At 71.2% G+C, this 55,730-nt stretch carries 54 protein-coding genes, 1 tRNA gene and 1 pseudogene (2 of these 56 cut by a window edge); 29 read left to right on the plus strand and 27 right to left on the minus strand.

Translation table 11 applies throughout. The annotated features are described in order from the left end of the window. Positions 1 to 27 carry the 5' end (the start) of a mannosyltransferase family protein gene (locus FHX45_RS17915; RefSeq protein ID WP_341771513.1) on the minus strand. The gene continues 1,182 nt to the left of window position 1, outside the view, so 27 of the gene's 1,209 nt are visible here — the first part of the coding sequence; its start codon is at positions 25 to 27; its stop codon lies off the left edge, out of view. 164 nt (positions 28 to 191) lie between these two features. Between FHX45_RS17915 and FHX45_RS17920 the strand changes: the two genes are divergently transcribed. From FHX45_RS17920 to FHX45_RS17935, 4 genes are all read left to right on the plus strand, one after another. Next, on the plus strand, positions 192 to 1,454 hold the full coding sequence (locus FHX45_RS17920; protein ID WP_167103086.1) for an aspartate kinase: 1,263 nt from the start codon (positions 192 to 194) through the stop codon (positions 1,452 to 1,454). A 2-nt stretch (positions 1,455 to 1,456) separates the two neighbouring features. Further along, positions 1,457 to 2,533 (plus strand): aspartate-semialdehyde dehydrogenase, encoded by a 1,077-nt coding sequence (locus tag FHX45_RS17925; protein ID WP_167103089.1) that lies wholly within the window; start codon positions 1,457 to 1,459, stop codon positions 2,531 to 2,533. 136 nt (positions 2,534 to 2,669) lie between these two features. After that, entirely contained in the window at positions 2,670 to 5,018 is a 2,349-nt protein-coding gene (locus tag FHX45_RS17930) for an SdrD B-like domain-containing protein (RefSeq protein WP_243869113.1), read from the plus strand. Between the two features lie 78 nt (positions 5,019 to 5,096). Then, on the plus strand, positions 5,097 to 5,969 hold the full coding sequence (locus tag FHX45_RS17935; protein ID WP_167103092.1) for an aldo/keto reductase family oxidoreductase: 873 nt from the start codon (positions 5,097 to 5,099) through the stop codon (positions 5,967 to 5,969). Between the two features lie 10 nt (positions 5,970 to 5,979). Here FHX45_RS17935 and FHX45_RS17940 read toward each other — a convergent pair whose 3' ends face one another. Next, positions 5,980 to 7,167, minus strand: a complete 1,188-nt coding sequence (locus tag FHX45_RS17940; RefSeq protein WP_167103094.1) for an MFS transporter — start codon at positions 7,165 to 7,167, stop codon at positions 5,980 to 5,982. Positions 7,168 to 7,324: 157 nt separating this feature from the next. On the opposite strand from FHX45_RS17940, the gene FHX45_RS17945 reads away from it, so the two are divergent. Together FHX45_RS17945 and FHX45_RS17950 are read left to right on the plus strand one after the other, a co-directional pair. Then, positions 7,325 to 7,822: a hypothetical protein gene (locus FHX45_RS17945; RefSeq protein WP_167103097.1), complete on the plus strand. Its 498-nt coding sequence runs from the start codon at positions 7,325 to 7,327 to the stop codon at positions 7,820 to 7,822. Positions 7,823 to 8,148: 326 nt separating this feature from the next. Next, positions 8,149 to 8,655: a hypothetical protein gene (locus FHX45_RS17950; RefSeq protein WP_167103100.1), complete on the plus strand. Its 507-nt coding sequence runs from the start codon at positions 8,149 to 8,151 to the stop codon at positions 8,653 to 8,655. 63 nt (positions 8,656 to 8,718) lie between these two features. Here FHX45_RS17950 and FHX45_RS17955 read toward each other — a convergent pair whose 3' ends face one another. Further along, positions 8,719 to 9,765 carry an alpha/beta hydrolase gene (locus FHX45_RS17955; RefSeq protein ID WP_167103103.1) on the minus strand — a complete coding sequence of 349 codons (1,047 nt, stop codon included), beginning with the start codon at positions 9,763 to 9,765 and terminating at the stop codon, positions 8,719 to 8,721. Positions 9,766 to 9,889: 124 nt separating this feature from the next. Here FHX45_RS17955 and FHX45_RS17960 point away from each other — a divergent pair, with 124 nt between their 5' ends. The 3 genes from FHX45_RS17960 (at position 9,890) to FHX45_RS17970 (ending at position 11,427) form a co-directional block, all read left to right on the plus strand. Continuing rightward, positions 9,890 to 10,435 (plus strand): NAD(P)H-dependent oxidoreductase, encoded by a 546-nt coding sequence (locus FHX45_RS17960; RefSeq protein WP_167109145.1) that lies wholly within the window; start codon positions 9,890 to 9,892, stop codon positions 10,433 to 10,435. A gap of 64 nt (positions 10,436 to 10,499) precedes the next feature. Continuing rightward, positions 10,500 to 10,919 (plus strand): Ohr family peroxiredoxin, encoded by a 420-nt coding sequence (locus FHX45_RS17965; RefSeq protein WP_167103106.1) that lies wholly within the window; start codon positions 10,500 to 10,502, stop codon positions 10,917 to 10,919. A 31-nt stretch (positions 10,920 to 10,950) separates the two neighbouring features. Further along, complete coding sequence (locus FHX45_RS17970) at positions 10,951 to 11,427, plus strand: Dps family protein (RefSeq protein WP_167103111.1); 477 nt, start codon at positions 10,951 to 10,953, stop codon at positions 11,425 to 11,427. 48 nt (positions 11,428 to 11,475) lie between these two features. Here FHX45_RS17970 and FHX45_RS17975 read toward each other — a convergent pair whose 3' ends face one another. Beyond that, entirely contained in the window at positions 11,476 to 13,305 is a 1,830-nt protein-coding gene (locus FHX45_RS17975) for a prolyl oligopeptidase family serine peptidase (protein ID WP_167103115.1), read from the minus strand. A 38-nt stretch (positions 13,306 to 13,343) separates the two neighbouring features. Between FHX45_RS17975 and FHX45_RS17980 the strand changes: the two genes are divergently transcribed. Continuing rightward, positions 13,344 to 14,090: a methyltransferase domain-containing protein gene (locus tag FHX45_RS17980; RefSeq protein ID WP_167103118.1), complete on the plus strand. Its 747-nt coding sequence runs from the start codon at positions 13,344 to 13,346 to the stop codon at positions 14,088 to 14,090. A gap of 261 nt (positions 14,091 to 14,351) precedes the next feature. Here the strand turns inward: FHX45_RS17980 and FHX45_RS17985 are convergent. The 3 genes from FHX45_RS17985 to FHX45_RS17995 all read right to left on the minus strand — a co-directional run bounded on the left by FHX45_RS17985 (position 14,352) and on the right by FHX45_RS17995 (position 17,674). Continuing rightward, positions 14,352 to 14,425 (minus strand) — tRNA-Pro (locus FHX45_RS17985). Between the two features lie 29 nt (positions 14,426 to 14,454). Continuing rightward, entirely contained in the window at positions 14,455 to 15,426 is a 972-nt protein-coding gene (locus FHX45_RS17990; RefSeq protein ID WP_167103121.1) for a metallophosphoesterase, read from the minus strand. Between the two features lie 85 nt (positions 15,427 to 15,511). After that, positions 15,512 to 17,674 (minus strand): transglycosylase domain-containing protein, encoded by a 2,163-nt coding sequence (locus FHX45_RS17995; protein WP_167103124.1) that lies wholly within the window; start codon positions 17,672 to 17,674, stop codon positions 15,512 to 15,514. A gap of 212 nt (positions 17,675 to 17,886) precedes the next feature. On the opposite strand from FHX45_RS17995, the gene FHX45_RS18000 reads away from it, so the two are divergent. After that, positions 17,887 to 18,177 carry a WhiB family transcriptional regulator gene (locus FHX45_RS18000; RefSeq protein ID WP_167103127.1) on the plus strand — a complete coding sequence of 97 codons (291 nt, stop codon included), beginning with the start codon at positions 17,887 to 17,889 and terminating at the stop codon, positions 18,175 to 18,177. A gap of 14 nt (positions 18,178 to 18,191) precedes the next feature. Here FHX45_RS18000 and bagB read toward each other — a convergent pair whose 3' ends face one another. Together bagB and bagA are read right to left on the minus strand one after the other, a co-directional pair. Further along, entirely contained in the window at positions 18,192 to 19,307 is a 1,116-nt protein-coding gene (gene bagB / locus FHX45_RS18005) for an ATPase BagB (protein WP_167103129.1), read from the minus strand. Beyond that, on the minus strand, positions 19,307 to 20,311 hold the full coding sequence (bagA, locus tag FHX45_RS18010) for an ATPase BagA (RefSeq protein WP_167103132.1): 1,005 nt from the start codon (positions 20,309 to 20,311) through the stop codon (positions 19,307 to 19,309). The genes bagB and bagA overlap by 1 nt, the downstream gene beginning before the upstream one ends. A 72-nt stretch (positions 20,312 to 20,383) precedes the next feature. On the opposite strand from bagA, the gene sp36 reads away from it, so the two are divergent. The 6 genes from sp36 to FHX45_RS18040 all read left to right on the plus strand — a co-directional run bounded on the left by sp36 (position 20,384) and on the right by FHX45_RS18040 (position 24,534). Next, positions 20,384 to 20,545 (plus strand): Sp36 family protein, encoded by a 162-nt coding sequence (sp36, locus tag FHX45_RS18015; RefSeq protein WP_017985509.1) that lies wholly within the window; start codon positions 20,384 to 20,386, stop codon positions 20,543 to 20,545. 85 nt (positions 20,546 to 20,630) lie between these two features. After that, complete coding sequence (locus FHX45_RS18020) at positions 20,631 to 21,086, plus strand: RidA family protein (protein WP_167103136.1); 456 nt, start codon at positions 20,631 to 20,633, stop codon at positions 21,084 to 21,086. After that, positions 21,086 to 21,718, plus strand: coding sequence for a hypothetical protein (locus FHX45_RS18025; protein WP_167103139.1), 633 nt, complete (start codon positions 21,086 to 21,088; stop codon positions 21,716 to 21,718). The genes FHX45_RS18020 and FHX45_RS18025 overlap by 1 nt, the downstream gene beginning before the upstream one ends. A 33-nt stretch (positions 21,719 to 21,751) precedes the next feature. After that, complete coding sequence (locus FHX45_RS18030) at positions 21,752 to 22,948, plus strand: hypothetical protein (protein ID WP_167103142.1); 1,197 nt, start codon at positions 21,752 to 21,754, stop codon at positions 22,946 to 22,948. Positions 22,949 to 23,002: 54 nt separating this feature from the next. Beyond that, on the plus strand, positions 23,003 to 23,767 hold the full coding sequence (locus FHX45_RS18035; RefSeq protein ID WP_167109147.1) for an NUDIX hydrolase: 765 nt from the start codon (positions 23,003 to 23,005) through the stop codon (positions 23,765 to 23,767). Next, positions 23,764 to 24,534, plus strand: coding sequence for an MBL fold metallo-hydrolase (locus FHX45_RS18040; protein WP_167103145.1), 771 nt, complete (start codon positions 23,764 to 23,766; stop codon positions 24,532 to 24,534). Before FHX45_RS18035 ends, FHX45_RS18040 begins: the two co-directional genes overlap by 4 nt. 17 nt (positions 24,535 to 24,551) lie before the next feature. Here FHX45_RS18040 and FHX45_RS18045 read toward each other — a convergent pair whose 3' ends face one another. The 3 genes from FHX45_RS18045 to FHX45_RS18055 form a co-directional block, all read right to left on the minus strand. Further along, positions 24,552 to 25,769 (minus strand): MFS transporter, encoded by a 1,218-nt coding sequence (locus FHX45_RS18045; protein ID WP_167103148.1) that lies wholly within the window; start codon positions 25,767 to 25,769, stop codon positions 24,552 to 24,554. A gap of 351 nt (positions 25,770 to 26,120) precedes the next feature. After that, positions 26,121 to 26,795 (minus strand): Crp/Fnr family transcriptional regulator, encoded by a 675-nt coding sequence (locus FHX45_RS18050; protein WP_017985500.1) that lies wholly within the window; start codon positions 26,793 to 26,795, stop codon positions 26,121 to 26,123. Positions 26,796 to 26,985: 190 nt separating this feature from the next. Beyond that, positions 26,986 to 27,234, minus strand: a complete 249-nt coding sequence (locus FHX45_RS18055) for a hypothetical protein (protein ID WP_167103151.1) — start codon at positions 27,232 to 27,234, stop codon at positions 26,986 to 26,988. A 176-nt stretch (positions 27,235 to 27,410) separates the two neighbouring features. Here FHX45_RS18055 and nth point away from each other — a divergent pair, with 176 nt between their 5' ends. From nth to FHX45_RS18075, 4 genes are read left to right on the plus strand one after another with little or no spacing between them, the layout of a single operon-like run. After that, positions 27,411 to 28,094: an endonuclease III gene (nth, locus tag FHX45_RS18060; protein ID WP_167103154.1), complete on the plus strand. Its 684-nt coding sequence runs from the start codon at positions 27,411 to 27,413 to the stop codon at positions 28,092 to 28,094. Then, a complete protein-coding gene (locus tag FHX45_RS18065) occupies positions 28,091 to 28,684 on the plus strand; it encodes a redoxin domain-containing protein (RefSeq protein WP_167103157.1) in 594 nt (197 codons plus the stop codon). Before nth ends, FHX45_RS18065 begins: the two co-directional genes overlap by 4 nt. Then, on the plus strand, positions 28,681 to 29,376 hold the full coding sequence (locus FHX45_RS18070) for an NUDIX domain-containing protein (protein WP_167103160.1): 696 nt from the start codon (positions 28,681 to 28,683) through the stop codon (positions 29,374 to 29,376). Before FHX45_RS18065 ends, FHX45_RS18070 begins: the two co-directional genes overlap by 4 nt. Next, the gene (locus tag FHX45_RS18075; RefSeq protein WP_167103163.1) at positions 29,373 to 30,569 is read left to right on the plus strand and encodes a MarP family serine protease; all 1,197 of its coding nucleotides are present in this window, start codon (positions 29,373 to 29,375) and stop codon (positions 30,567 to 30,569) included. The genes FHX45_RS18070 and FHX45_RS18075 overlap by 4 nt, the downstream gene beginning before the upstream one ends. A gap of 146 nt (positions 30,570 to 30,715) precedes the next feature. On the opposite strand, the gene FHX45_RS18080 is transcribed toward FHX45_RS18075, so the two are convergent. From FHX45_RS18080 to nhaA, 3 genes are read right to left on the minus strand one after another with little or no spacing between them, the layout of a single operon-like run. Then, on the minus strand, positions 30,716 to 31,654 hold the full coding sequence (locus FHX45_RS18080; protein WP_167103166.1) for an alpha/beta fold hydrolase: 939 nt from the start codon (positions 31,652 to 31,654) through the stop codon (positions 30,716 to 30,718). Between the two features lie 17 nt (positions 31,655 to 31,671). After that, on the minus strand, positions 31,672 to 32,154 hold the full coding sequence (locus tag FHX45_RS18085; protein ID WP_167103169.1) for a phage holin family protein: 483 nt from the start codon (positions 32,152 to 32,154) through the stop codon (positions 31,672 to 31,674). A gap of 38 nt (positions 32,155 to 32,192) precedes the next feature. Then, the gene (nhaA, locus tag FHX45_RS18090) at positions 32,193 to 33,383 is read right to left on the minus strand and encodes a Na+/H+ antiporter NhaA (protein ID WP_167103172.1); all 1,191 of its coding nucleotides are present in this window, start codon (positions 33,381 to 33,383) and stop codon (positions 32,193 to 32,195) included. A gap of 156 nt (positions 33,384 to 33,539) precedes the next feature. Here nhaA and FHX45_RS18095 point away from each other — a divergent pair, with 156 nt between their 5' ends. Then, complete coding sequence (locus FHX45_RS18095) at positions 33,540 to 34,997, plus strand: oligopeptide:H+ symporter (RefSeq protein ID WP_167103175.1); 1,458 nt, start codon at positions 33,540 to 33,542, stop codon at positions 34,995 to 34,997. On the opposite strand, the gene FHX45_RS18100 is transcribed toward FHX45_RS18095, so the two are convergent. Next, a complete protein-coding gene (locus FHX45_RS18100; protein WP_167103178.1) occupies positions 34,994 to 35,722 on the minus strand; it encodes a VIT1/CCC1 transporter family protein in 729 nt (242 codons plus the stop codon). The genes FHX45_RS18095 and FHX45_RS18100 overlap by 4 nt on opposite strands. 109 nt (positions 35,723 to 35,831) lie before the next feature. Beyond that, a complete protein-coding gene (locus tag FHX45_RS18105) occupies positions 35,832 to 36,503 on the minus strand; it encodes a DUF2848 domain-containing protein (RefSeq protein WP_167103181.1) in 672 nt (223 codons plus the stop codon). A gap of 114 nt (positions 36,504 to 36,617) precedes the next feature. Between FHX45_RS18105 and FHX45_RS18110 the strand changes: the two genes are divergently transcribed. Then, the gene (locus FHX45_RS18110) at positions 36,618 to 37,919 is read left to right on the plus strand and encodes an MFS transporter (protein ID WP_167103184.1); all 1,302 of its coding nucleotides are present in this window, start codon (positions 36,618 to 36,620) and stop codon (positions 37,917 to 37,919) included. On the opposite strand, the gene FHX45_RS18115 is transcribed toward FHX45_RS18110, so the two are convergent. After that, the gene (locus FHX45_RS18115; protein WP_167103187.1) at positions 37,901 to 38,551 is read right to left on the minus strand and encodes a GntR family transcriptional regulator; all 651 of its coding nucleotides are present in this window, start codon (positions 38,549 to 38,551) and stop codon (positions 37,901 to 37,903) included. The genes FHX45_RS18110 and FHX45_RS18115 overlap by 19 nt on opposite strands. A 124-nt stretch (positions 38,552 to 38,675) precedes the next feature. After that, positions 38,676 to 39,098: a DUF6319 family protein gene (locus tag FHX45_RS18120; protein WP_167103190.1), complete on the minus strand. Its 423-nt coding sequence runs from the start codon at positions 39,096 to 39,098 to the stop codon at positions 38,676 to 38,678. A gap of 433 nt (positions 39,099 to 39,531) precedes the next feature. On the opposite strand from FHX45_RS18120, the gene FHX45_RS18125 reads away from it, so the two are divergent. Continuing rightward, positions 39,532 to 40,362 carry a L,D-transpeptidase gene (locus tag FHX45_RS18125; protein ID WP_167103193.1) on the plus strand — a complete coding sequence of 277 codons (831 nt, stop codon included), beginning with the start codon at positions 39,532 to 39,534 and terminating at the stop codon, positions 40,360 to 40,362. A 101-nt stretch (positions 40,363 to 40,463) separates the two neighbouring features. Further along, complete coding sequence (locus FHX45_RS18130) at positions 40,464 to 41,264, plus strand: choice-of-anchor P family protein (protein ID WP_208405986.1); 801 nt, start codon at positions 40,464 to 40,466, stop codon at positions 41,262 to 41,264. A gap of 71 nt (positions 41,265 to 41,335) precedes the next feature. Here the strand turns inward: FHX45_RS18130 and acs are convergent, their stop codons facing one another. After that, positions 41,336 to 43,306: an acetate--CoA ligase gene (gene acs / locus FHX45_RS18135; RefSeq protein ID WP_167103196.1), complete on the minus strand. Its 1,971-nt coding sequence runs from the start codon at positions 43,304 to 43,306 to the stop codon at positions 41,336 to 41,338. A gap of 152 nt (positions 43,307 to 43,458) precedes the next feature. Further along, positions 43,459 to 43,602 (minus strand): annotated as a pseudogene (locus FHX45_RS28145) (GNAT family N-acetyltransferase); the annotation flags it as partial. Positions 43,603 to 43,672: 70 nt separating this feature from the next. Between FHX45_RS28145 and FHX45_RS18145 the strand changes: the two are divergent. Both FHX45_RS18145 and FHX45_RS18150 read left to right on the plus strand, forming a co-directional pair. Next, on the plus strand, positions 43,673 to 44,167 hold the full coding sequence (locus tag FHX45_RS18145; protein ID WP_167103199.1) for a phosphoribosyltransferase family protein: 495 nt from the start codon (positions 43,673 to 43,675) through the stop codon (positions 44,165 to 44,167). Then, on the plus strand, positions 44,164 to 44,889 hold the full coding sequence (locus FHX45_RS18150; protein WP_167103202.1) for a Fic family protein: 726 nt from the start codon (positions 44,164 to 44,166) through the stop codon (positions 44,887 to 44,889). Before FHX45_RS18145 ends, FHX45_RS18150 begins: the two co-directional genes overlap by 4 nt. Positions 44,890 to 45,019: 130 nt before the next feature. Here FHX45_RS18150 and FHX45_RS18155 read toward each other — a convergent pair whose 3' ends face one another. The 6 genes from FHX45_RS18155 to FHX45_RS18180 all read right to left on the minus strand — a co-directional run bounded on the left by FHX45_RS18155 (position 45,020) and on the right by FHX45_RS18180 (position 53,082). Next, on the minus strand, positions 45,020 to 45,943 hold the full coding sequence (locus tag FHX45_RS18155; protein WP_167103205.1) for an N-acetylmuramic acid 6-phosphate etherase: 924 nt from the start codon (positions 45,941 to 45,943) through the stop codon (positions 45,020 to 45,022). Between the two features lie 23 nt (positions 45,944 to 45,966). Next, a complete protein-coding gene (locus FHX45_RS18160; protein ID WP_208405987.1) occupies positions 45,967 to 46,959 on the minus strand; it encodes a MurR/RpiR family transcriptional regulator in 993 nt (330 codons plus the stop codon). A gap of 429 nt (positions 46,960 to 47,388) precedes the next feature. Beyond that, complete coding sequence (locus FHX45_RS18165; protein WP_167103208.1) at positions 47,389 to 48,678, minus strand: serine hydrolase domain-containing protein; 1,290 nt, start codon at positions 48,676 to 48,678, stop codon at positions 47,389 to 47,391. Positions 48,679 to 48,686: 8 nt separating this feature from the next. Continuing rightward, on the minus strand, positions 48,687 to 49,958 hold the full coding sequence (locus FHX45_RS18170) for an exo-beta-N-acetylmuramidase NamZ family protein (RefSeq protein WP_167103211.1): 1,272 nt from the start codon (positions 49,956 to 49,958) through the stop codon (positions 48,687 to 48,689). Further along, positions 49,952 to 51,736 (minus strand): glycoside hydrolase family 3 protein, encoded by a 1,785-nt coding sequence (locus FHX45_RS18175; protein ID WP_167103214.1) that lies wholly within the window; start codon positions 51,734 to 51,736, stop codon positions 49,952 to 49,954. The genes FHX45_RS18170 and FHX45_RS18175 overlap by 7 nt, the downstream gene beginning before the upstream one ends. Positions 51,737 to 52,224: 488 nt before the next feature. Beyond that, positions 52,225 to 53,082, minus strand: a complete 858-nt coding sequence (locus FHX45_RS18180) for an HAD-IB family hydrolase (RefSeq protein ID WP_167103217.1) — start codon at positions 53,080 to 53,082, stop codon at positions 52,225 to 52,227. Positions 53,083 to 53,521: 439 nt separating this feature from the next. Between FHX45_RS18180 and ssd the strand changes: the two genes are divergently transcribed. Next, positions 53,522 to 54,595 carry a septum site-determining protein Ssd gene (gene ssd / locus FHX45_RS18185; protein ID WP_167103220.1) on the plus strand — a complete coding sequence of 358 codons (1,074 nt, stop codon included), beginning with the start codon at positions 53,522 to 53,524 and terminating at the stop codon, positions 54,593 to 54,595. Next, positions 54,592 to 55,730: the 5' portion of a TadA family conjugal transfer-associated ATPase gene (locus FHX45_RS18190; protein ID WP_167103223.1), read on the plus strand. It continues 22 nt past the right edge of the window; only the first 1,139 of its 1,161 coding nucleotides appear in the window; its start codon is at positions 54,592 to 54,594; the stop codon falls past the right edge of the window. Before ssd ends, FHX45_RS18190 begins: the two co-directional genes overlap by 4 nt.

Raw genomic sequence — 55,730 nt, forward strand, 5'->3', positions numbered from 1 at the left:
TTCCGCGGTGCCGCTCACTGCCGCCACGCCATCGCCTCTGGTTCGTTTTTGAAGATCCGGGGCAAAACAGGTTAGACATTTTCCCACGCCCATGACCAGGCGCAGTGGCCGGAGCCACATTAGCGGGTGGCTGAGCGCGTAACCCCCGGTAGGCTGCTGCGAAAGGTGCGAAGTAGGAGGTCGGCAGACAAGTGGCGCTCGTGGTCCAGAAATACGGCGGTTCGTCGCTGGAGAGCGCTGATCGCATCAAGCGCGTGGCCGAACGGATCGTGGCCACCAAGAAGGCGGGCAACGACGTGGTCGTCGTGTGCTCCGCCATGGGTGACACCACCGACGAGTTGCTCGACCTGGCCCAGCAGGTCAACCCGGTGCCGCCCGAACGAGAGATGGACATGCTGCTCACCGCGGGTGAGCGCATCTCCAACGCGCTTGTCGCGATGGCGATTTCGGCACACGGTTCGGAGGCGTGGTCGTTCACCGGTTCCCAGGCGGGCGTGGTCACGACGGGCGTGCACGGCAACGCGCGCATCATCGACGTGACGCCCAGCCGGGTCACCGAGGCTCTCGACCAGGGCTACATCGCGCTGGTCGCCGGGTTCCAGGGCGTCGCGCAGGACACCAAGGACATCACCACCCTCGGCCGCGGCGGTTCGGACACCACCGCGGTCGCGCTGGCTGCGGCGCTGAACGCGGACGTGTGCGAGATCTACTCCGATGTGGACGGCGTGTACACGGCCGACCCGCGGATCGTGACCAACGCGCGCAAACTCGACACCATCCCGTACGAGGAGATGCTGGAACTCGCCGCGAGCGGGTCGAAGATCCTCCACCTGCGCTCGGTCGAGTACGCCCGCCGCTACGGCGTGCCGATCCGGGTTCGTTCGTCCTACAGCGACAAGCCGGGCACCACGGTGGCCGGTTCGATTGAGGAGATCCCCGTGGAACAAGCGTTGATCACCGGTGTGGCGCACGACCGGTCGGAGGCCAAGGTCACCGTCACCGGGGTGCCGGACCACGCCGGCGCCGCGGCGCGGATCTTCCGGGTCATCGCCGACGCCGAGATCGACATCGACATGGTGCTGCAGAACGTTTCCAACACCGCGGGCCGCACCGACATCACCTTCACGCTGTCCAAGGCCAACGGCCCCAAGGCCGTCGCCGAGCTGGAGAAGCTGAAGGGCGAGCTGGAGTTCGACTCCGTGCTCTACGACGACCAGGTCGGCAAGGTGTCGCTGGTGGGCGCGGGCATGCGCTCGCACCCGGGCGTCACCGCGACCTTCTGCGAGGCGCTGGCCAAGGTCGGCGTCAACATCGAAATCATCAACACCTCGGAGATCCGGATCTCGGTCCTGATCCGGGACGCGCAGCTGGACGACGCGGTGCGCGCGATCCACGAGGCGTTCGAACTGGGCGGCGACGAGGAAGCCGTGGTCTACGCAGGGAGTGGTCGCTGATCATGGGAACGCAGTCACCCACGCTCGCCCTCGTCGGTGCGACCGGCGCGGTGGGCACCGTCATGATCGACATCATCAACGCGCGCGAGAGCGTGCCGTGGGGGGAGATCCGCCTGATCGCCTCGCCGCGGTCGGCGGGCAAGAAGATCACCGTGCGCGGCGAGGAGCTGACCGTCGTCGCGCTCTCCCCGGAGGCGTTCGACGGGGTCGACGTCGCGCTGTTCGACGTGCCGGACGAGGTGTCCGCCGAGTGGGCGCCGGTCGCCGCCGAGCGCGGCGCCATCGCGGTGGACAACTCCGGCGCGTTCCGGATGGACGACGCGGTGCCGCTGGTCGTGCCCGAGGTCAACGCCGAGAAGGTGCGGGAGCGGCCGCGCGGCATCATCGCCAACCCGAACTGCACCACCCTGTCGATGATGGCGGCGCTGGGTGCGCTGCACCGCGAGTTCGGCCTGACCGAGCTGGTGGTCGCGTCCTACCAGGCCGCCTCGGGCGCCGGCCAGCCGGGCATCGACCGGTTGCAGGCCGAGCTGGCCGCGGTGTCCGGCAAGGGCCTTGGCGCGGCGGCCGGGGACGTGCGGGCCGAGCTGGAGGCGGCCGGGCTGGCGCTGGCGGACAGCCCGTTCGCCGGTACGCCGCTGGCGATGAACGTCGTGCCCGCCGCGGGTTCCTACAAGGGCGACGGCTGGTTCTCCGAGGAGCTGAAGGTCCGCAACGAGTCGCGCAAGATCCTCGGGATCCCGGACCTCAAGGTGTCCGCGACCTGTGTCCGCGTCCCGGTGGTCACCACGCACTCGCTGGCCGTGCACGCCACCTTCGCGCGTGAGGTGACGGTGGAGGCGGCGCACAAGGTGTTCGCGGCCCAGCCGACCATCGTGCTGGTCGACGACCCGGCGAACGGGAAGTTCCCGAGCCCGGCGGAGGTCGTCGGCGGCGACCCGACCTATGTGGGCCGGGTGCGGCAGGCGCTGGACTTCCCGAACACGCTGGACTTCTTCGTGTGCGGGGACAACCTGCGCAAGGGTGCGGCGCTGAACACCTACGAGATCGCCGAGCAGCTCGCTCCCGAATTCGCCTGACGGACACGCAGAGTCGCCCCAGCCTCCCGGAAATCACTCTATTGGGAGGCGGCTTCTCCCTGGCCTGACATGAATGCGCTTCTAGTGTGGGCGCAGTCGTGGCAGTTCATGGCAGGGAGAAGTCGGGGAGCTCGCGTTGGCAAGGCATGTCCTGGCCGCGTTGGTGTGCGCGGTGGCGCTGCTCGGGTTGAGCGCGCCGCTGCTCGTGGCGACCGCGGACGACACCGACGGCCCGCTCACCGTGCGCGTCGTGCGCGGTGAGACCGGGGTCGCCGGGGTCCTCGTCGTGGCCACCGACCCGAGCGGCGCCAGCGTCAGCGGGGTGACCGGTCCGGATGGGTCGGTTCAGCTCGCCACCTCGCCGCTGACCGGCGGGAAGTACCGCGTGGACGCCGTGATCCCGGCGTCGATGCCCGACGTCAAGCCGGCGCCGGAGGAGGCCGGCCGGGGCAGCCTGACCGAGTTCGTCGACGTCAGCGGCGGCAAGGCGGTCACCTTGACCATGGGTGTCGGCGGCCTGGACGGGCCGGTCCAGCTCGGCGATCGGGTGTGGTTCGACACCGACGGTGACGGCATCCAGGACGGGGACGAGCCGCCGCTGCCCGGTGTGCGCGTCCAGCTCCTGGCCTGTGACGGCGGCGGGGCGCCCATCGCGGAGAAAACCACCGACCGCGCCGGGCGCTACCTCTTCGGCGAAGCCGACGGGTTGCGGCCCGACAGCTGCTACACGGTCAAGTTCGACTTCGGCGGCGTGGACACCCGGCCACTGCCCGGTTCCCCGCCGGTTGACGGTCTCAAGTGGACTGCCCCGCACACCGGTGACCAGTCGCTGGATTCCGATGTGGACCCGGCCACCGGTGTGGTGCGGGTAGCGATCGGCCCGCCCGGTTCGGTCGACCACGGCGTGGACGCCGGTGTCGTCGGCGGCCTGAACCGGGTGGGCGACCTGGTGTGGGCCGACCTCAACCGCAACGGGGTACAGGACCCGGGCGAGCCGGGGATCGCCGATGTCGGGGTGCGGCTGCAGAAGGCCGACGGGACCCCGGTCGCCGGGACCAGCACCGGCCCGCACGGCCAGTACCAGTTCTCCCACCTGCCCGACGGTGCCTACCAGGTCTGCTTCGACACCGCGAAGCTCCCGCCCCAGTACGGCGACTACCAGCTCACCCGGCCGCGCGCCGGCACCGCCGGCCAGGACTCCGCACCGGACCCGGTCACCGGCTGCACCGCCCCGGCCGAGCTCAACCCGGGCCGCACCCAGGACCTCACGCTGGACGCGGGCCTCGCCGCCCCGGTGAACCGCATCTCGGCGCTGGTGTGGCACGACACCGACGGCGACGGCAGGCCCTCGGTGGTCGAGCCGGGCATCGGCGGTGTGCCGGTGAAGCTGCGCGGCGAGGACGGGAAGCAGATCGCCATGACCACCACCGGGCCGGACGGGAAGTACGCCTTCGACGACCTGCCGTCCGGGTCGTTCGTGGTGTGCCTGGACCTGGCCGCCCTGCCGCCCGCCGAGGCCGACTTCACCCCGGTGACCAGGAGCGCGGTCTCCGGTGCCGATCCGGCGACCGGCTGCACGCCACCCGTCACGCTCGGCCTGGGCAAGCGCGAGGACACCGCGCTCAACGTGGGACTCGCCGCGCCGGTCAACCACATTGGCGACCGGGTGTGGGTGGACACCAACCGCAACGGGATCGCCGACGCCACCGAGTCCGGCCCGGGCGGCGTGCCGGTCAAGCTGATCCGGCCGGACGGCACCGTGGAAAGCACCACCGCCACGGGGGCGGACGGGCAGTACCGGTTCACCGGTATGCCGGACGGCACCTACCAGGTGTGCGTCGACCGCGCGGCTCTGCCCGCGCCGGTCACCGGGTACCAGTTCACCCGGCCCAGGGCCGGTGAGTCCACAAAGGATTCCGATGTGGATCTCGCGAGCGGGTGTGCGCCCCCGGTCGCGGTCGGCGCCGGGCACCGCGACGGCGGAGCCGTGGGCGTCGGCCTGGTGCCGCCACGCAACCGGGTCGGCAACCTGTTGTGGATCGACGGCAACGGCAACGGGACCCAGGACCCGGGCGAGCCCGGCGCCGCGGGGGTGGCGGTGACGATGATCGACGCCGCGGGCCGCCCGGTTGCCGCGACGCGCACCGCCGCGGACGGCTCGTACCTGCTCGACGACGTGCCGGACGGGTCGTACCGCGTCTGCGTCGACCTCGCCGGTCTGCCCGGGCAGTTCCGCGGCTTCCGGCTCGGCGGCACCGAAGGCGACGCGGGCTGCACGGCACCGGTCACGGTCGGGCCGCAGCCGCGGGAGGACCTCTCCGTGCGGATCGGCCTCGTCAGTGCCGGTCCGGCGGTGGCGACGGCGGCGCAGGAGTCCTCGAGCGGCGGTGGGTTCCCGGTCGGCTGGGTGCTGTTCGGGGCCGTCGCGGCGATCGGTGCGGTGGTCGGCGTGCGCTGGTGGAAGGCCGCCGGCGAGGAGCTGTGACCCGGTGGTCCGGGTGAGACGCGAATTCCGCGGGCCGCCTCGGCGGGTGGGCCGCGGCGGCTCCTAGGATCGACTGCCATGACTGCCAACACACTGGCCGGCGGCACGTTCCAGCTCGCGGAGGGGTTGCCCGTCGGGCGCATGGGCTACGGCGCGATGCAGCTGGCCGGCCCGGGCGTGTTCGGGCCGCCCGCCGACCGGGCCGCCGCGGTCGCGGTCCTGCGCGAGGCCGTCGAGCTGGGCGTGAACCACATCGACACCGCCGACTTCTACGGGCCGCACGTCACCAACCAGATCATCCGCGAGGCCCTGCACCCCTACGACGGGCTGGTCGTCGTGACCAAGGTCGGTGCGGTGCGGGACGCCGAGGGCGGCTGGATCCACCAGCGGTCGCCCGAGCAGCTGCGCGCCCAGGTGCACGACAACCTGCGCAACCTCGGTGTCGACGCGCTCGACGTGGTCAACCTGCGGGTCGGCGGCGGGGACGACGGGCACTCCGCGGTGCGGGGCTCGATCGCCGAGCCGTTCCTCGCGCTCGTGGAGATGCAGCAGGAAGGGCTGATCAGGCACCTCGGGATCAGCACCGTGAACGCCGAGCAGGTGGCCGAGGCGCGGTCGATCGCCCCGATCGTGTGCGTGCAGAACGCCTACAACATCGCCCGCCGCGAGGACGACGAGCTGATCGACTCGCTGGCGGCGCAGGGCATCGCGTACGTGCCGTACTTCCCGCTGGGTGGGTTCTCGCCGCTGCAATCGGAGGTGCTGGACGCGGTGGCCGCCCGCCTGGGCGCGACCCCGATGGCCGTCGCGCTGGCGTGGCTGCTGCGGCGCTCGCCGAACATCCTGCTGATCCCCGGTACGTCGTCGCTCGGCCACCTGCGCGAGAACGTGGCCGCCGTGTCGCTGGACCTGCCGGACGACGTGCTCGACGCGCTGGACGCGCTCGCCTGACGCGGCGCGGTCAGCGCACGGCGACGGCCGCGGTGGAGGCCGGCCGTCGGCGCAGGCCCGCCGCCACCGCCGCGAACCCGAGGCCGAACAGGCCGGCCGCCGCGAACCCCCAGCCGGGCGCCGTGTGGTCGATCACGAACCCGATCACCGGGCTGCCGGCGCCCATCCCGAACCGGGTGGCCGCGTCCAGCAGGCCCATCGCCTCGCCGCGCACCCGCGGCGGCGCCAGGCCGGTCACCTCCTCGGCGGTCGACGCGAGCGTCGGCGCGCACGCCAGGTTCGTCGGGACCAGGGCGAGCGCGAGCAGCCACCACGGCAGCCCGGCGACGAGGCCGACCGGGATCACCAGCACGGTCAGCAGCACCATCAGGCGCAGCGGGGACAGCGACCGGCGGACCGCGCCGTGCACGATGCCACCCGCCGCCGACGCGACGCACATGACGGCGATCACCAACCCGGTCCAGGTCACCTCGCCGGTCGCCCGCAGCGCCGCGAGCGTCGCCAGCTCGGTGCCGATCAGGCAGAACAGGGCTCCCGACGCGACGAGCAGGGCGCCGACGAGGCGCGGCGTGACCCATTCCCGCATGGGTGGCCGCTCCGCCGTGACCGTCTCGGCCTCGTGCCGGATCGGCGGGTTGAACCAGCACAACGCGACCGTCCCGAGGGCGAAGCACACGCCGATCCCGCTCAGCGCCGCCGTCGACGACAGCTGCGTCGACAGGGCGATGGCCGCGCCGGGACCGGCCATGTAGCTCGTCTCGAGCAGGATCGAGTCGAGCGAGTAGGCGGACCGCCGGGACTCCGGCGGCACCAGCGCGGTCAGCACCTGGCGGGCGATCGACGTGGCGGGCAGCACGAGTGCGCCGGCCGGTAATGCGGCCGCGAGCAGCACCGGGTACGGCAGGTGCGGGGTGGCCAGCCAGAACACCGCGGAGGTCAGGCCGCAGACCGCGCTGACCGGACGCAGGCCGTAGCGGTCGATCACCCGGCCGACGAGCGGCGCGCCGAGGGCGCTGCCGAGCATCGTCGCCGTCCCCACCAGGCCGGCCTCGCCGTAACCGCGGCCCAGGTCGGTGACGACGTGCAGGGTCAGGGTGAGCCCGGTCGCGGTCATCGGCAGCCGGATGAAGAAGAACAGCAGCATCGTCGTCCGGACGCCGGGCACAGCGAGGACGCGGCGATACGGCTGGAGGGACATGCTCCCACTCTGGCACGCCCGTGCAACTCCATTTCGGCGCCGGTTCCGCGTGCCCGGCGGGGTGAAGATCAATCCCGATCGGGTGGCGGCGCGCATGGACCCGCATTTCGTTGGTATCTCCGCCTCGCGTCAGGTCGTCGAGGCCAGGAGGTAGGGAATGAAAGGCAAGTTCGCCCGGATCGTCGCCATCGTGGTGGCAGGCAGTGCGCTCGCGTTGAGCGGTAGCGCTGTCGCCTCCGCCGACGGGTCGGGCACGTCGAGCACGCAAGCCGCCGGGGACCAGCTCACGCAGCTGCGCCAGGAGCTGGTCGACCGGGCGTACACGGCGGACGTGCCCGGCACCCAGCGGGCGCTCGGGAAGATGAGCCCGGTGCTCGGGGACCTCGCCGCCGGCGAGAAGTACACCGTTCAGTCGGACACGCGGGAGACCGCCGCGTCCGCGCAGGACGACGCCACCACGGCGAGCCGGATCATCGCCGACCCGGCTCAGGCGGAGCACGTCAAGCAGGCTCCCCCGGTGCCGTCGGCACTGCCGAACCTGCCGCCGCCGCTGGACATCATCGCGGACCTGCTGAAGACCCTGATCCAGAAGCTCACGGACCTGCTGAACGCCCTGGTCGGCAACCCGCCGGCGCTGACGGTGCCGACGTCCTAGCACTCGCTCACCGGACGACAAGGCTCCGATGTGGACGCTCCACATCGGAGCCTTTTTCGTCCCCCGCGCGGGCGAGGGCAGCAGTTCGGGTGAGTTTGATCAACCAGGGGGTGATCCGGCCACGGAGCGCGATCTTCGCGCGACCAACTTTGATCGACCGGGCGATGGCGGACCGGTGCGGGTTCACCGGATGCGGGTGTCCGGCCGCAAGATCGAACTCGGCACGTGAGCGTGCCGCACCCGCCCGGCGCGGTGCCGAGTGGTGGGAGATCAACTTGGCAGGTAGTCAAGAGGTGACAGGTCCACCGAGGCCAGGAGGTAGGGAGATGTTAGGCAAGTTCGCCCGGGTCATCGCGGTGGCGGTGGCCGGCAGCGTGCTGGCGATGGGCGGCGCCGGCGTCGCCGCCGCCGGGGGCAAGGGCACGTCCAGCACGCAGGCCGCCGCGGAGCAGGTCCTCCAGTTGCGCGACCAGCTCGCGAGGGCCGCCTACGCCGGAGACGTGGCCGGTACCCAGCGTTCGCTCGGCCAGATGAGCCCGGTCCTCGGTGACCTCGCCGCGGGGCAGAAGTACAGCATCCAGTCGGATGCGCGGCAGACCGCCGCCACCAGCAACGACTACGCCACCGAGGCGAGCCGGATCCTGGCCGACCCGTCGAAGGCGGGCGAGGTCCGCCAGCTGCCGCCGGTGCCGGACATCCCGGACCTGCCGCCGCCGCTGAACATCGTCAGCAACCTGCTCAAGAACCTGCTGAAGACCGTGACGGGCCTGCTCGCGTCGCTGCTCGGCTCGGCTCCGCCGCTCCCGGTACCCGTTCCGGTGCCGGTGCACTGATCAGCTTTCCGGCAGGGGGAGACCGGGATCCGATGTGGACGTCCACATCGGATCCCGGTCGTCTTACGCTCGCAGGCCCACGCGCAGGGCGCCGGCCGCCTCCGAGGTCGCCTCGCGGAAGCGCCTGCCGATGCCCAGGAAGTTCACGTAGCCGTGGATGAGGTCCGGCTGACGGCTCAGCGTCACCGGCACGCCGGCGGCCCGCAGCTTCGTCGCGTATTCCTCGCCCTCGTCACGCAACGGGTCGAAGCCGGCGGTCGCCACGTAGGCGGGCGGCAGGCCGGTGAAGTCCTCGGCCAGCAGCGGTGACAGCCGGGTGTCGGTGCGGTCCACCCCGGAGGGCGCGTAGTGGTCGAGGAACCAGGTCATGTCCGCGTCGGTGAGGAAGAAGCCGCTCCCGAACAGCTCCCGCGACCGGCGCCGCCTGCTCGCGTCGACACCGGGGTAGAGCAGCATCTGGAACGCCGGGACCGGGCCGCCGCGCCTGGTCGTCACCTGTGCGGTGACCGCCGCGAGGTTGCCGCCCGCGCTGTCCCCGCCGACCGCGATCCGCTCCGGGTCGGCGCCCAGGTCGGCGGCCTTGGCGTGGGCGTAGCCGAACGCGGCGACGGCGTCCTCGGTGGCCGCCGGGAACGGGTGTTCGGGCGCGAGCCGGTACTCCACCGACAGCACCCGCACCCCGGAGTGCTTGGCGAAGTACCGCGCGGTGTTGTCGTGGCTGGCGCGGCTGCCGATCACCCAGCCGCCGCCGTGGAAGAACACCAGCAGTGCCGAGTCCGGCGGCAGGCCCGCGGGCTCGTACAGCGTCGCGGGCAGCGGGCCGTGCTCCGCCGGGATGGCGATCTCGCGGGTGCGGACCGGTTCGATCGGTGCGCCGCTGACCACGGGGCCGGAGTCCAGGATGCGTTGCCGGGCCTTTTCCGGGGTGTCCGAGGACATGCTCACCCTGGCGACCTGCTGGAGCCGGAGCAGCAGCTGCGCGTCGAGCGCCAGCTCCTGGCCGTCCAGCCGGACCGGGCGTCCGGCGATGAGGCGGCGGGCGGGCTCGGGAAGCCCGAAGATGAACGGAGCCGCGACGGCTTCCACGCGGCTCAGCAGAGAGGTCGCCATAACCCGAAGGTTACTCACTGGTAGGCGCGCCGGCCAGGTGTGACCGCCGCCTCCGTCCCAGATCCTGGTCCTCCACTTAGGTAGAGGGGCTAGCCTCGGTCGTGTGACTAGTGCGGCGATCAACGTGGTCGGTATCGGCGGCTCCCTGCGGCCGGGCTCCCAGTCCGAGCGGGCCCTGCGGATCGCGCTGGACAGCGCGGCCGAGGCCGGAGCCGAGACGCTCGCCCTCACGGGTGCGGACCTCGTGCTGCCGTTCTACGACTCGGCGATCCCCGAGCGCACCCCGGAGGCGACCCGGCTGGTGGAGGCCATCCGCCACGCCGACGGGCTCGTCATCGTCTCGCCCGGCTACCACGGCGCACTGTCCGGGCTGATCAAGAACGCCCTGGACTACGTCGAGGACCTGCGCCCGGACCAGCGCCCCTACCTGGACGGCCGGGCGGTCGGGCTGGCCGCGGTCGCCTACGGCTGGCAGGCGGCGGTGACCACGCTGGACCAGCTGCGGACCATCACCCACGCCCTGCGCGGCTGGCCCACCCCGCTGGGCGGTTCGCTGAACACCGCCGAGGTCAAGTTCGACGAGGTCGGCGGGGCCTCCGAGGAGAAGGCCGTCACCACCCTGCGCCTCATCGGACGGCAGGTCGTCGAGTTCGCCCGCGCCCGGCGCTGAGGGTTCGTTTCCGCACCTGGTGGGTATTCCCCGGCCGAAGCCTGCCGCCAGGGGAGGGAAACACGTGCAACCGGTCTACACAGCGGTCGCGACCGCACGCGGTGACGGGCGCAACGGCGAGGTCACCTCGTCGGACGGGGTCATCGACGAGCAGCTGGCCGTGCCCAAGGAGATGGGCGGGCCGGGCGGCGAGATGACCAACCCCGAGCAGCTGTTCGCCGCCGGCTACGCGGCCTGCTTCCACGGCGCCGTGCGGCTCGTGGCGCGGAAGGCCGGCGTGGACCTGACCGAGTCCTCGGTCACCGCCGAAGTCGGCATCGGCCGCGACGGCGGCGAGCTCGAACTGGCCGTCAAGCTGATCGCGCACCTGCCCGGCCTGCCGCAGGACAGGGCCGGCGCGCTGGCGGCCCAGGCGCACCAGGTGTGCCCGTACTCCCGTGCCACCAGGGGAAACATCCAGGTCGAGATCACCGCGACGACCTGAGGAAGAGTTGCCGACAAGGAGGATTGTTTCGATGGCGAACGCACCCATCCAGAGCCCGCTGACGACGGCCGACAAGGAGATCACCGGTAACGCTCTGCAGGCCGCGCTGGTCGACCTGGTCGACCTGTCGCTGATCGCGAAGCAGGCGCATTGGAACGTGGTCGGGTCCAACTTCCGCAGCGTGCACCTCCAGCTGGACGAGCTGGTGGCCACCGCGCGCAACTACGTCGACGAGGTCGCCGAGCGCGCCAACGCGATCGGCATCTCGCCCAACGGCAAGGCCAAGACGGTCGTGGAGAGCTCCGGACTGCGCGAGTACCCGGACAACTGGCAGAGCGTCGAGTCCACGATCGAGAACATCGTGCAGATCCTCGCCGACCTGATCCAGCGCATGCGCAAGCGCATCGACGAGACGGACAAGAGCGACCTGGTCACCCAGGACCTGTTCATCGAGATCACCCACGAGCTGGAGAAGGCCCACTGGATGTGGCAGGCGCAGACCGCCTGACCCACGGCTGAGCGCTGGCCCCGGGCGTTGTCCCCGGGGCCCGTCGCGTCAGCGCAGGCCGACCGCCGTCATCGCGAAGTGCACCTCGGCCGCGGTCTGCCGGATCGTTTCGGCGATCACCAGCGAGCCGTGCCCGGCGTCGTAGCGGTAGAACTCGTACGGCACGTCGCGCTGGGCCAGCCGCTCCAGGTAGTTCTCGATCTGCCGGATCGGGCAGCGCGGGTCGTTGTCACCGGCCAGGACCAGCACCGGTGCCTTGACCGCGTCGACGTAGGTGATCGGCGAGCACTCCCGGTACACCGCCGGGACGTCCTCCGGGGAGCCGCCGAACAGTGCCCGGTCGAACTGGCGCAGCTGCTCCATCTCGTCCTCGTACGCGGCGACGTAGTCGGCCACCGGTACGCTCGCCACCCCGGCCGCCCACCGGTCCGGCTGGGTGCCCAGGGCGAGCAGCGTCAGGTAACCGCCCCAGGACGCCCCGGCGACCACCGTCCGCGCCGGGTCGCTCAGGCCGCTCGCGACGGCCCAGTCGTAGACCGCGGCGACGTCCTCCAGCTCGGTCAGGCCCGGCCGGCCCTCGATCGCGTCGCGCCAGGCCGAGCCGTAGCCGGTGGAGCCGCGGTAGTTGACCTCGACGACGGCGAACCCGGCGTCCAGCCACACCGCCCGGTAGGCGGAGAAGCGGTCCTCGTCCGCCGCGTGCGGGCCGCCGTGCAGCGTGAACACCGTGGGCAGCGCCCCCTCCGGCGCGCCAACCGGGCGGGCGACCAGCGCGTGCACGCGGCCACCGGCGCCCTCGACGAACGCGTCCGTGACCGGTGCCGACCCGGGTGCCGGGTCACCGGGCGGGGTGAGCAGCACCGTGTCGGTGCCACCGGCCGCGCGGGCGCGGACCACGCCGGGCTCGGCGGCGCTGGACCAGGAGTACTCGATCGTGCCGTCCGGCCGCACCCCGGCGCCGCCGATGCGGCCCGGCGGAGTCTCCACAACGGACAGTGCACGGGTGGCCAGGTCGTAGGAGTACAGCGCGCTGCGGGCCTCGTGGAAGTGCACGACGAGCAGCGCGTCGGCCCCCGGGTACCAGGTGGCGGCCACCTCGCCGGGCAGGCCGAGGTCCAGCTCCTCCTCGGTGTCCGTGCCGACGTCCCAGATCAGCAGCTCCTCGCGGCCGCGCCGTTCGTGCAGCACCAGCAGCCGCTGGTCACCGGCGATCGGGGAGAACTCCAGCGGCGTCAGGCCCTTGCCCTCGCCGTCCCACTTCTCCGCGACGGCGGTGAAGCCGGTGGTGCTGACGACCCGGACCGCGGGGTGGCGGGAGTCACCGTGTTCGGCGTGCGAGATCGCGAGCAGCGACTCGTCGCGGGACAGCGCCGCGACACCGGCGTCCTGGTCGCTCGAGTAGAAGCGGGTGGTCTCGCCGTCGCGGGTGGCGAACAGCTCGCTGCCGTCGTCGGTGGAGACGCCGGCGGCGATGACGCGGTGACCGATCTCCAGCCCGGCCGGATAGCCGGCGTGGACGCCGGGCAGGGCCGCCTCCGCGGGGCCGCCGTCGAACGGCTGGCGCCGCCAGACGCCGAACTCGTCGCCGTCGGTGTCGTCGAACCACCAGATGGCCGAGCCGTCGGGCGCGGGCGTGGCGTGCAGGGTGCCGTTGGGGCGGTCGGTGACCTGGCGGTGCTCGCCGGTGCCGCGGTCCCAGGCGTAGACCTCCCAGACGCCGCTGGCGTTGGAGACGTAGATGTTCTTCTCCGGCGCGTCGAGGGCCCAGTCCGGCACCGACACGCGCGGTGCGTGGAACCGGGCGCGCCAGCGGGCCTCGGCCTCGGGGTCGTCGAAGAGGCGGTCGGGGATGGTCGCGGGCGGGTGCTGGGTAGTCACCCCTCGATCCTGCCAGCAACTGCCCGTACCGTGTGCGTGTGCTGGAGGGATACGCGCCCGGGGTCGAGCGGGACGCGCTGTCGATCATGGCGTCACGCACCGCAGCCGACCGTGCGGAGTACGTGTTGCGGGTGCTGCGGCCGGGCATGCGCGTGCTCGACGTCGGGTGCGGCCCGGGCACGATCACCGCGGGCCTCGCCACGGTCGCCGGGCGGGGTTGCGTGGTCGGTGTGGACCGGGAGCCGCGTCAGTTCCCGAAATCGTCCACAGTGGAGTTCGTCGCCGGTGACGTGTACGCGCTGCCGGTGGCGGACGAGAGCGTGGACCTGGTGTTCGCGCACGCGCTGGTCGAGCACCTGGCGCGGCCGGCCCACGCGCTGGCGGAGATGCGTCGTGCGCTGCGGCCCGGAGGGGTTCTGGCCCTGTCTACTTCGGACTGGTCGCGGGCGCGGCTGCGGCCGGGGACGGCGAACGTCGCCGCCGCGCTGCGCGGGCACTACCTGTTGCGGCGGCGGGCGGGCGGGGACCCGTTCGCGGGGAAGCACGTGGCGTCGTGGGTGTCGGCCGCCGGGTTCCGGGACGTGCGGACGCACGGCCGGTTCCGGTCGGACATGTCGTACCGGGCGCTGGCCCGGTACGTGGAGGCGCGGCTGGACGCCGCGCTGAGCGCTTCGCCGGTGGACCGGGACCAGCTGGCTTCGGCGGCCCGGTCGGCGTGGGCCTGGTCGCACGGCGGCGACGGCGAGTTCGCGCAGTACTGGGTAGAACTCCTGGCAGTGAAGTAACCCGCTCCCCCGCCACCCGCGGCAATTCGGCGCGGACGTCGCCCCGCGCCACGCGCGGCGGCCATCCGTCCCGGTAATCCGGCGCGGATGTCGCTCTGCGACACGCGCCACACGCGGCACCCAGTCACCCCGCGCGGTACTCGCGGGGGGTCCAGGGGGCTTGCCCCCTGGCGGGGGTCTGGGGGTTCGACCCCCAGAGGACACAACGCGGAATCCCCCTGTCCGCGCTTTCCGCGGACAGGGGGATCCCTGGATAACGCGTCGGGGTGGCGGGATTTGAACCCACGACCTCCTCGACCCGAACGAGGCACGCTACCAAGCTGCGCCACACCCCGATGTACTGCTCAGCGGGTCGAGGAAGAGTTTAGCGGACGTCGCTGCGCGCTCTGCGGGGGGTGGCCTTGGTGGTGCCCGGGCTTGTCCGGCCGCGTTCGACCAGCGTCAACAGGGTGGCTTCGGGTGGGCAGGCGAAGCGGGCGGGGGCGTAGGGGGAGGTGCCCAGGCCGGCTGAGACGTGCAGCCACATGTGGGCGCCCCAGCGGGAGGCACCGCGGGCGCGGGAGCGGTCGAGTTCGCAGTTGGTCACGAGGGCGCCGATGCCGGGGATGCGCAGTTGTCCGCCGTGGGTGTGGCCGGCGAGCACGAGGTCGTAACCGTCGGCGGCGAACGGGTCGAGGATGCGCGGCTCGGGTGAGTGGGTGACGCCGAGGCGGAGGGTGGCGGCGTCGGCGGGGCCTGCGATCTCGCGGTAGCGGTCGCGGTGCAGGTGGGGGTCGTCGAGGCCGGCGGCGAACACGGTCTGCCCGGCGACGGTGAGGGTGCGCCGGACGTGGGTGAGGTCGTGCCAGCCGTGTTCGAGGAACGCCGCGCGCAGGTCGCGCCAGGGGAGTTTGGTGCCGTGGATGCGCTTCTTCTTGCCGCGCGGCATGAGGTAGCGGGCCGGGTTCTTCGGTTTGGGCGCGTAGTAATCGTTGCTGCCGAACACGAACAGGCCCGGCCGCTCGAGCAGCGGGCCGAGCGCGCGAAGGACGGCGGGCACGGCTTTGGGGTGGGCGAGGTTGTCGCCGGTGTTGACGACGAGGTCGGGGTCGAGCCGGTCGAGCGCGGCGACCCAGCGTTGCTTGGCGTGCTGGCCGGGCAGCATGTGCAGGTCGGAGACGTGCAGGACCCGCATGGATTGCGCGCCGGGGGCCAGGACGGGCAGTTCGGCCGTGCGGAGCACGAAGTGCCGCCGTTCGATGCCGGAGGCGTACCCGATCGCGGCGGCGCCGAGCGCGACCGTCCCGGCGGCGAGGCGTTTGGCTGTCAGCTGGTGACTGTCACGGACCGTGCTCACGTGGCCCAGGATACGGGTCGGCGGGCCGGGAACGACGGGCGTCGCGCACCGGCCGGACCGCGGGTGCGCGGTCCGGCCGGTGGGGTCAGCGAACCCGCTCGTACCGGGAATCCGACGGCGGGAGCGGCAGGATCGGATCGTTGGGCGTGAGGATCTTGCTCATCGCGCCGAACCAGGTCCGGGCCGGCGTCTTGCCACCGAACATGTTGCCGTTCTCGCAGGTGTAGACGTTGCCGGGACCTCCGTCGCAGAGACCGCCGCTGCCGCCTTCCGGCCGGAACACCATGGCGGCACCGGCGAGCTGCGGGGTGCCGCCGACGAACGCCGCGGAGCCGTTGGCCTGCGTCGTCCCGGTCTTGCCGATCATCGGCCGGTTCCAGCCGACCTGGGCGGCCGCGGCGGCGGAGGTGCCGCCGGGCTGGTCGTCCTTGCTCATGCCGATCGCCAGCGTGTTCGCGGCGGCCTCGTCCATCACCTGCTCGCACGGCTGCTCGCTGATCGGGATGGGCTTGCCCGTGCGGTCCTGGACCTGGCCGATCGGGGTGGGCGGGCACCACGTGCCACCGCTGAGGATCGTGGCGGCGACGTTGGCCATTTCCAGGTTGCTCGTCGCGGACACACCGAGGGTGAACGCGCCCTGCCCCGGCGACTTGTCGGTCGGTCCGAAGTAGGCGGTTTGCGTCTTGTTCTCGCCCGGGTTCTTCGAGTCCGGCTTGACCTCGCCGCCGCCGATGTTGCGCGACATGGTCTCGCGCAGGCCGAGCTTGCTCGCCATGTCCACGACCGGCCCCATCCCGGTTCGTTCCTCCAGGATGACGAACGCGGTGTTGGGCGAGGTCGCGAGCGCCGTCTGCAGCGGCATCCCGGCGTTCGCACCGCCGTAGTCACCGGCGTTGCTCAGGCAGTACGCATAGGTGCCCTGCGCCACCAGCGGACATCGCTGGCGGTTGCCACCGGTGAACACGTTCGACACGTAGAAGTCCGGCACCGGAAGGGTGTCGTAGATGCCCATCACGTGGTTCTGGAGCGCCGCCGCCGAGGTGAAGATCTTGTAGCTCGACCCGGCGCCGCCGGTGTTGTACACGCCGGAGGGCAGCGCGTACGTGGTCTGTCCCGCGCTGGCGTCGGTGCCGTAGTCGCGGTTCGCGGCGAGCGCGACCACCTCGTGCCGGTTCTTGCCGGGCCGCACCAGGGACAGCGTGTTCGCCACGTTCTTCTGCGTCTTGCTGACCTGGGTCTGCGCGGACATCTTCGCCTCGTGGTTGGCGCGCTGGTCCATCGTGGTGCGGATGGTGTAGCCGCCGGTGTAGAGGTCGTCCTTGCTCATCCCGTGGGAGAGCAGGTAGTCCTGGACGTACTGGCAGAAGAACCCGTTCTCCGGCCCGGCGCCGATGCAGTTCGCGGCGGGTTTGGACGGTCCGCCGGGCACCACGCCCAGCGGCTCGGTCTTCATCCGGTCGGCGTCGGCCTTGGACAGTTTCAGGTTGTCCACCATGCGGTCCAGCACCAGGTTGCGGCGCTCGGTGGCGCGCTCCGGGTGGCTCCACGGGTCGAACGCCGGCGGGTTGTTGACCATGCCCGCGAGCAGTGCGGCCTGCGTGACCGTCAGCTTGTCCGCCGTGGTGTTGAAGTACGCCTGCGCGGCCGCGCCGACGCCGTAGATCTTGCGCGAGAACTCGACCACGTTGAGGTAGCTGGTGAGGAGCTGGTCCTTGGTCATCGTGTTCTCGAGCTGGATCGCGATCCGCGCTTCCTTCAGCTTGCGGGCGATCGACTGCTCCTGGGCCTTCTGCTGGCCCACCGGGTCGTCCCGGTAGATCACGTTGATCATGTAGTTCTTGACGTACTGCTGGGTGAGCGTGGACGCACCCTGGGTGTCCCCGCCGGCGGTGTTGCTCAGCGCGGCACGCAGCGTGCCCTTCCAGTCGACGCCGTGGTGCTCGTAGAACCGCCGGTCCTCCGTGGAGACCAGGGCCCATTTCATGGCCTCGTTGATCTGGTCGCTCGCCGTCGGGATGCGGTACTGGTCGTACAGCGTGGCGATCTGGTTCCCCGCCGAGTCGGTGATCGTGGTGACCAGCGGCGGCGGCACGTTGGCGAGTTCGGCGGACATGCTGTCGACCGTCTCGCTCGCCCTGTTGGAGGCCACACCCGCGGCGCCGACCACGGGGAACAGCACCCCGGCGACGAGGATTCCGGCGAGCAGGCACAGGCCGAGGAGTTTGAACAGACCATCCGTCTTGCGCACGTGGCCAGCGTAGTGGGAAGTGATGTTCGGCCGCCGCGCCGCGTGAGCCAAATACCACGGGAACGCCGGAACCGCGAGGTGTTCCGGTAACGAATTTCTTTCGGGCCCTTGGCGATCGGAACCGTCGGCCTCTACAGTCCGTCAACGTCTCACGTACGGCGGAGCCGGGGAGGCTCCGGGTGAGCAGGCACATCACGAGGGGAGCTTGGGGGATGGAACCCACACCACAGAGCTGGCGCATCCGCGCCCTCTGCCGGGACGCGGATCCGGATGAGCTGTTCGTGCGGGGAGCGGACCAGAACCGGGCGAAGCTGGTGTGCATGGGGTGTCCGGTGCGCACGGAGTGCCTGGCCGAGGCGCTGGACAACCGCATCAGCTTCGGGATCTGGGGCGGGATGACCGAGCGGGAACGCCGGGCCCTGCTGCGCCGCAGGCCGGACGTCGAGTCCTGGTTCCAGCTGCTGGACTCGGCGCGCAAGGACTTCGCCGAAGCGGCCTCCTGAGGCTCACGCCGGGTTCAGCCGGCCAACCGGTCGCCGATCTCCCGGAGACCACCGAGGTCGTGCACGTCGCTGGGGAGCGCGGGCACCTCTACCAGGGGGACTCCGGGATGCGCGCGGGTGAAGCGCGCGAGCAGCCGCTTCTCGCGGTCGGCGAGCGTGACCCGGTCGGCGTGCAGCTGGAGAACCGCCGCGGCCAGCGGCGCGCTCGCCTCCAGCTTCTCGGCCGCGGACAGCGCCGCGGTGGCGGTCAGGTCGGCGAGCACCGGGTGGGTGCGGTTGGCGACCAGCCCGGCCAGCGGCATGTGCTCGCCGCCGAGGCGCTCCACGAAGTAGCTGGCCTCACGCAGCGCGTCCGGCTCCGGCGCGGCCACCACCAGGAACGACGTGCCCGCCGAGCGCAGCAGCTCGGAGGTCTTGCGCGCGCGTTCCCGGAACCCGCCGAACATGCTGTCGAAGGCCTGCATGAACGCGGACGCGTCGGCGAGCAGCTGTCCACCGATGATCGTGGACACCGCTTTGGCGAAGATCGTGAACCCGGTGCTGACCACCTTGCGGATGCCCCAGCCGCCGGCTTTCGCGGGGCCGGTCAGCAGCCGGATCATGCGCCCGTCCAGCGCGCTGGACAGGCGGTTCGGCGCGTCCAGGAAGTCCAGCGCGGACCGGCTCGGCGGGGTGTCCACGACGATCAGGTCCCACTCGTCGGTGGCCGCGAGCTGGCCCAGCTTCTCCATCGCCATGTACTCCTGCGTCCCGGAGAACGAGGTGGAAATGGTCTGGTAGAAGGGGTTCGCGAGCAGCGCCTCGGCGCGTTCCGGCCCGGCGTGGGTGCGCACCATGTCGTCGAAGGTGCGCCGCATGTCGAGCATCATCGCCCACAGCTCGCCCTTGGGCTCGAAGCCCGCGACGGACACCTGCCGCGGGTGGTTGCCCAGCTCCCGCAGCCCGAGCGCCTGGGCCAGCCGCCGCGCCGGGTCGATCGTCAGCACGACGGTCTGCCGCCCCCGCTCGGCCGCCCGCAGCGCGAGCGCCGCCGCGGTGGTGGTCTTGCCGACGCCGCCCGACCCGCAGCAGACGACGATCCGGGTCTTCGGGTCGTCGATCAGCACGTCGACGTCGAGCCGTTCGGTCATCAGCGCACCCCCTGCTCGGTCAGCGACTCGGCGATGTCGTAGAGCGCGGCCAGGTCGATTCCGGTGGACTCCTCGGGCAGCTCCAGTGTCGGCAGGTCCGCCTCGGCGAGCTGCTCGCGCGCCCGCTGCTCGGCGGCGACCCGGATGGCGTGCTCGACGGTCTCCGCGACCAGCGCGTCCAGCGTGGCCTCGGGCAGTTCGAGCCCGGCCGCGGCCAGGCCGCTGCGCACGCGCGAGGCGTCGACACGGCCGTCGGCGGCGGGGGTCACCGACCGGGCCGGCAGCCGCGGCGGCCGCACCCGGTTGACCAGCACCGCGCCCGGCCGCAGATCGGCGCCGTCGAGCTCGGCGACCGCCTCGACGGTCTCGCGCACCGGCATCTCCTCCAGGAGCGTGACCAGGTGGATCACCGTCTCCTCGGAGTGCAGCAGCCGCACCACCCCTTCGGCCTGCCCGCGGATGGGGCCGGCCTTCGCCAGGTCGGTGAGGGCCTTGGTGACGTCGAGGAACTTGACCACGCGTCCGGTGGGTGGCGCGTCGACCACGACCGCGTCGTAGACATGCCTGCCGTCCGGTCCGGTGCGCCCGACGCATTCCTTGATCTTGCCGGTGAGCAGCACGTCCCGCAGGCCCGGCGCGAGCGTGGTGGCGAACTCGATCGCCCCCATCCGGCGCAGGGTCCGCCCGGCGAAGCCCAGGTTGTAGAACATCTCGAAGTACTCGAGCAGCGCCGCTTCCACGTCGATGTGCAGGGCCCGCAGCTCGCCGCCGCCGGGGACCGACGCGATGCGCTGCTCGGCGTAGGGCAGCGGCTGGGTGTCGAAGAGCTGCGCGAACCCCTGCCTGCCCTCGACCTCGACCAGCAGCACCCGCCGCCCGTGGCTGGCGAGCGCGATCCCGAGTGCCGCGGCCATGGTGGTCTTGCCGGTGCCGCCCTTGCCGGTGACGAAGTGCAACCGGGCGCGGGCGAGCTCGTCGGTCCATCCGGCCAGGGGTGTGCTCACACGATCCAGCGTAAATGAGCGATCACGCCGCCGCCGCGAGGAGCACTTCCCACCACCACTAGATTGACCATCATGAGCGCCACGAAGTGGGAGTACGCCACCGTTCCACTGCTGATCCACGCGACCAAGCAGATCCTCGACCAGTGGGGCGAGGACGGCTGGGAGCTGGTCACGGTGCTGCCCAACCCGAGCGGGGAGCAGCACGTCGCCTACCTCAAGCGGGCCAAGGCATGAGCGGGCGTGCGAGCGAATCATCGAGCACCGTGCTCGGCGCCGTGGTGACACTGCCGCGGCTCGCCGCGTCCGAGGAGGCGGCGGCATGAGCTGGAGTGAGCGCCTGACCGAACTCGGGATCGAGCTGCCGGGCGTCGCCGCACCGCTGGCGGCCTACGTGCCGGCCGTGCGCACCGGATCGCAGGTCTACACCGCCGGGCAGCTGCCGTTCGTCCAGGGCGAGCTCGAAGCGACCGGCAAGGTCGGTGCCGAGGTCAGCCCGGAGGAGGCCAAGCGGCACGCCCGGACGGCGGTGCTGAACGCGCTGGCGGCCGTCGACGCACTGGTCGGTATCGACTCCGTCATCCGGATCGTGAAGGTCGTCGGGTTCGTCGCGTCCGCCGAGGGGTTCACCGGGCAGCCGGCCGTGGTCAACGGTGCGTCGGAGCTGCTCGGGGAGATTTTCGGCGAGCAGGGCCGGCACGCCCGCTCCGCGGTGGGGGTGTCCGAGTTGCCGCTGAGCGCGCCGGTTGAGATCGAATTGATCGCCGAGGTGCGGTGATGGACGCCCACAAGGACCCCGACATCGAGTCCTCGTGCCATGAGCTGCTGCTGCGGCTGGCCGGGCGCCTGCCCGACCGGCTGCTCTGGCGCTACCGGGACTGGCTGGGCGAGGGCGCGATGTCGACCTTGGCTCGAACGTTGCCCCGCACGCTGCTCAAGCACAACATCGATCTCGACCAGCCGGAGTATCGCCTGCTGGTGGCGGGCCTCGTGCCGCACGGCGCGGACTGGCACCAGGTGAGTTCGACCCTGGGGGTGGACGAGCCCGGCGAGAACCGGTACACATTCTCCCCGAGTGCACCCGATCAGGTGAACTCGGTTGACTCGGTGTCCGCGCTGCTCCACGCCACCCTGCGGGGTCGGCCGGACGTCGGCGAGGTGCGGCAGAGCTGGCGTCAGCGTACGGGGGAGGACCCCAAGCGCGTGTTGCTGATCACGGCCCTGTCCGGACTGCCGAGGCTGACCGGGGAGCTGCAGCGGGTCCTGCGGGTGCTGGGGGACGAGGAACCCAGCGTCGAGGTGATGCCGCCGCGGTTCGAGCTGCCGGAGTACCACCAGGCCGCACTGGCGGGTTCCGAGCTCGTCTGCGTCGGCGCGGTGGACACCGGTCACCGGCTCGTCGCCGCGTAACGGCACTCCTGCCGAGCTGGAGGGAGAAGCTAGATGGTGGACGTCCATGACGGGATCGCGGGCGATGGGTTCGCGGTGCCGTTGCGGCTGCACAACCTGTTGCTGGGGCTGGCAGGCCGCTTGGACGACAGCCTGCTGTCGGAGGCGCGCGAGCTCATCGCGCGAGCGCGCCTCGACGAGGCCGCCGAGCTGACGACGGGTGCGTTGATCGCGGGACGGCTGCCGGTCCGCGAGGCCGAACGGCACGAGCTGGCCCTGGTGCTGGAGCTGACCCGGTCGGACGCGACGCTCGCCGACCAGCTCACGGTGGACGAGCCGGAGGCCGAGACCGGCGTCGGGCACCGCTTCAGCGGGGAGGACCAGCCCGAGCAGGGTGTCGCCGACGCGCTCGACCGCACCCTCCAGGTGCTGCCGGACCTGCGCTCGGTGCACGCGGTGTGGCGCAACACCCCGGCCGGCAGCGTGCCGGGTCCGCTGCCGCAGCGCGTGGTGCTGGTCGAGATCGGGCCGGAGGGCAACCCGCCGGCCGCTGCCTACCGGATCGACGCCGCGCTGCGGCGCGCCGGGATCCGGTCGGCCGTCGAGGTGACCGGGCCGAACACCGACCGCTCCCGCTACCACGAGCAGGCCCTGACCGCGGCGACCGCGGTCTGGCTCTCGGGCGGGGCGGTCCCGCCGTCCGCGCCCACGCCACCGGCCCAGCGGCAGGGCGCCGGCCGGCACGTGGCGCACGCCTCGGCCACCGCCGGGGACGAGCCCGAGGAGCCCGAACCGCCGGCTCCCGACGAGACCACTCAGCCGGCCGACACCGGCGAGGTGAGCGAAGTCACCCCGCTCGACGAGCCGGAGACCACCGAGGCGGTCGCCCCGCCGGGCGGGCCGGGTCACGTGTTCAAGCCGCGCGAGCAGGGCCCGCCGCCCGCCCGCGTGGAGAACACCATGGACATGACGTCCGAGGAGGTCGCGCAACTGCGGGCGCAGCTGGCGGCGGAGGACGGCGAGAAGCCGAGAACAGTGGTGTCGGCGACGATCGGCCCGGGTGAGGTGATCGAGATCCCGGAGCTCGACCTGAACGACCCGCAACTGTCCGAGCGCGACCGGCAGCTCCTGCGTGAGCTGCACGCCGAGCTCGCGGAGCGGGAGCGCGCCGAGTCCGCCAAGGTCCGGGCCAACGGGGCGAGCCGGTCCGAGGACGACCCACGCTGGGTGGACGGCTTCTCCGGTTCCTGACGACCACGTAAGTTGCGGGGTGTGGTGCAACTTGATTTCCGGATCCCGGGGACGATGAACTTCTCCGTCGCGGAGCCGGCCGAACCGGCCGTGCCCCGCGACGCGGCGACAGTGCTGTTGCTGCGCGACGGTGACGACGGTCTCGAAGTCTTCCTCCAGCGGCGGGTAGCCGCGATGGCGTTCGCCGCCGGCATGACGGTCTTCCCCGGTGGCGGGGTGGACCAGCGCGACGCCGATGCGACGGTGGCGTGGGCCGGTCCGCCCGCGGCGGAGTGGGCGGGCTGGTTCAACGCAACCGAGCAGGTCGCGCGCGCCCTGGTGTGCGCCGCGGTGCGGGAGACGTTCGAGGAGTCCGGGGTGCTGCTCGCGGGCACGGCCGACGAGGTGGTCACCGACACCGCCCGGTACGCGGGCGCGCGGGAGGCGCTCGTCTCGCGTGAGCTGTCGCTGGCGGACTTCCTGGCCCGGGAAGGGCTCACCCTGCGCTCGGACCTGCTGCGTCCCTGGGCGCACTGGATCACGCCGGCACAGGAGAAGCGTCGCTACGACACCCGCTTCTTCGCCGCGATCCTGCCCGCGGGCCAGGAGGCCGACGGCAAGACCACCGAGGCCGAATCCTCCGGCTGGCAGCGACCGGCCGACGCCCTCGCCGACGCCGAGGCCGGCCGCAGCACGTTGATGCCGCCGACCTGGTACACGCTGACCGAGCTGGCCGCGTTCGACACCGCCGCGGCGGCGCTGGCCGCCGAGCGCACCGTCGAGGCGATCATCCCCAAGCTCATCCGCGAGGGCGACGAGATCCGGGTGGTCGTGGAATGAGCCACCCCGCCTACGGCGTCCTCCGCGAGGTTTCGCCCACCGCGTCGGTCCTACTGGAGAACAACCCGTCCACGATGACGCTGGACGGCACCAACACCTGGGTCCTGCGGGCGCCCGGCGCCCGCGAGTGCGTGATCGTCGACCCGGGCTACCAGGATCTGGACCACCTGCCGCGGCTCGTCGAGCAGGGTCCGGTCGCGCTGATCCTGCTCACCCACCACCACCCGGACCACACCGAGGGCGCGCCGTGGCTGGCGGAGCGGGTTCAGGCGCCGGTGCGCGCGTTCGACGCCGCGCTGTGCCGGGACGCGGACCCGTTCGCCGACGGCGACGTGATCTCCGCGGCCGGGCTGGACATCGAGGTCCTGCACACGCCCGGCCACACCGCCGACTCGGTCTGCCTGCGGATCGGCGACCAGGTCCTGACCGGTGACACGATCCTCGGCCGCGGCACGACGGTGCTCACCGACCTCGGGTCGTACCTGGACTCGCTGCGTCGGCTGATCGAGCTGCCGCCCGGCCTGCTCGCGCTGCCCGGTCACGGCCCGGAGATGGCCGACCTGCGGGACGTCGCGCGGGAGTACCTGGACCACCGGGAGCAGCGGCTCGACCAGGTCCGCGCGGCGCTGGCGAAGCTGGGCCGGCACGCCACCGCGCGTCAGGTGGTGGAGCTCGTCTACGCCGACGTGGACCGGGCGCTGTGGACCCCGGCCGAGCACAGCGTCCAGGCCCAGATGCAGTACCTGCGGTCCACCCAGAGCCGGTAGAGCGTGGTGCCCGCGCGCTAACCGACGAGCGCCTGCTTCCGCGGCTCCTCGACGGTGCCGCGCAGCAGGTACACGACGGCGGCGAGGACCAGCGCCGCACCGGTCGCCGTGAGGAACGCGGCGGCCGGTCCGGAGTGCTCGACCAGGAACCCGCTCACCGACTGCCCGAAGGCCAGACCCAGCGTCACGGCCGTGAGGACCCAGCCGAACGCCTCGGCCGCCCTGCCCTGCGGCGCGACGATCTCGATCGCCGCCGAGTGGGTGGCCGACTGCGGCGTGATCAGCGCGCCGGCCGCGAGCATCGCCACCGCGAGGCCCCACAGCGTGGACGGCCACGCCAGCAGTGCCACGAGCAGCCCGAACCCGGCCAGCAGCACCGGCAACCGCAACGGCATTTCCCGCGGCCACGGCCGCAGGCTGTAGGCCACGCCGAACGCGACCGAGCTGACCGACCACACCGACAGCAGCACCCCGCCGAGCGCCGGTTGACCGGCTTCGGTGGTTGCGGCCGGTACCGCGACCTCGACGAACCCGATCACCACACCGAACCCGAGCGCGGCCACCGCCAGCGTCCGCATGCCCGGGCTGCTCAGGGCGCCGAGCAGCGACCGGTGGGTGCGGCCCGCCGGGCCCCACGCGCGCACGGCCGGGCTCAGCGCGAACAGGACCGATCCGGCGACCATGCACGCGCCGCCGGTGACCATCCCGGTGCCGGGCCACGGCGCGGCCACCAGCAGGCCGGCCAGACCAGGGCCGAGGATGAAGAAGACCTCCATGCTGATCGCTTCGTAGGCGTAGGCCGCGTTGCGCGCGTTCGCGTCGGGCACCAGGCGGCCCCACAACGCGCGTGACGCCGAACCGACCATCGGCTCGGTGATCCCGATGCCGAACGACAACAGGACGAGCACCGGCGTTGCCGCGTGGGCCTCGATCGCCAGCGCGAGCGTCACCAGGATCACCGCGAACATCGCCGCGGTGGCCAGCAGCGGGCGGGTGGGGCCGAACCGGTCGATCAGCCTGCCCTGCACCACCGACCCGACCGCGACCCCGACCAGCGAGCTGGCCGACACCAGCCCGGCCACGGCGAAGGAACCCAGCTCCTGCTGCGTGTAGAGCAGCGCGGACAGGCCGATCATCGCGATCGGCAGGCGCGCCAGGATCGACGCGACCATCGGACGGGTCGCGCCCGGTGTGGTCAGGGCAGCACGGTAGTCGGCGAGGGAGGTCTGGGACACGCGTACCAGTATGCCCTGGACTGGTACGCGGGTACCAGTTATTTACGCCTCAGGTCTCGAAGTGATAACGGCTGCCGGTTTTTTCCGGGGCCCGCGCAACGAACCCGCATCGGGCGCGTCTGTGAGGGTGAACGGCCTTGAAGTTCGGGGTATCGGCCGTGGCAAGGTTGACAGAGGAATACAGCTGAATACAGCTCCCTCCGGCGATGGGTCGGGGCCGGAACCGGAGGGCGGGGAGCGCGGTCTGTCGGGGGATGGCCCGCGCAAAAACAAAGGAACCGGTGCGCCACGTCGGGGGTGGCGCCCGGTTCCTTTGTTTTTGCTGTCAGTGCTTGTGCGGGAACCTGCCGGCTAGCGGGCGCGGCGGGCGAGGCGCTCGGGGTCGAGGATCAGCACGCTCTTGCCTTCGAGCCGCAGCCAGCCGCGGTGCGCGAAGTCGGCCAGCGCCTTGTTCACGGTCTCCCGGGAGGCGCCGACGTACTGGGCGATCTCCTCCTGCGTCAGGTCGTGCGTGACCCGCAGGATGCCGGCCTCCTGGCTGCCGAACCGCTGCGCCAGTTGCAGCAGCGCGCGCGCCACCCGGCCCGGGACGTCCGTGAAGATCAGCTCGGCGACCATGTTGTTCGTCCGGCGCAGCCTGCGGGCGATCACCCGCAGCAGCTGCTCGGCGATCTCCGGCCGGTTCGCGATCCACTTGCGCAGCGACGGCCGGTCCATCGACACCGCCCGGACCTCGGTGACCGTGGTGGCGGTCGAGGTGCGCGGGCCGGGGTCGAAGATGGACAGCTCGCCGAACATGTCCGAGGGCCCGGCGATCCACAGCAGGTTCTCCCGGCCGTCCGCCGACTTCCGGCCGATCTTCACCTTGCCGGACAGGATGATGTACAGCTTGTCGCCGGGCTCACCCTCGGAGAAGATCACATGACCCCGCGGGAACTCCACGGTTTCCAGGGTCTGGGCGAGCGCCTCAGCCGCGGCCGGCTCCACCCCCTGGAAGATGCCCGCCCGGGCCAGGGTCTCGTCCACCTCGTGCCTCCTCGTCGGTGGCGACCGTGTTCCCGCCATCCGGGGCGTGTCGCCGATCACTTGCGTGCAGTCTAGGCCGTCGGGACGAGATCGCCGCTGGGCACGCCGAGGGCAGGCCGATCACCGCCCGGCCGGGCGAGGGCGATCTCGCTCCGAACGGACAGCCTAAACCTCGCTGAATCGGTCGAGGTCAGCGGGTCTTGCGGGGGCGCAACCGGGCGGCCCGCCCGCCGAGGCGGCGCAGCCGGAACAGTTCCAGCGCACGGCCGATGCCGTGCCCGTACAGCGCCCTGACCTCGTTCGGACGGGCCTGCTCGAGGAACTCCTCGACCTCTTCCTCCTGGACCGCGACGTGGCGCAGCCGGGTCTCCACCCGTTCCATGGCCAGCGCGAAGAACATCATCACGAGTGGCACCGCTACTACGAACCAGACAGTCATCGGTTCTGAATCCTCGCTCATCACGGCTCAGGGGTGGTGTCAGGGGTCCGGCGTGTCGGCCTCTTCCAACAGCGGCGCGGCGGCTTCCGTAGGCTAGCGGCGTGCCGAACGCGTCTCGTGTGAACCCCCGGAAGGGTGAGGAGAGTCGCCTCGCACTCGTCCGACGTGCCCGCCGGATGCTGCGTTGCCTGGCCGAGGCGTATCCCGGCGCACACTGCGAGCTCGACTTCACCACTCCGCTGGAATTGCTGGTCGCGGTCGTGCTGTCGGCGCAGACCACCGACGTGCGGGTGAACGAGGTCACCCCCGCCCTGTTCGCGCGCTATCGCACCGCCGCGGACTACGCGGGTGCGGACCGCACCGAGCTGGAGGAGCTGATCCGGCCCACCGGCTTCTACCGGGCCAAGGCGAACTCGCTGATGGGGCTGGGGGCCGCGATCGTGGAGCGGTTCGGCGGCGAGGTCCCCGGACGGCTGGCGGACCTGGTCACGCTGCCCGGCGTGGGCCGCAAGACCGCGAACGTCGTGCTCGGCAACGCTTTCGACGTGCCCGGCATCACGGTGGACACGCACTTCGGCCGCCTGGTGCGCCGCTGGGGCTGGACCACCGAGGAGGACCCGGTCAAGGTCGAGCACGCGGTGGGTGAGCTCATCCCCCGCAAGGAGTGGACGATGCTCTCGCACCGGGTGATCTTCCACGGCCGCCGCATCTGCCACGCGCGGAAACCGGCGTGCGGCGCGTGCCCGCTCGCGCGGGACTGCCCCTCCTACGGCACCGGCCCGACCGGGTTCGAGGAGGCCGCGAAGCTGGTCAAGGGCCCCGAGCGGGACCACTTGCTCGCGCTGGTGACCGCGCGGTGACCACGGCGGCCAAATGGGCGCTCGCGGCGGGCGTGCTGGTGCTCGCGGTGATCGTGGCCGTGCTGCCGCGCGTCCGCACCGCGGACTCACCGGCCGCCGGCCCGGACCTCACCGCCGCCCGCGCGGCCGCGGCCCTGCCCGCCTGCCCGACCGGCACCGGCACGGTGCCGCAGCTCGCCGGGGTGACCACCGAATGTCTCGGCGACGGCGCGGCGGCCGACCTCGGCAGCGCGCTGGCCGGCCAGGTGACCGTGGTCAACGTGTGGGCCACCTGGTGCCAGCCCTGCCGCACCGAGCTGCCCGTGCTCCAGCGGTACGCCGCCGAGCCGGGCGCGGCGCGGGTGCTCACGGTGCAGGTGCAGAGCAAGCCCGACGACGGCCTGAAATTGCTCACCGACCTCGGCGTCCGCTTGCCGACTGTGTTCGACGGCGACGGCGGCACCGGCCCGGTCCGCGAGGCGCTCAAGGTGCCGCCCGCGCTGCCCGCGTCCTACCTGGTCACCGCGGACGGACGGGTCCGCTTCATCGAGAGCCCACGCACGTTCACCGATCCTGAGCAGGTGCGTGAGGTCGTCCGGAGGCTGTCGTGAAGGGACCGCTGGTCGATCCGGCGACGGTGCCGGACTGGTTGCGCCCGCTGGTCGAGGTCAGCGGGGAACTGGACTCGACCGCGTTCACCCGTTTCACCCCGCCCGAGGACGAGCTGACCCGGTCCGCTTCCGTGCTGATCCTGTTCGGCGCCAGCGAGCGCGGGCCGGACGTCCTGCTGCTGCGCCGCGCCGACACGCTCGGCTCGCACGCCGGGCAGGTGGCCTTCCCCGGCGGTGGCGCGGACCCCGGCGACGTCGACGCGGTCGCCACCGCGCTGCGCGAGGCCGAGGAGGAGACCGGCGTCGACCCGGCCGGGGTGCGGCCGGTCGCGGTGCTGCCCGAGCTGTTCATCCCGGTGTCCCGGTTCGCGGTGACTCCGGTGCTCGCCCACTGGCGCCGGCCGTCGCCGGTGCACGCCGTCGACCCGGCCGAGACCGCGGCGGTCGCGAGGGTGCCGCTCGCCGAACTGGCGGACCCGGCCAACCGGTTCCAGGTGCGGCGGCCCGGTACCGGTTACCGCGGACCGGCCTTCACGGTCGACGGGATGTTCGTGTGGGGGTTCACCGCCGGGCTGCTGACCGTGCTGCTGGAGCTGGGTGGGTGGGCACGCGAGTGGGATCGCGCGGACGTGCGGGATCTTGACGTAGCGTTGCGTGATCATCTGCTGGCGACCGAACGGGAGACGCAGTGAACTGGGTCGACGTCCTGGTCATCCTGCTGGCGCTGGTGGCGGCGGTGTCCGGCGCCCGCCAGGGGGTGGTGATCGCGCTGCCCGCACTGGTCGGCGTGATCGGCGGCGCCGTGCTCGGTATCCGGATCGCGCCGTGGGTCGTCCGGTTGTTCGACAACCCCGCCGCCAAGGTCGCCTTCGCCGTCGCGACGGTGGTGTTCCTGGTGGCGCTGGGTGAGACGTTCGGCGTGTGGCTGGGCCGGCGGTTCAAGTACGCGGTCAAGCGGCGGGTCAACACCGACAAGCTGACCGGCATCGACCAGACGCTCGGCGCGATCGTGCAGGCGGTCGTGGTGTTCGTGGTGGCGTGGCTGATCGCGGTGCCGCTCACCGGGGTCACGGCGCTGCCCGGCCTGGCGCGGGCGATCAACAACTCGACCGTGCTCGGCACGGTCGACAAGGCGATGCCCCCGGCGGCCGCGGGGCTGCCCAGCGACCTGCGCAAACTGCTCGACGTCTCCGGCTTTCCGTCCATTGTGGACCCGTTCCAGAAGACGCCGATCAACGACACCGCGCCGCCGGACACGTCGCTGCAGGACAGCGCGACCGTGCAGCAGGTGCGCGGCAGCGTGCTGAAGATCCGCGGCACCGCCGAATCGTGCTCGCGGACGCTGGAGGGCAGCGGGTTCGTGATCGCACCGCAGCGGGTCATGACGAACGCGCACGTGGTGGCCGGCACCGAGACGACGGCGGTGGAAACCTCGGCCGGCCGGCTGCCGGCGCGGGTCGTGTACTTCGACCCCGAGGTCGACGTTGCGGTGCTCGCGGTGCCCCGGCTGGACGCGCCGCCGCTGACGCTGGCGAGCCAGTCGGCCAAGGCGGGGGACAGCGCGATCGTGCTGGGCTACCCGCTGGACGGCCCGTTCCGGGCGACGCCGGCCCGCGTCCGCAACCAGATCACCCTCCAGGGTCCGGACATCTACGACTCGCGCACCGTGCGCCGGGACGTGTACACGGTGCGGGCGCAGGTGCGCAGCGGGAACTCGGGGGGCCCGCTGGTCGCTCCGAACGGCCAGGTGGTCGGCGTGGTGTTCGGGGCGTCGGTGGAGGACTCCGACACCGGCTTCGCCCTGACCGGCAACCAGGTGCGGCCGGTGATCGAATCCGCCTCCGCGTTGAGCGCCCGGGTCTCGACGGGCAACTGCGCCGCCTGACCCCCGCCACGCCCCGGTTCCGCCGTCGTGTTCGCCACTCCGCGCGCCGTGTCCGCCGTTCCGGCGCCGTGTTGGCCGTCCCAGGCGGTGTGTTGGCTGCTCCCGGCACCGTGTGGCACATCGCGTGCCCCGGGCAGCGGCCTCGCTCAGGTCCGCGCCAGGAAGTCCAGCAGCGCCTTCGTGGTCGGCTCGGGTGCCTCGAGGTGCGGGAAGTGACCGATGTCGTCCAGTTCGTCCATCGCCGAGCGGGGGCCGCGCCACGGGGCGGACGCGCGGGCGGTTTCCGGCAGCACACACGGGTCCGCGGCACCGTGGATCTGCAGCACCGGGGCCGATACGCGGGCGCTCACCTCGGCCCCGAACCGCCGTCCCTCGCCGCGGAACTGCGCCCGGAACGCCCACCGGTAGTACTCCAGCGCGCTGTGCGCGACGCCGGGGATGAGCATGGCTTCGCGGAACAGCGCGGAGCTCGTGTCGAAGTCGGCGGTGGCCGTCCACTGCCGGCCGGACCAGGCGCGCAGCAGACCCGCGAGGTTGGCGCCGTCGTCCTCGGTCAGCCACCGCTCCGGCGCCATCGGCACCTGGAAGCGGAACAGGTGCGCGAGCGCCCGGGCCTGGTTGGACCGCTTGCGCCGGAGCCCGGTCCGCGCGATCGCGCTGCGCAGGGCCAGCGGGTGCGCGCCGCCGAGCACGGTGACCGACGCGACGACCCGGGGGTGCAGCGCGGCCGCCGTCCACGCCAGCAGCCCGCCCCAGGCGTGCCCGACCAGGTGCGCCTGCCGTTCGCCGAGGGCCCGCACCAGGCCGGCGACGTCACCCGCCAGCGTCCAGCCGTCGTAGCCGCGCGGCGGTTTGTCCGAGTCGCCGTACCCGCGCAGATCGGCCGCGACCGCGTGGTAGCCCGCGTCGGCGAGGGCGGTGAGCTGGTGCCGCCAGGTCCACCAGAACTGCCCGAAACCATGCAGGAACAACACCAACGGCCCGTCGCCGGCCTCAGCGACGTGCAACCGGATTCCGTTCGCGGACACGTCGCGGTGCGCCCAGGGCCCGTCGATCCGGACGAGGGACGGGTCGGGCGGTGTCACGAGTGCGGCTGCGCGGTTCAGCTGTGTTCGGCGACGGTGTCCCGGCGCGGCTTGAGGGCCGCGGCGGTGTCCTTGACGCTGGTGATCGTGCGTTCCGGCGCCCGGATCTTCTTGACCTTTCGCCAGCCGAGGAGCCCGAACAGCCCCGCGACCAGCAGCATCAGCAGGAACACGATCCCGAACGCGGCCCACCGCTTGAGCCATTCGGACAGCAGCTCGCCGAGGAAGAAAAAGAAGAAGAACGAGCTGTAGAGCCCGATGACGCCGGCGATGATGAAGAAGACGCTGCCCTTGACGCCCTTGCGGACCTCGCCCATGACCTCCGACCTGGCCAGCTCGACCTCCGCCCTGACCAGGGTGGACAGGTGCTGGGTGGCCTGGCTGACGAGGCTGCCGATCGACTGGCCGTCGGCCCCGGTCTCGGCCTCCGGGCTCAACGGGATGTAGGGCACGGCCCCGTGGGCATCCCGACCGTTGCGTTCGTGCTCCTGGCTGCTCACGGGGGTCATCGTGCCAGACAACCCCGGGAGCGGCTCGGTTAGTCCTCCTGCGCGGCGTGTACCTTGTTGCGCCGCAGCAGCACGGCCGCCCCGGTCAGCGAGCACACCGCGGAGGCCAGCAGCACGGCGGTGCGCGCCAGCTCACTCGTCTCGCCCGCCAGCGCGAGGTCGGCGATCAGCAGCGCCACCGTGAACCCGACCCCGCCGAGCAGCGACAACGCCGCGATGTCACGCCAGCCGACCCCGCTCGGTCGCTCCGCGAGCCGCAGCTTCACCGCCGCGAAGCAGGCGCCGAAGATGCCGACCGCCTTGCCCGTGACCAGCCCGAGGAACACCGCCAGCGGCACCGCCTCGGTGAACACCCGGCCCAGTGAGTCGCCGCTGATCCTGATCCCGGCGGCGAACAGCGCGAACACCGGCACGGCGACGGCCGCCGACCACGGCTGCAGCCGGTGCTCCAGCCGGATCGCCGGCGCCTCCGCCTCGCCCGGGTCCGGTCGCACCCGGGTGAGCAGGCCCAGCGCGACACCGGCGATGGTCGCGTGCACCCCCGCCGAGTGCATCGCGACCCACACGACGACGGCGAGCGGCACGTACACCCAGACCGTCCGGACCCGCTTGTACTGCAACACCGCGAACAAGGCCAGCGCGGCGACCGCGACCGCGGCTGCCACCAGGTTGAACCCGGTGGTGAACAGCACCGCGATGAGGATGATCGCGCCCAGGTCGTCGACCACGGCCAGGCTCAGCAGGAACACCCGCGCGCTGCCCGGCAGGTTCGACGCGGTGAGCGCGAGCACACCGAGCGCGAACGCGATGTCCGTCGCGGTCGGGATCGCCCAGGCCCGCGTCATCTCCGGTGCCCCACCGCCCACGGCGAGCGCGACCAGCGCCGGCACGACCATCCCGCCGAGTGCGGCGACGATCGGCAGCAGCGCCTTCTTCGGCCGGGACAGCTCGCCGACCACCAGTTCCCGTTTGAGCTCGAGCCCGGCGACGTAGAAGAACAACGCCAGCAGCCCGTCCTTGGCCCAGTCGCCGACCGACAGGTTCAGGTGCAGCAGGTGCGGGCCGAGGTGGAAGTCCCGCACCGCGCGGTAGGACCCGCCGATGGGCGAGTTGGCCCAGATCAGGGCGATGGCGGTGGCGGCGAGCAGGATCATGCCGCCGGTGGTTTCCGTGCGGAGGTAACGCACGAACTCGGCGGCGGGACGGCGCGGCTGGTCCACGAACGGCTCCTTGCGGGATCGGTCGGCTGACTCCTGCCGACCAGACTTCCCGGCGCACCAGGTTCCATCATACCTTACGGATCGGTAACCTCTTCGCGCGAAGATGCCCTATCATGTCGCCGGCCAACGTTGTCTAGACCATAAGGACGTGGCGCTGTGACGACCTCCACCGAGGCGAAGCGGGACACACGGTTCTTCGGGCACCCGATCGGGCTCGCGAACCTGTTCGGCGTCGAGATGTGGGAACGCTTCTCGTACTACGGGATGCTCGGCATCCTGCCGATCTACCTCTACTACTCGGTCGCCGAGGGCGGCCTCGCGATGCCGGAGGCCACCGCCACCAGCATCGTCGGGGCCTACGGCGGCCTGGTCTACCTGGCGACCATCGTGGGTGCCTGGACCGCCGACCGGGTGCTCGGGTCCGAGCGCACGCTCTTCTACAGCGCGGTGCTGATCATGATCGGGCACATCAGCCTCGCGCTGCTGCCCGGCTTCCTCGGGATCGGCGTCGGTCTCGCATGCGTCGCGATCGGCAGTGGCGGGCTCAAGGGCAACGCCACCGCGGTCGTGGGGACGCTCTACGGCGAGAAGGACCAGCGGCGCGACGCCGGTTTCACGATCTTCTACATGGGGGTGAACCTCGGCGCTTTCGTCGGCCCGCTGCTCACCGGGCTGGCCCAGAGCGAGGTCGGGTTCCACCTCGGGTTCGGCCTCGCCGCGATCGGCATGGCGATCGGCCTGACCCAGTACACGATCTTCCGGCGGAACCTGCCGGACACCGCCCGGGAGGTGCCCAACCCGCTGCCGGCTCGGCAGCTGCCCGCGATCGGCGGGATCGTGCTGGCACTGGTGGTCGTGATCGTGCTGGCTGTGCTCACCGGCGTCATCACCGCGGCCAACCTGTCCGACGTGGTCGTCTGGATCGTCGGCATCGCGGCCGTCGTCTACTTCGGGATCCTCCTGAGCAGCCGCAAGATCACCGCGGTCGAGCGGCGGCGGGTGCTGTCGTTCATCCCGATGTTCATCGCCAGCGCCGCGTTCTTCGCGCTCTACCAGCAGCAGTTCACCGTCGTCGCGATCTACTCCGACCAGCGGCTGGACCGGAACCTGTTCGGCTGGGAGATGCCGGTGAGCTGGGTGCAGTCGATCAACCCGGTGTTCATCCTCGTGCTGGCGCCGATCATCGCCGCGATCTGGACGAAACTCGGGGACCGGCAGCCGTCGTCGCCGGTCAAGTTCGCGCTCGGCACCTCGGTGATGGGCGTGGCGTTCCTGCTGTTCCTGTTCTTCGCCGGGGGCACCGGCAACAGCACACCGTTGCTCGCGCTGGCCGGAATCCTGCTGGTGTTCACCGTGGCGGAGCTGATGCTGTCGCCGATCGGGCTGTCGCTGTCGACGAAACTGGCGCCGGCGGCGTTCCGCACGCAGATGGTCGCGCTGAACTTCCTGTCGGTGTCGCTGGGCACCGCGCTGTCCGGTTCCCTGGCGCAGTACTACGGCACCGACCACGAAGCGTCCTACTTCGGCATCGTCGGCGCGGTGGCCATCGTGATCGGTGTGGTGCTGGCGCTGATCAGCCCGTTCGTCCGGAAGCTGATGTCCGGCGTGCGCTAGCCGGTGGTGACGCCGAAGAGTGTGCCGACGTAGTAGGTGATCAGCATCGTCAGGGCGCCGACCCCGACGTTGCGGATCAGCGCGCGGCGCACTCCGGCGTTGCCGAGGCGCGCGCTGGTGTAGCCGGTCAGCGCCAGCCCCACGACGACGGCGATCACGCACGTCCACACGCGCCAGCTGGTCGGTGGCAGCGCGATCGCGACCAGCGGGATGATCGCGCCGACGGTGAACGCGGCCAGGGACGCCCACGCGGCCTGCCACGGGCTGGTCAGCTCGTCCGGGTCGATGCCGAGTTCGGCATCGGCGTGGGCCGCCAGGGCGTCCTTCTGGGTCAGCTCGCGAGCCACCCGCTCGGCCAGCTCCCGGGACAGGCCCTTCGCCTCGTAGATGTCGGCGAGTTCCCGTTCCTCGGCCTCGGGCATGGTCTTCAGTTCGTGCTTCTCCAGTCGCAGCGCGGCCCGTTCGGTATCGCGCTGGGTGCTCACCGAAACGTATTCGCCGCCCGCCATGGAAAGCGCGCCGGCGACCAAACCGGCGATTCCGGCCATCAGAATGGCTCCGTGGTCGGTGGTCGCCCCGGCCACTCCGACGACGATCCCCGCGACGGACACGATGCCGTCGTTGGCGCCGAGCACTCCAGCACGCAGCCAGTTCAGGCGGCTGCCCAGGCTGTCGTGGTGGGGTTCGTGCGCGTGCGCGCGGGCGGAGTCCCTCGTTTCGGTCACCCCGTCATTGAACCAGCCCGGGACGTTCGACCCGTAATAGCTGAGTCTTACCTAAACGCGTCCGGATGGATCTTCAGGTGGAATAGGATTCCGCGGCCGCGCGGCTCCCTCAGCCGATCGGCTCCGGCAGCGGGCGCACGCGATACCCGGCCTCGATCGTGTTCCCCGTCGCCGGGTCGCCCAGCTGAACGCGCCACTGCCCGGCGAACTGGTTCACGCCCGGCACCATCGGGATCGTCCCCGAGATCAGCACGACGCCCGGCTGGTGCAGCCCGCGCTCGCGCAGCACGTCGAGCCAGTGCTGCGGCGACAGCAGCTCGGCGAGTGTGCCGTCCTGGATCAGCTCGCCGTCGGCCCAAGCGCGCAGCGTCAGCGAGTCGATCCGGTCCGCGACGTCGTCCAGCCGCCACGCGCGGCGCCCGAGCACGTCCGGCGCCGCGTTCTTGCTCCACGCCACCCCGTGCACCTCCAGCTCGCGGTCGGTGTGGTCGCAGGCGACGGTGAGCAGGACGCCCTCGGTGGTGATCACCAGCGCCCACTCCACCTCACCCGAAGTGCGGTCGTGCTGGACGGGGACCTCGTCGGTCTGGCTGGCGAGGTACGGCGCCACCGGGTACAGCGCCGGGGTGACCTTCGGAGCGGGCACGCCCAGCTCGGCCAGCTCGGCGACGTGGGCGGCGACGTCGGCCTGGTCGCGGCCGGCGTACCCGGCGTTGAGCAGCGTGGTCACTTCGGTCGTCACCGTCGCGCCGTCGGGCAGGTCGAAGCTCAGGGTCGGCATGTCGTCCTCCGTAATTCCGGGTAACCCACTTCTTACCTGCGGGGGCTTGCGCATGCAGGTTGTATACAACGAGTATTACAGCATCGGAGCACCGAAGAGATCAGGATGTGAGCAATGACCTCGGTTACACCGGACGTCGACCGCGCATCGTTGCGCCGGGCCTTCCTGGCGAGCCTGTCCGGGACGTCGCTGGAGTGGTACGACTTCGCCGCCTACTCCGTGGCCGCCGCCACCGTGTTCGGCCACCAGTTCTTCCCAGCCGGTGATCCGCTGGTCAGCACGATGGCCGCGTTCTCCACCTACGCCGTCGGTTACCTGTCCCGCCCGCTCGGCGGGTTCGTCTTCGGCCGCCTCGGCGACGTACTCGGCCGCAAGCGGGTGCTGGTGACCACGCTGCTGCTCACCGGCATCGCCACCTTCCTCATCGGTGTCCTGCCGACGCACGCCGCGATCGGCGGGGCGGCGGCGGTCCTGCTCGTGCTGCTGCGGTTCGCCCAGGGCGTCGGCATCGGCGGCGAGTGGGGCGGCGCGGTGCTGCTGTCCAGCGAGTTCGGCGATCCGAAGAAGCGTGGGTTCTGGGCATCGGCGGCGCAGGTCGGCCCGCCCGCGGGCAACCTGCTCGCCAACGGCGTGCTGGCGGTGCTCGCCCTGTTACTGACCGAGGCGCAGTTCGACTCGTGGGGCTGGCGCGTGGCGTTCCTGCTGTCCGCCGTGCTGGTCGCGTTCGGCCTGTGGATCCGGCTCAAGCTGGAGGAAACCCCGGTCTTCAAGCGCATCGCGGAAAGCGGCGAGCGGCCCAGCGCGCCGATCTCCGAGGTGTTCCGCCACGAGTGGCGTGCCCTGCTGGCCGCGATCTTCGTCCGCGTCTGCCCGGACGTGCTGTACGCGCTGTTCACCGTGTTCGTGCTGACCTACATGAAGCAGGAGCTGGGCATGTCCCGCAGCCAGGGGCTGACCGCGGTGATGATCGGGTCGGCCGGCCAGCTCATCCTGATGCCCGCGTTCGGCGCGCTGTCCGACCGGATGAACCGCCGCCTGCTCTACCTCGTGGCGACGGTGGCGGCGGCGGTCTGGCCGTTCGTGTTCTTCCCGCTGGTCTCCGGCCGCTCCTTCGGCCTGCTGCTGGTCGGGATCGTCGGCGCGCTGGTCATCCACGCCGCGCTGTACGGACCGCAGGCGGCCCTCATCACCGAGCAGTTCAGCGAACGCCTGCGCTACACCGGCAGCTCGCTGGCCTACACCTTGGCCGGGGTGATCGGCGGTGCCATCGCGCCGCTGCTGTTCACCTCGCTGCTGGCCGGGTTCGGCAGCTGGTTCGCGCTGGCGCTGTACGTGGTGGTGACCGCGGTAATCAGCATCGTCGGCCTCGCGCTGGCGCGGGAGGCGCGGGACGAGGCTCAGGTCGTCGTCAGCTGATGCTTCAGGGTCCGGGCGTGGTGGTCGTCAATGGCGGCCACCGCCGCCTCGACCTCGCCGTTGACCAGGGCGGTCACGATGGCCTGGTGCTCACGGACGACCTCGGCGTGCCGGGTCCCGGAGCGGCGCAGCGCGACGAGCCCGGCCCGCACCTGCCGGGCTCGCAGCGCGGTGTAGGTCCGGCTCAGCATCGCGTTGCCCGCGGCCTCGACGAGCAGCGTGTGGAAGGTGGTGTCCAGCTCGATGAATTCCTTGGCCGAGGCCGGGTCGTCACAGCGCTCCTGTTGTGCGAGGACCTTCTGCATCGCCGGCCAGGGTGCCGTCCCGGTCGCCAGCACCCGCTCGGCCGCGAAGCGCTCGAGCAGATTGCGGAGTTCGACGAGGTCCCGCAGGTCGCGCCCGGTCAGCGGGGCGATGTAGGCACCGCGGTTGGGCACCAGCTGCACCAGTTCCTCGGCCGCGAGCTGGAGCAACGCCTCGCGGACCGGGGTGCGTGAGACACCCACGCGTTCGGCGATCTCCTGCTCGCTGATGAACCCGCCCTCGGCGTCCGGCTCGGCCAGCACGGTGTTCTTCAGGTATTCGTACGCCTTCACACGGCCGGACAGGGCCGATTTGCTCGTCGCCGGCATCGCGGGGCTCCTCCCATACACACTGTATACAGATGGTACGCGGAATGTGCCCGTGCCAACGAGAACGCCGGGGCGGATACCTGATCGAGTGGGCATCCGCCCCGGCGAGCCGGGGGTGGTGCGCTCAGGTGTCGAGCTCGGCCAGCGCCTGCCTGGCCCGCTCCAGCTCCGCCTCGAGTGCGGCGACCTTGGCCTTCTGCTGCTCGACGGCGGCGTTGATCACCTCGTCGATCGGGATCGACAGGTCCTCGTGCAGCTCCTTGGCCGCGCGGGAAACCGCCGAGGCGGGGATCTTGAGCCCCTGGGCGATCCATTTCGCACCGTGCTTGAGTTCCGCCTGCCACTCGCCGTCGGCGGTGCCGGTGACGGTGAGCGTGAGCTCGACGGTGCGGGTTTTCTTTGCCGCGGAGCCCTTCGGGCGGCCGCGCTTGGGCTTGGCCTCTTCGGTTTCGGCGGGAGCGGGAGCGGCTGCGGAGTCGTCCGCGACCGGCGCCGGCGTGACGGGGGTGTCCTGCTCCTGCGGGGTGGTCGTGGTGTCCAAGCTCATCGGTGCTGCGGTCTCCCTCTCGTGGGGTCCGGCTACGTCGCCCGCAGTGTAGAACAGGCGTTCGATAGCCGCTCGCTGGGGTTGGTGCCGGATGATTGTCTCGCGACGTCGGCACCCGCCGTTCTGGGGACGCGGCGTCGCCACCTGCTCGCCCGGACGGGTGGGCGGGTGTCGTCCAACTGGGGTGTGGCCGCGCATCGCGTTACACATTTTTACCCGATCGGGTGTATCTGCCCCTAGATGGCGACCTCGGGAAATGGCACGTTTGCGCAGCTCTCCCACGGCGGCCCCGGTCAACCCTGAGGTTTGATCACCTAAGGGGGCCCTGATAGCAATGAGGCTCAAGGTGCACTTGCGGTGCCGCATGTCTTGGGGGAAGCGGCCCGGCCTTGGTCAATTCTTTGTCCGATGTTGATCCTCAAGGATTGTGGTAATGCCCATGACGTGCAGCTCGCGCGCGCAGATGGAATCCGCGCGCCGCGGCCGGCTCCCGGTCCGGCTCCTCGCCGTGGCCGGAGTTTCGACCCTGGCTCTGCTCACCGGAGCGTGTTCCGGCGGCGACAACGGCGACGTGAAGCCCGCCGCGGTGAGCCAGGAAGACCTGACCCAGCTGCCGGAGGCGACGACGTTCGCCACGGTTGCCAACGCCCCGCTCGACCCGCAGCCCACCGGTGGCGCGACGTCGGGCAAGGTGGTCCACCCGAAGGCCGACATCGTCGTGTACGACGGCGTCGGTGGCAAGGCGATCGCGAAACTGCCGTCGATCCAGATGGGATCGCCGACGTGGGTGCCGGTGGTCTCGGAGCAGGGCGAGTGGGCGCAGGTGCTGCTGCCGACCCGGCCCAACGCCGCCTCCGGCTGGATCCACCTCAGCAACGACGCCACCGAGACCGCGCAGAACGACTACGCGATCAACGTGAACCGTGCCGCCTTCACCCTGGAAATCCTGCAAGGCGGCAAGTCGATCGGGAAGTGGACGATCGGCACCGGCAAGCCCGAACACCCGACCCCGGCGGGGCGTGCTTACATCATCGCCTCGATCGAGGAAACGAAGAACACCTACAGCCCGATCGTCCTGCCGCTGAGCTACCACTCGGATTCGCTGGAAACCTTCGGCGGCGGCCCGGGCACGGTGGGCCTGCACACCTGGCGTGACAACAGCTTCTCCGGCCAGGCGAACAGCGACGGCTGCATCCGCGTCCCCTCGGAAGCGCTGACCGAGCTCGTCAAACTGCCGCTCGGCACGATCGTGAACATCACGTGACGCACTGAGTTTCTTCGCTCTTCCCGGCGGCGGGCGGATGCACCACGGGGGGCCCGCCGACGGATCATTTCCGCATTTCCCATTTCACGAAAGGTAATTCCTTGTCTACGAAGAAGGCTGTGGCCGGCGGCGTCGGTCTGCTCGCGACCGCGCTCGCCACCTCGGTTCTGCTCGCGCCGACCGCCGGCGCGACCGCGCCCACCACGACCGCCCCGACCACCGAGACGGGCGTCAACTCGGCCTACGCGATCGCCGCGAAGGGCCTGCTCGGCATCGACAAGAGCCCGTACGTCACCGACGCTGATGGCTTCTCGCAGGAGTCGCTCGTCAAGCTGGACGTGCCGGGCCTGGCGCACCTCCGCCTGCTCAACGCGGCCGCCGGTGCCGGCCGGGCGCGCGCCAGCGTCGCCGACGTGAACATCGGCCTCGGTCTCGGCAAGCCGCTGCTGACCGCTACGGCGATCGAGGCGACCTGCAAGGACGGCAAGGGCAGCTCCTCGCTGGCCAAGGCTCGGCTGGGTGACGCCACCCTGGATGTCGCCGCGCCGGCGAACACCACCGTCGCCGTGCCGGGCGTGCTCTCGGTCGTGCTGAACAAGCAGGTCAAGCACGAGGACGGCTCGATCACCGTCACCGCCATCTCGGTCAAGATCGACAACGTGCAGACGCTCGACCTCGCGTCGGTCACCTGCGCGCCGGGCGACGACCACGACGGTGGCAAGCCGACCACGTCGCCGTCCAAGCCGACCAGCTCGAAGCCGAGCACCAGCGGCCACACCCCGACGTCGACGAAGACCAGCGCCGGTGGCGGCGCCGGTGCCGGCGCGGGCGACAAGCCGGACGCCAACGGCAAGGCGCCGCGGCCGACCCCGGTGAAGGCCCACCTGGACGTGACCGGCTGATCCGGTCGTCCTCGGGTTCCCCATGACGAGGGGCCTGCACCCACTGCGGGTGCAGGCCCCTTTTCACGCGTTCAGTCCTCCGACTTGCCCGACTTCAGGCCACTGGAGATCAGTTCCATGACGCTGGAGTCGGCGAGGGTGGTGACGTCGCCGATCTGACGGTTCTCCGCGACGTCACGGAGGAGGCGGCGCATGATCTTGCCCGAGCGGGTCTTCGGTAGTTCGGGCACGACCATGATCTGGCGCGGCTTGGCGATCGGGCCGATCTCCTTGGCGACGTGGTTGCGCAGCTCCTGCACGGCCTCCTCGCCGCCCTCGGCGGCAGAGCCGCGCAGGATCACGAACGCCACGATGCCCTGTCCGGTCGTCGGGTCGGTCGCGCCAACCACCGCGGCCTCGGCCACGGTCGGGTGCGAGACCAGCGCGGACTCCACCTCCGTGGTGGAGATGCGGTGGCCCGACACGTTCATCACGTCGTCGACCCGGCCCAGCAGCCAGATGTCGCCGTCGTTGTCGTACTTGGCGCCGTCACCGGCGAAGTAGTAACCCTGGTCGGCGAAGCGGGACCAGTAGGTGTCGCGGTAGCGTTCCTCGTCGCCCCAGATGCCACGCAGCATCGACGGCCACGGCTTGTCCAGCACCAGGTAACCGCCGCCGCCCTTGCCGACCTCGGTGCCGCTGTCGTCGACCACCTTCGCCGAGATGCCGGGCAGCGGGCGCTGGGCCGACCCGGGCTTGGCCGCGGTGACGCCCGGCAGCGGCGAGATCATGATCGAACCGGTCTCCGTCTGCCACCAGGTGTCCACCACCGGTGTCTTGCCGGCACCGATGTTGTCGCGGTACCACATCCACGCCTCGGGGTTGATCGGCTCACCCACGCTGCCCAGAACACGCAAGCTGGACAGGTCGTACTCGGCGGGGATGTTCTCGCCCCACTTCATGAACGTGCGGATCAGCGTGGGGGCGGTGTAGTAGATGGAGACCTTGTTGTTCTGGATGATCTCCCAGTGCCTGCCCTCGTGCGGGGTGTTCGGCGTCCCCTCGTAGACGACCTGGGTGGCGCGGTTCGCCAGCGGCCCGTAGACGATGTAGGAGTGCCCGGTGACCCAGCCGATGTCGGCGGTGCACCAGTAGATGTCCTTGCCCGGCTTGTGGTCGAAGACGACGTGGTGGGTGTAGGCGGTCTGCGTGAGGTACCCGCCGGAGGTGTGCAGGATGCCCTTGGGTTTCCCGGTGGTGCCGCTCGTGTAGAGGATGAACAGCGGGTGCTCGGAGTCGAACGCCTCGGGGGTGTGCTCGGCCGACTGGCCGTCGACCAGCTCGTGCCACCACAGGTCGCGGCCCTCGCGCATGGGGACGTCGTCACCGGTGCGGCGCACGACGATGACCTTCTCGATGGACGGGGCGCCGTCGAGGGCCTCGTCGACGTTCGTCTTCATCGGGGCGGCCTTGCCGCGGCGGTACTGGCCGTCTGAGGTGATCACGACCTTGGCCTCGGCGTCGTCGACCCGGGACCGCAGCGCGGCGGGGGAGAAGCCGCCGAACACGACGGAGTGCAGCGCGCCCAGCCGGGCGCACGCCAGCATCGCCACGATCGCTTCGGGGATCATCGGCAGCTGGATCGCCACCCGGTCACCCGAGCCGACGCCCAGCGAGATCAGGGCGTTGGCGGCCTTGGACACCTCGTCCTTGAGCTGGGCGTAGGTGATGTCGCGGGTGTCGCCGGGCTCACCGATCCAGTGGATCGCGACCTGGTCCCCGTGCCCGGCCTCCACGTGCCGGTCCACGCAGTTGTAGGCGACGTTCAGCTTGCCGCCGACGAACCACTTCGCGACCGGGGCGTCCGACCAGTCCAGCACCTGCGACCACTTCGTGTCCCAGTGCAACCGCTCCGCCTGCTCGGCCCAGAACGCTTCCCGGTCGGCGTCCGCCTTCTCGTACCAATCGGCCTTCGCGTTGGCCTGCGCCGCGAACTCTTCGGTGGGCGGGAACGTCCGGTTCTCGGTGAGCAGGTTGTCCAGCGCGGGGGACTGCTCTGTCATGGTGCACGGCCTCCTGAAGTCACTCATCTCTGGCTGACGCCGGATGCACGGTAGCGACGTTAGCCCTCACAACGAAAGACCGCAGCTCTTGACGCTGCGTGCCGCGTTGGTCACCACACGCGGTCGAGCAGTTGCTGCTGTGTCGCGGGCCACTATTCGGCCAGAAGGGAGTACACGACGGTGTCGCGGAGGCTGCCGTCCGGGCGAATCCGGTGTGCGTGCAGGACGCCCTCGCGGGTGGCGCCGAGCCGTTCGATCGCCCGCTGTGACCGCTCATTGCGGTGATCGGTGTGCCAGTTCCAGCTTGGTTTCGAGGCCCACTTCGCCGCCTCATATGCTCGCGGGTACGCGGCGAAGGAGGTCGGAGTGGCTGAGCGGGAAGAGCTCACCTGGCAGTTGTTCGGTTCGGCCAGCCGGGAGCTCGCCCAGCAGGTCGCGGACAGCGGCTACGAGCCGGACGTGATCCTGTCCATCGCCCGAGGCGGGCTGTTCGTCGCGGGTGCGCTCGGCTACGCGCTGGACGTGAAGAACCTGCACGTCATGAACGTGGAGTTCTACACCGGCGTCGGCGAGCGGCTGGAGCTGCCGGTGATGCTGCCCCCGGTCCCCAACGCGGTCGACCTGACCGGCGCGAAGGTCCTGGTGGCCGACGACGTCGCGGACACCGGTTCGACGCTGAAGCTGGTGCGGGACTTCTGCGCCAGCCACGTCGCCGACGTCCGCTGCGCGGTCGTGTACGAAAAGCCGTGGTCCGAGGTCAAGTGCGAGTACGTGTGGCGCCGGACCGACCGGTGGATCAACTTCGCCTGGTCGACGGAACCGCCGGTCATCCGTCGGGAGGGCCAGGTGCTGGACGCATGAGTGACCCACTGGCGCCGCTCCTCGAACTGGACGGCGTGGCCGAAGCGGCGAAGAAGGCGCAGGACGCGGTCTTCGCCGTCCACCGGCTCCCGGCGAACCTGCGCGGCGGCTCCGCCACCGCCGCCGAAGCATCGGTGCGCGCGGCCCGGGCATCGGCCGCGCTGGACGGCGCCGACCCGGAAATCCCGGCCGACGCCGAGGTCACCGACCCGGTCCTGGCCGGGGCCCTGCGGGTCGCGGAAGCGAGCGAGTCGCTGCTCCCCACCTGGCGCCGCGCTCCCCGGCAGGCGCTGGCGCGGATGCACGTCCTGGCGGCCGCGGACCTCGTCGCCGACCAGGACACGCTGGGCCGTCCGGGTCCGGCGGCCGGTGCCCGCCTCGACCTGCTGACGCAGCTGGTCACCGGCGCGACAGCGGTGCCGGGCCCGGTGCTGACCGCCGTCGTGCACGGCGAGCTGCTGGCCCTGAAACCGTTCGGCACCGCCGACGGTGTCCTGGCGCGCGCGGCCGCTCGGCTGACCATGACCGCGGTCGGCGTCGACCCGAAGGGTCTGGGCGTTCCCGAGGTGGCCTTCCTCCGCCGGGCATCGCGTTACCAGGAAGCCGCGGCGGCCTTCGCCACCGGAACCCCGGACGGGGTGCGTGACTGGCTGCTCTTCAGCTGCGCAGCACTCGAAGCGGGTGCGCGGGAGGCCAAGAGCATCGCCGACGCCGCCGGGTGACGGCCGTGCTCCCATTTCCGAGCTGAACCGGATTCGGGCGGCCCGGTGCGCCTGCGGTGCCGTCCCGTGCACTTCTCCGGGCGCCGTCGCCCAGCCGGTCGGCGTCGTTGCCGGGCGTGGTGCCCCGGCCTCAGCTCGTCGCGCAGGCGAGCAGTGCCTCCCGCACGTGCCCACCGTTCGCGGCCAGCATCTCGGCGGCCGTCGTGGAGTCCACTCCGGACAGCAGGTGCACCAGCGCGACCTTCAGGTCACCGCCGGCCTCCGCGAGCGCCCCGGCGGCCTCCTGCTCGTCCGCACCGGTCGCCTCGGTGAGGATCCGCAGTGTGCGGCCGCGCAGCTTCGCGTTCGTCGCCCGCAGGCTCACCATCAGGTTCGAGTAGGTCCGGCCCAGCTTGATCATCGTCGCCGTGGAGAACGCGGTCAGCAGGATCTTCTGCGCCGAGCCCGCCTTCATCCGCGTCGACCCCGCGATGACCTCCGGTCCGGTGTCCACGGCGATGAACACGTCGACCCCGGCCGGCCGCGCCGACCGCGGGTTGCCCGACACCAGACCGGTTTTCGCGCCGAGCCGCCCGGCCTCCTGCAGCGCACCGAGAACGAACGGTGTGCGCCCGGAGGCGGTCAGTCCCAGCACGAAATCGCCCGCCCGCACCGAATCCGACATCTCCGCGCCACCGGCCGCCGCGTCGTCCTCGGCGTTCTCGACCGCTTCGCGCAACGCCCGGTCACCGCCCGCGTGGTGCGCGACGAACCAGTCCGCCGGCACGTTGTACGTCGGGACGAGCTCGGCGGCATCCAGCGTGGCGAGGCGACCGGAGGTGCCCGCCCCGACGTAGTGCACCCGATGGCCGGTGCGCAGCGCCGCCACCGCGTGGTCCACCGCGTCCGCCAGTTCCGGCAGCACCTTGGCGACCGCGTCGGGGACCCGGCGATCCTCGTCGTTGATCAGGGTCAGGATGTCCAGCGTCGGCATCCGGTCGATCTCCGTGGTGCGGGGATTGCGCTGCTCGGTCGGAGAATCGACGTGGACCACCTGACTCGGCACCGTCACCATGCGTCTCACCGTTTCCTTCGTGCTCACTTTCCGGTCTCTCGCGGCCGCCTCCGGCCGTCCGGCCGCACGCCGAGGCGGTGCCCGCCGACGGCGTCCCGCGTCGCTTCCAGCGCCGCGGATGCGCTCTCCATGTGGCGCTGGGCCACGCCGATGAACAGGCAGTCGATGACCGTGAGCTGGGCGATCCGGCTCGCGGTCGCGCCCGACCGGAATGTCGTCTCACGCGCGGCGGTGGTCAGGACGTGGTCGGCGACATCGGTGATCGGCGAGCGCGGGAAGTTCGTCAGCGCCACCGTGGTCGCGCCGTGCTCGCGCGCCACCCGCAGCGCTTCGACGGTGTCGGTCGTCGCACCGGTGTGTGAGACGCCGATCGCGACATCACCGGCGCCCAGTACCGCTGCCGAGGTCAGCATGATGTGGGTGTCCGACCACGCGAAGCACACGCGGCCGATGCGGTGCAGCTTCTGCTGCAGGTCCGCGGCGACGAACGCGCTGGCCCCCACGCCGTAGACGTCGGTGCGGCCGGCGTCGGCGAGCAGGTCGATCACGTGCTGCAGAGTCACGATGTCGAGCTGGTCGGCCGTCTCCTCCACGGCCCGAGCATCGGCGAAGCTGACCTTGCCCACCACGGCGGCCAGGTCGTCGTCGACCGCGATCTCGCCACCGATGTTGCGGGACGAGCGCGCCTCGGACCGGGCGGTGTCGGCGGCCAGCGCGATCCGCAGCTGGGGATACCCGCCGACGCCCACGGCCTTGCAGAACCGGGTGACCGTGGTTTCGCTGGTGTTCGCGGCGAGGGCGACCTCGGTGATGCTGCGGCGCGCTACTGCGGACGGGTCCTCCAGGACCACTTTGGCTACGCGCTGTTCCGCTCGCGCCAAACCGGGCAGGAGTGATCGAATCCGGACGAGCGGGCTGGTTTCGGTCTCCCGCGCGGCTGATCCGATCTCGTTGGGTGCCTGCGCGGTTACGGAATCGGCATCCGATTCCGTGAGAAACTTACCAACCGTAGGCATTTGAGACAAGGTTACCCACATCCTTAGGGATGATCGCAACTCGTGCGCCCCTGCACGTCCGAGCTGCGGTGACTCAGTTGCCCGGAAAGTCGCCAACCACGTCCGAGTTGTTAACGTCATGAAGTTAACGACTTGGCAACTTACTGCGGTTCCCGAAACGGCCGTCGATCCTGTGCGGCTCGCGTTCGCCGCCCAGTGTTAGGGACGGGTCAGCTCCGATGGTATGACGCGCGTAGACACATTTCTCAACCCCGATGGAGCAGCCATGGGGTAGCGCTGCGTGACCGACGACCGCGTCTGGAATTCAACGCGGTGCCGTTCGTGCTGGTTACTCGCCGACCGCGATGCGTGCCGCGCCGGCGCCCGACGGCGGCGCCGCGACCGAAGCTCACCTGAACGGTCGCGGGTAATTCGGCCGACAGGTGTGTGCTATATCGCGTCGGCCAATGCGTTCGCCCAGTTCTCTCGTGCGGCGTTGATGGAGCCCCAGTTCCGGGTCGGGTGAACGCGATTGGTGAGCAGGATCGCAAACGACCGTGACACCGGGTCGATGACCAGTGAGGTGCCGGTGAACCCGGTGTGCCCGGCGGTCGCGGGCGAGGACAGCCCGCCCATGTAGAACCGCTGGTCCAGTTCGAAGCCGAGCCCGTGTGCGTGACCGGGGAACGCCTGGTTGTAGTCGGTGAGCATGTCCCGCACGGTGCCCGGACGCAGGATCCGCGCGCCGCGGTAGGCGCCGCCGTTGAGGATCGTCTGCGCCAGCACCGCCATGTCCCGTGCCGTCGAGAAGATGCCTGCGTGACCGGACACGCCGCCGAGCGCCCACGCGTTCTCGTCGTGGACCTGGCCGCGGACCATCCCCCGTGGTGGATCCGCCTCGAACTCGGTGGCCGCGATCCGGTTGAGCTCGCCCGCGGGCGGGTTGAACGTCGTGTCGGTCATGCCGAGCGGCTGCGTGATCCGCTCCCGCACGACGGCGTCCAGGGACTGCCCGGTGATCCGCTCCACCAGGAAGCCGAGCGTCATCAGGTTGATGTCCGAGTACAGGTATGCGCTGCCCGGCGGATTCGTCAGCGGACTGTCGAGCACGGCTCTGCGTCGCGACGGGATGTCCGGATAGCCCTGCCACAGGGCCGGTCGCGGGTCGGCGTCGAGACCGGAGGTGTGCGTGAGGAGCTGGCGCACGGTGACGTCCTGCTTGCCGTTCACCGCGAACTCCGGCAAGGCTTCCGCAACCGGCCCGTCCAGGGCGATCTTGCCGTCCTCGACCAGCTGCATCACGGCGAGCGAGGTGAACAGCTTCGTGATCGACGCCATGTCGAAGATCGTGTCCGGCCGCATGGGAACCTGCTGCTCCGGCGGCAGCTCGGTTCCCGCGGCGTCGGCGAACCGGAGCGCCCCGCCCGTCGCGATCTCGTCGACGATCACGCCGTCGTGTGCGAGCAGGCCGACGGCGCCGGAGAAGTGCGGATGCCCCGTCGCCGGGTCCGGCCTGGTCCAGTCGATCAGGAAGCCGTCGGCGGCGCGCAGCGGCGCCCCGTCGAGCCCGGCGTCGGCGGGCGTGCCGGGGCGCAGCACCGTATCCGGCGGTGCGAACTCGTAGTGTGGACGGTCGATCCGTCCGGCGTGGGCCTGTTCGTCGATGGTGGTGCTCGCTCCGGGGACGGTCAGTGCGGATGCGGCCAGTACCACCGCGACCAGTAGTTTGCCCGCTCGCATGCCGGACCTCACCGGTAGTGGAGATAGGGCCGGCGACGGGCGGTGAACTCGCCGAGTTCGGACTGCCAGGAGCCGACGATCTCGTCCACTCCGGCGCCACGATCGACCATGGTGCGCAGCCGGTCGGAACCGGACAGCTTGTCGATCCCGTTGTCGGCCCGCCAGCCGAACAGGCCGGGGTGCAGCTTCTTCGCGGTGACGAGCATGGCCACCGCGGTGCGAATGGCGTCGAACGAGGCCGGATCGGTGACCGTGAGCTGCACCCCGCCACAGGTCTGGTTGACGAACTTGCCGAACGTCGGCACGAAGTAGGTCTCGCGGAACCGCGCCCCCGGCAGCCCGAGCGCGGTCAGCTCGTCCCGCCACCGCCAGTCCACACCGGGTGCGCCGAGGATCTCGAAGGGCCGGGTCGTGCCCCGCCCCTCGGCGAAGACGGTGCCCTCGAACAGGCCGGTGCCCGGGTAGACCAGTGCCGTGTCCGGGGTCGGCATGTTCGGGCTCGGTGGCGTCCAGTTCAGCCCGGTGCCGGCGAAGAAGATGTCCCGCCGCCACCCCTCGGCCCACACCACCCGCAGGTCCGCCACGCGCACGCCATCGGCGGGGAGCAACTCGGCAGCGAAGTACTGCGCCAGCTCTCCGACGGTCATGCCGTGCTGCTGGACGATCGGTTTGAGCCCGACACCGGAGGCGAACTCCGGCCGCAGCATCGGCCCGTAAGCCTGGCCGCCGATCGGGTTCGGCCGGTCGAGCACGACGAACCCGGCACCCGTCCGGCCGGCGGCGGACATCGCCGTGTACATCGACCAGATGTAGGTGTAGAACCGCGCCCCGACATCGGCGATGTCGAACACGACCAGCTCCACACCGGCCTTCGTGAACATCCCGGCCAGCTTCGCGGCGTCGGCCCCGTACGCGTCGTAGACCGGAACGCCCGTGCGTGGATCGGTGTAGTCGCCCTCGGAACCACCGGCCTGTGCGCTGCCCCGGAACCCGTGCTCCGGGCCGAACGCGGCTACCGGACGGACACCGGCGGCGATCATCGAGTCGACTATGTGGTCACCGTTCCCGAGCACGCCGGTCGGATTGGAGAGCACTCCGATCCTGCGGCCGGCGAGCGCATGCCAGCCCTCACGGGCGAGGACATCCGCGCCGGGAACCACCGATGCGCGTGGCGGCAACGCCATCGCGGGTGCCGGCTCCGCCAGCGCGGACCCGCCGGTGACGAGGGGTGTCGCCAGCGCGCCCGTGACCAGGAACCGGCGACGGCTGACGTTCACCATGTCAGGCCCGTCCCGAAGGGATACCGGATCCGCCCGGTGTCCTCACCGTCCGGGATCCCGACGGGCAGCTTGCCCTGTGGCGCGATCTCGCCCTTGAGCACCTTCGCCAGCGAAATCATCGTCACGTCCCGCCAGTCGTACGTCGCCACCCAGGTCGGTACGTCGGCCAAGCCCGCGTCGTACGGTTCCTGGACGGTCACGGCGACGACCGGTTTCCCCGTGCCCAGCAGCTCACGCACGAGCTCGCCCTGACCGGTGTCGCTGCGCAGTCCGTTGGTCAGGACCACGACTGTGTCCGCTGCGCGCGCCGCTGTCACCGCTTCCTCGATCTTCGCGGCGCTCGGTTTGGCGCCGGTGGAGACAGCCGTGCCACCGAGCTGTGCGGCCAGCGTCCGGACCGGCTCGGCCGGGTAACCGGGGTAGGCCGGGTTGTTCCACCCGGTTACGAGGATCTTGCCGGGGTTGCGCAGGGGAAGCAGTCCGGCGTCGTTGCGCAGCAGCGTGGTCGTGCGGTCGGTGACAGCTTGGATCGCGGCCCGGTTGGCCGCCGTTCCGACCGCCTGCCGCACCGCGCGCGTGCTGACCAGCGGCTTTGCCACGATCCCGCGCTTGTCCTTGAGCTTGAGGATCCGCAGTACGCTCTGGTTGATGCGGTCCTCGGTGAGCCGCCCGCTCTTCACCGCGTCGAGGACGCCGTTGACGGCGAGGCCCAGGTCGGGCGGCATCAGCATCTGGTCGACGCCGGCTTCCAGCGCCAGCACCGGGATCTCCGCGTCGCTGTGCATCTGTCGCACGCCGGCCATCTGCAGCGAATCGGTGGCGACCACGCCGTCGTAATGCAGCTCGTCGCGCAGAATCCCGGTCATGATCGGCTTCGACAGGGTCGCCGGCTCTCCGGAGGGGTCCAGGCTGGGAACCGTGATGTGCGCGGACATGATCACGTCGATGCCGGCGTCGATCGCGGCCTGGAACGGCGGCAGGTCGATCTGCCGCCACTGCTCCGCGGTGCGGTTGATCGTGGGCAGCCCGGAGTGGCTGTCGGTGGCGGCGTCGCCGTGCCCGGGGAAGTGCTTGGCCGCGGCCGACACCGTGTCGGTGGCCGGTCCGGAGTTCTGGTAGCCGTCGATCTCCGCGGTGACCATCTGGCCGGCCAGAGCGGGATCCGCGGAGAACGATCGCGAGCCGATGATCGGGTTGAGCGGGTTGGAGTTGACGTCCGCGTCGGGTGCGAAGTCCTGGTTGATGCCCATCGCCCGCAGCTCGTGACCGTTCACCGTGGCGAGGGTGTGCGCGTCCCCGGCGCTGCGGCCGGCGCCGACGGCCATGCTGGACGGGAACTCGGTCGCCGGCGACGCGATGCGCGTGACGCGACCGCCCTCCTGGTCCGTCGAGATGATCAGCGGAACCCGCGCGCCGGAGGCGAGCGCGGCCTGTTGCAGCCCGTTCGACAAGCGTGCGACCTGCGCCGGATCGTCCACGTTGTCGGTACCGGAGTTGTTGAAGTAGATGACCCCGCCGGGGTGGTAGCGCTGGACCACCTCGGCTGGCGTATCCACCCCGTACTTCTTGCGGTTGCCCTCGTCGGGCTGGTCGGCCGCCTTGCCCCACACGTCGGCGACGAAGAGCTGCCCCACCTTCTCCTCGAGCGACATGCGCTGCAACGTCTGCTCGGCCCAGCCACCTTGATGGCCCCCGGGTGCGGCGGAGGCGGTGCTCACGGCGCTCACGCCGAGCACACCCGCGACCATCGCGGTAAGCACATGAGTCCTCCGGCGCATCCCGAACCTCCCCTGATGATGACCGCCGGCGGATCGGGCCGGCACTGGGGGAAGCTACTCAGTCGCCGCGGAGCAGGTCAACGACCACCTGACTTTTGGCGGAGTCCGAAAGTGTCTTTCCGTCTCCGTCACCCACTTGAGCTAATCCGCTGGACATAAAAATGCGCGGGCACCGCCAGCGACATCGCCGGCGGCGCCCGCCCGCGCGGACCACTCGGGTGACCAAGCTGCAACTCATGTCGTACCCACGGGGACTCGGCGTCCGGCGTCCCGGTACGCAGTCCCTCGACGACAAGCCTCCCGCGGCGCGCTGCGCGTGGGTGCCCGGAGTCCGCGCACGGAGATCTTCGGGGAGTGACGGGACTTCTCTTCGTCTCGTCCTTGGCCGAATGACGTCCGCACTTACTTTGTACCCAGTGGCGTGCGTCACTTCAAGGGGTCGGACGGGTGCACCGGTACAGACGCTCGATCCGGTGATGGTGCCACCGTCAGCGACTGGACTTCTCTGTTCCCCCACGGCGTTTGCGCGTCAGGCCGTACCAGGTGACGCCGGCCGCGGCCACTGCGCCCAGTCCCAGTCCGACGGCCAAAGTGGCCGGTGACGGCGCCGGGAAACGGCTGCGCAAGGAGACCGGTCTGGTGAACTCCAGCACCGGCCAGCCGTGCTCGGCCGCGGTCCGCCGCAGGAGCCGGTCCGGGTTCACCGCGTGCGGCCTGCCCACCGTCTCCAGCAGCGGGACGTCGGTGCTGGAATCGGAATAGGCGTAACACGCCGCGAGTTCGTACCCGTTTTCCACGGCCAGTTGCTTCGCGGCCACGGCTTTTTGCTCGCCATAACAGTAGAAAGCGATTTCGCCGGAATAGCGGCCGTCCACGACCCCCATTCTCGTCGAGACGCTCGCGGTCGCGCCCAGCATCGCCGCGATCGGCGCCACCACCTCGTCACCGGCCGCCGACAGCACGATCACGTCGTGACCTTGCTCCCGGTGCCACGTGATCAGCTCGGCGGCCTCGGCGTAGACGAGCGGATCGACGATGTCGTGCAGCGTCTCGTTGACGATCGCGCGCACCTGGGCGACGTCCCAGCCCTTGCACAACGCGGAGATCTCCGCCCGCATCCGCTCGGTCCGGTCCGCGTCGGCCCCGGAGAGCGAGAAGACGAACTGCGCGTAGGCGCTCTTCAACGCGGCGCGCTTGCTGATCAGCCCCTCCCGCAGCAACGGCTTGCTGAAGGCCAGGGCACTGGAGGAGGCGATGATCGTCTTGTCCAGGTCGAAGAAGGCCGCGACCCCGGTTCCGGGGGCGGCGGGCTGATCGCTCGGCGGCGACGTGGAGGGTTCGGCCACCGGTTCAGGATAGGAGGGGGCGTCCACCGGGTGTGAGGTGACCACGAACGGTACCGCCCGGTCGGAAATTCGTTGCCGCGACGGGAAATCGATTGCCCGTGCCGTTACCGAATTGTGGGTGACGCGGAGCACGTTCCGGGCGGTCCGGCCGGGTTAGAGTGGAACGCATCCGGTGTTCCCACCGGCGGTTCGGTCCAACCCCCCGGGGCTGAACCCACGGTGACCCCCGTCCTCCCCCTGGCGGGGGTCGCCCCTTTTCCGCGCGCGGGCGCGTAGCCTGCCACGGCTCACCGACGATTCCGCTCCGTGAGGCCGTTCCGGCGCTGAGTTGTCCACATGACCCCTGTTGTCCACAGGCTCGGCCGGAGCTCCTTGTCGCGGCGTTGCGTGCGCACGACGGTGGAGTCAGGTCAATCACCGATCACTGCTGGGGGCCGTCATGAATCACGTTCGTCCGCTCGTCGTCGCCCACGACGAAGTCATGCTCGACGAAATCTTGCGCGTCGCCGCCGCGGTGGGCTGCGAGACGGAGCGCGCACCCGACCTGCTCGCCGCGCGGCCGCGGTGGCGGGACGCGCCGCTGGTGCTCGTCGACGAGCAGGCGGCCGACGGCGACGTGGACCTGCCCCGCCGCCCGGGCGTCCTGCTGATCACCAAGGGCGCGCCCGACGCCCGCACCTGGCAGCGGGCGTTCCGGGCCGGGGTCGAGGACGTCGTGTCGCTGCCGGAGGACGAGGCCGTGCTGGCCACCGCGCTGGCCGACGTCGTCGATGGTCCCGGGCTGCCCGGCGGGCGGATCATCGGGGTACTGGGCGGTCGGGGCGGAGCCGGCGCGTCCATTTTGGCGGCAGCCACCGCATTGGCCGCCTGCCGCAGCGAGCCGGGCGGTCTGCTGGTGGACTGCGACCCGCTCTCCGGCGGCATCGACGCGATGCTGGGTGCCGAGAACACCGATGGTCTGCGCTGGCCCGAGCTGCGGCCGGGCTCCGGGCGGTTGTCGATGCCGGCGTTGCTGAAGTCCTTGCCCGAGTTCCGGTACCGCGGGCTGCGGCTGCCCTTCCTGTCGTGCCACCGCAACGGCGACGGGCCGACCGCGCAGGCGGTGGCGGCGGTCGTCGAGGCCGGACGGCGGGCCGGCCGGACCGTCGTGTGCGATCTGCCGCGGCACCTGGACGGTCCGGGACTCGCGGTGATCGCCCGGGCCGACCTGGTCATCGTGGTGATCCCGGCGGACATGCGGGCGTGTCTCGCGGCCCGGCGGGTGGTCAACCAGCTGGGTGATCCGACCGACCGGGTCCGGCTCGTCGTGCGCGGGCCCGCGCCCGGAGACCTGGACCCGAGCGTGGCAGCCGGTGCGGTCGGGCTGCCGCTGCTGACCTCGATGCCGGTGGAGCGGCAGCTGGATCGGGAGATCGAACAGGGCAACTTCCTGCCGCGGCCGCGGGGCGCGCTGCTGGAAACGGGGCGCATGATCCTGGCCGAGGCGCAAGCGAAGCAGGTGCTGGCGGCGTGAACCTCGAGCTGGTCGAACGGGTTCGCCACCGGTTGGCGGGCACCGGTGCCGGCACCGATCCCGTCGCGCTGGCGGACGCGGTCCGCGCCGAGGCCGGGCGCCCGGTCGGGCACACCGAGGTCCTGGACGCGCTGCGCGTGGTCCGGCAGGAGCTGGCCGGCGCGGGTCCGCTGGAGCCGTTGCTGTCCCTGCCCGGCGTCACCGACGTCCTGGTGACCGGGCCGGACGAGGTCTGGGTGGATGGCGCCGACGGTCTGCGCCGCACCGAGGTGCGTTTCCCCAGTGACGAGTCGGTGCGCCGCCTCGCGCAACGGCTCGCGCTGGCTGCCGGACGGCGGCTCGACGATGCCCAGCCGTACGTCGACGGCTGGCTGCCCGGCCTCGGGCCGCACGGCCGGGTCCGGCTGCACGCCGTGCTGCCGCCGATCGCGGCGGACGGTACCTGCGTGTCGCTGCGCCTCCTCCGGCCCGCCGTGCACGACCTTGCCGCCTTGCGTGCGCTGGGCACGTTCGGGACGGAAGGTGCCGAATTGGTGGAGGCCGTCGTCACCGCCCGGCTGGCCTTCCTCGTCACCGGTGGCACCGGCGCGGGCAAGAGCACTCTGCTCGCGGCGATGCTCGGGGCGGTCAATCCCGCCGAGCGGATCGTCTGCGTCGAGGACGCAGCCGAGCTCCAGCCCGCCCACCCGCAGTTCGTGCGCCTGATCGCCCGCCCGCCGAATGTCGAGGGGGCCGGCGAGGTGGGCCTGCGGGACCTGGTGCGCCAGGCGTTGCGCATGCGGCCCGACCGGCTCGTCGTCGGCGAGGTCCGGGGACACGAGGTGTGCGAGTTGCTGAACGCGTTGAACACCGGGCACGACGGCAGCGCGGGAACCTTGCACGCGAACTCGACGGCGGAAGTGCCCGCACGGCTGGAAGCACTGGCCGCGCTCGGTGGCCTGTCCCGCGCGGCGCTGCACAGCCAGCTGGCGGCGGCCGTCCAAGTCGTGCTCCACATGCGCCGCTCGGCGTCCGGGCGACGGGAGCTGGCCGAGGTCGGCGTACTCAGCCGCGCGGACAACGGGGATGTGCGAGTGCTCCCCGTGTGGCAGGCGGGTGAATGGACCAAGCGGCGGGTTCTCTTCTCCGCGTTGTT

This window comes from Amycolatopsis granulosa (assembly GCF_011758745.1).
GTDB lineage: Bacteria > Actinomycetota > Actinomycetes > Mycobacteriales > Pseudonocardiaceae > Amycolatopsis_E > Amycolatopsis_E granulosa.

What these genes read in the sequence shown, in the direction of transcription:
- FHX45_RS17925 (WP_167103089.1), top strand. Translation starts at nt 1,457, where the DNA reads ATGGGAACGCAGTCACCCACGCTCGCCCTCGTCGGTGCGACCGGCGCG.
- FHX45_RS17935 (WP_167103092.1), top strand. Translation starts at nt 5,097, where the DNA reads ATGACTGCCAACACACTGGCCGGCGGCACGTTCCAGCTCGCGGAGGGG.
- FHX45_RS17940 (WP_167103094.1), bottom strand. Translation starts at nt 7,167, where the DNA reads ATGTCCCTCCAGCCGTATCGCCGCGTCCTCGCTGTGCCCGGCGTCCGG.
- FHX45_RS17945 (WP_167103097.1), top strand. Translation starts at nt 7,325, where the DNA reads ATGAAAGGCAAGTTCGCCCGGATCGTCGCCATCGTGGTGGCAGGCAGT.
- FHX45_RS17950 (WP_167103100.1), top strand. Translation starts at nt 8,149, where the DNA reads ATGTTAGGCAAGTTCGCCCGGGTCATCGCGGTGGCGGTGGCCGGCAGC.
- FHX45_RS17955 (WP_167103103.1), bottom strand. Translation starts at nt 9,765, where the DNA reads ATGGCGACCTCTCTGCTGAGCCGCGTGGAAGCCGTCGCGGCTCCGTTC.
- FHX45_RS17970 (WP_167103111.1), top strand. Translation starts at nt 10,951, where the DNA reads ATGGCGAACGCACCCATCCAGAGCCCGCTGACGACGGCCGACAAGGAG.
- FHX45_RS18000 (WP_167103127.1), top strand. Translation starts at nt 17,887, where the DNA reads ATGGAACCCACACCACAGAGCTGGCGCATCCGCGCCCTCTGCCGGGAC.
- bagB (WP_167103129.1), bottom strand. Translation starts at nt 19,307, where the DNA reads ATGACCGAACGGCTCGACGTCGACGTGCTGATCGACGACCCGAAGACC.
- sp36 (WP_017985509.1), top strand. Translation starts at nt 20,384, where the DNA reads ATGAGCGCCACGAAGTGGGAGTACGCCACCGTTCCACTGCTGATCCAC.
- FHX45_RS18020 (WP_167103136.1), top strand. Translation starts at nt 20,631, where the DNA reads ATGAGCTGGAGTGAGCGCCTGACCGAACTCGGGATCGAGCTGCCGGGC.
- FHX45_RS18025 (WP_167103139.1), top strand. Translation starts at nt 21,086, where the DNA reads ATGGACGCCCACAAGGACCCCGACATCGAGTCCTCGTGCCATGAGCTG.
- FHX45_RS18030 (WP_167103142.1), top strand. Translation starts at nt 21,752, where the DNA reads ATGGTGGACGTCCATGACGGGATCGCGGGCGATGGGTTCGCGGTGCCG.
- FHX45_RS18035 (WP_167109147.1), top strand. Translation starts at nt 23,003, where the DNA reads ATGAACTTCTCCGTCGCGGAGCCGGCCGAACCGGCCGTGCCCCGCGAC.
- FHX45_RS18040 (WP_167103145.1), top strand. Translation starts at nt 23,764, where the DNA reads ATGAGCCACCCCGCCTACGGCGTCCTCCGCGAGGTTTCGCCCACCGCG.
- FHX45_RS18055 (WP_167103151.1), bottom strand. Translation starts at nt 27,234, where the DNA reads ATGACTGTCTGGTTCGTAGTAGCGGTGCCACTCGTGATGATGTTCTTC.
- nth (WP_167103154.1), top strand. Translation starts at nt 27,411, where the DNA reads ATGCTGCGTTGCCTGGCCGAGGCGTATCCCGGCGCACACTGCGAGCTC.
- FHX45_RS18105 (WP_167103181.1), bottom strand. Translation starts at nt 36,503, where the DNA reads ATGCCGACCCTGAGCTTCGACCTGCCCGACGGCGCGACGGTGACGACC.
- FHX45_RS18110 (WP_167103184.1), top strand. Translation starts at nt 36,618, where the DNA reads ATGACCTCGGTTACACCGGACGTCGACCGCGCATCGTTGCGCCGGGCC.
- FHX45_RS18115 (WP_167103187.1), bottom strand. Translation starts at nt 38,551, where the DNA reads ATGCCGGCGACGAGCAAATCGGCCCTGTCCGGCCGTGTGAAGGCGTAC.
- FHX45_RS18120 (WP_167103190.1), bottom strand. Translation starts at nt 39,098, where the DNA reads ATGAGCTTGGACACCACGACCACCCCGCAGGAGCAGGACACCCCCGTC.
- FHX45_RS18125 (WP_167103193.1), top strand. Translation starts at nt 39,532, where the DNA reads ATGCCCATGACGTGCAGCTCGCGCGCGCAGATGGAATCCGCGCGCCGC.
- acs (WP_167103196.1), bottom strand. Translation starts at nt 43,306, where the DNA reads ATGACAGAGCAGTCCCCCGCGCTGGACAACCTGCTCACCGAGAACCGG.
- FHX45_RS18150 (WP_167103202.1), top strand. Translation starts at nt 44,164, where the DNA reads ATGAGTGACCCACTGGCGCCGCTCCTCGAACTGGACGGCGTGGCCGAA.
- FHX45_RS18155 (WP_167103205.1), bottom strand. Translation starts at nt 45,943, where the DNA reads ATGGTGACGGTGCCGAGTCAGGTGGTCCACGTCGATTCTCCGACCGAG.
- FHX45_RS18160 (WP_208405987.1), bottom strand. Translation starts at nt 46,959, where the DNA reads ATGCCTACGGTTGGTAAGTTTCTCACGGAATCGGATGCCGATTCCGTA.
- FHX45_RS18165 (WP_167103208.1), bottom strand. Translation starts at nt 48,678, where the DNA reads ATGCGAGCGGGCAAACTACTGGTCGCGGTGGTACTGGCCGCATCCGCA.
- FHX45_RS18170 (WP_167103211.1), bottom strand. Translation starts at nt 49,958, where the DNA reads ATGGTGAACGTCAGCCGTCGCCGGTTCCTGGTCACGGGCGCGCTGGCG.
- FHX45_RS18175 (WP_167103214.1), bottom strand. Translation starts at nt 51,736, where the DNA reads ATGCGCCGGAGGACTCATGTGCTTACCGCGATGGTCGCGGGTGTGCTC.
- ssd (WP_167103220.1), top strand. Translation starts at nt 53,522, where the DNA reads ATGAATCACGTTCGTCCGCTCGTCGTCGCCCACGACGAAGTCATGCTC.